The following is a 57,671-nucleotide window of genomic DNA, read 5'->3' as shown; positions in this document are numbered from 1 at the left end:
TCCCGACGAGAGCCGTTTTGTCGATAAAGCGGCCGAATGGGTGGAAAGGGCGGAGCAGCATACGGTAAAGCTCACGGACTTCCTCGACCCGCGGCAAGTGCATATTCTCACGACGATCGTAAACCGGAGTACGGATGTGCACGTTCGCCTGGAGGGCGGCCATCCGGGAGCGGAGCGCAGGAGAGCTTTCATTGCGCCGGACTACCGTGTGCTGGATGGCGAAGACATGGGCATCTCCCTGATCAACGTAACTTCGCTGGATGATAAGCTGAAAGATCTGGATCACGGCGATTATATGGGAGCGATTCTTGCGCTCGGCATTAAGAGGGACAAGATCGGTGACATTTATCCGCGCGATAACGGCTGCCACTTTCTCGTCGCGAGCGAGGTTGCGGATTATATGCGGCTCCAACTGAATCAGGTGCATCGGGTGCATGTACAGACAGAGCAATTGCCGCTGAGCCTCCTGCAGGCGACGGAGACGAAGCTGGAGGAGATGCATTTGACGGTGGCTTCGCTTCGGCTGGACGGAATCGTCAGCGATGTATACCGTTTGAGCCGGGCCAAAGTGCTAATCCCGATCAAGGCCGGACGCTGCAAGGTCAACTGGAAGCAGGAAGAAGACCCCAGCAAGCCGCTGAAGCAAGGGGACGTCGTTTCGCTGCAAGGCTTTGGCCGGTTCAAAGTGCTGGAGATCGAAGGCTTGACAAAAAAAGGGAGATATCGACTGGAAATCGGCAAATATGCGTAATTGCCGATTTTTTTGTTCTTCATTGCAGGAATATAAGCGGCATTGTCGAATATAGCAATTACATATCTTGGAGAAAAAAACGCCAGCTTGTTTGTCAAATTTGCAGGAGGTGCAGCAATGGCATTAACACCGCTCGATATACATAACAAAGAATTCAGCAGATCGTTTCGGGGATACGACGAAGATGACGTGAACGAATTTCTGGATCAGGTCATCAAAGATTACGAATCGCTGATCCGTGAGAATAAAGAGCTGCAAAACCAGCTTGCTGCAATCCAGGAGCGATTGGATCATTTTTCCAACATCGAAGAGACGCTGAGCAAGACGATCATCGTCGCCCAGGAAGCGGCCGATGAAGTGAAGACGAACGCGAAGAAGGAAGCGCAACTGATATTGAAGGAAGCGGAGAAGAACGCCGACCGCATTATCAATGAATCGCTGTCCAAATCTCGCAAAATCGCGCTTGAGATCGAAGAGCTCAAGAAGCAGGCATCGATATACCGCACCCGTTTCCGCACCCTGATTGAAGCTCAGCTTGAGCTGCTCGGTACGGAAGACTGGAGCTCCTTAGAACGTATGGAAGTGGAGCAGCCTTAATCATACTTTGGCATCCACAGCCGCGTGCAGAGTTGACGCAAGCCCTAATTTTCGCTATACTCCTGTATAAGTTCACATGACGAAAACGATGATTGGGAAGAGTACTTCGCAGAAGCTATTGTCAGCGAACCGGGGATTTGGTGCGAGCCCGGACTTTGGCGGCGGAGGAAAATCACCCGGGAGCATCGCTTGAACCTAGTCGCAACTGTTACAGAGGTATTGACGCTGTCAGTTGTCGACCTTAAGGCAGTAAAGCAGATCGGTTGATCCCGTTATCGATCGCCAGAGTGAAGACATTAATGGAGAGGCGTGTGAAAGCGCCGCATACCTTTGTCTTAATCAGGGTGGTACCGCGAGACTTCTCGTCCCTATATTTAGGGATAAGAGGTCTTTTTTGATGTTTGAAATCAATAAGGATGAAGAAACAGGGAGTGCGATGAACATGGATTATGGCAAAACGTTGAACCTGCTGCAGACGGATTTTCCGATGCGCGGAAATTTGCCTCAGGCAGAACCGAAAATGCAGCAGCAATGGGAAGAACAGGACAATTACAAGCTTGTACAAGAGAGCCGCAAAGGAAAGCCGAAATTTATTTTGCATGACGGCCCTCCATACGCCAACGGTGATATTCATATCGGTCACGCGCTGAATAAAATATTGAAAGACATCATCGTTCGCCATAAAACGATGCAAGGCTATGATGCGCCTTACGTTCCGGGCTGGGACACGCACGGGCTGCCGATAGAGCAGGCGATCGCCAACAGCGGCAAAGTCGACCGCAAAAAAATGAGCGTTACCGAGTTCCGCGATTACTGCAAGGAGTACGCATTGCAATGGGTAGAGAAGCAGAAAAAGCAGTTCAAGCGTCTGGGCATTCGCGGCGATTGGAACAACCCGTATATTACGCTGCTGCCGAAGTACGAAGCGCAGCAAATCCGCGTATTTGGCGGCATGGTGAACAAAGGCTATATTTATAAAGGACTAAAGCCGGTATACTGGTCTCCTTCCTCGGAGAGTGCTTTGGCGGAAGCGGAGATCGAGTATAAGGACAAGACGTCCGCTTCGATCTATGTCGCTTTTCAGGTACAGGACGGCAAAGGCAAACTGCCTGAGGATGCATCGATCGTCATTTGGACGACGACGCCGTGGACACTTCCGGCGAACCTCGGGATCAGCGTACACCCGGACTTTGACTATGCGCTCGTAGAGGCAGCAGGGAAGAAGTACGTGCTGGCGCAAGGGCTGCTCGAAGCCGCCTCGAAGGAAATCGGCTGGACGGACGCGAAGGTGCTTTCTACGCTCAAGGGTAGCGAAATGGAGCATATTTTATGCCGCCATCCGTTCTACGACCGTACGTCGCTGGTCATGGTCGGCGAGCACGTTACGCTGGAAGCCGGTACAGGCTGCGTTCATACCGCTCCGGGACACGGCGAAGACGACTTTGTCGTCGGACAAAAGTACAATCTCGGCGTGCTTTGCCCGGTGGACAACCAGGGCCATTTTACGGCGGAAGCGCCGGGCTTTGAGGGCATGTTCTATGATAAAGCGAACAAAGTCATTACGGAAAAGCTGACGGAATCCGGCCACCTGCTGCATATGAGCTTCATTCAGCACCAATACCCGCATGACTGGCGGACGAAGAAGCCGGTTATTTTCCGGGCGACGGAGCAATGGTTCGCCTCGGTCGATAAATTCAGACAAGAGATGCTGGATGAAATCAAGCGCATCAACTGGACGCCGGAGTGGGGCGAGATTCGTCTGCACAATATGATCGCGGACCGCGGGGACTGGTGTATTTCGCGTCAACGGGCATGGGGCGTGCCGATTCCGATTTTTTACTGCCGCAGCTGCAACGAGCCGATTGCAACGCAGGAAACGATCGAGCATGTGGCCAAGATTTTTGAGCAGGAAGGGTCCAACGCCTGGTTTGAAAAAGAAGCGAAAGAGCTGCTGCCGGCGAACATGGTTTGTCCGAAATGCGGGCATGATCATTTCCGCAAAGAAACGGACATCATGGACGTTTGGTTCGATTCCGGTTCGAGTCACGTGGCCGTATTGGAAACGCGCGAAGAGCTGCAGTGGCCTGCCGACCTGTATCTGGAAGGCTCCGACCAATACCGCGGCTGGTATAACTCATCGCTGATTACAGGGGTAGCGGTGAAAGGAACCGCACCGTATAAAGGCATTTTAAGCCACGGCTTCACTTTGGACGGCGAAGGCCGCAAAATGTCCAAATCGCTTGGCAATACGGTCGATCCGAATCAGGTATGCGACAAGCTGGGCGCCGATATTCTTCGTTTGTGGGTTTCATCGGTGGATTATCAATCCGACGTGCGGATTTCCGATAACATTTTGACCCAGATCACGGAAGTATATCGCAAGATCCGCAACACCCTGCGGTTTTTGCTCGGCAACTTGTCCGATTTCGATCCGGCCAAAGATCGCGTAGCTGCCGCTCAAATGAGCGAGCTCGACCGATTTGCGCTTTTGCGATTGCACCGGATGATCGATCGGGTCGCGAAAGCTTACGACAGCTACGAGTTTCACGTCGTTTACCAAGCGGTTCACCATTTCTGCGCGGTAGAGATGAGCGCATTTTATTTGGATATTTTGAAAGACCGTCTGTACGCGAGTGAGCCGAACGATCCGGCCCGCCGCGCGGCGCAAACGGTACTGTACGATGCTCTCACAGCCATCACCAAACTGATAGCTCCGATTTTGCCGCATACGGCCGACGAGGTGTGGAAATATATTCCGGGTGTGCAGCTGCCGACCGTGCAAGTGGCGGAACTGCCTGCGGTAGATACTACGCTGTTCGACGAGAAGCTTGAAACGAAGTGGGAGCAATTTATCGAGCTTCGCGACGATGTGCTGAAGGCCCTCGAGGAAGCGCGCAAAGAGAAGCTGATCGGCAACTCGCTCAGCGCAGCGGTTCATCTGTATCCAAGTGCGGAAACGGCGGAGCTGCTGAAAGGCTTCGAGCAATTGGATCAATTGTTTATCGTCTCGGCTGTAGAAGTGCATGAAGCCGGCGCTGCGGAACCCGAAGGCGCGCACAAGTTCAAAGGCGCTTCCGTGAATGTAACGGTTGCTGAGGGCGAGAAGTGTGAACGCTGCTGGATCGTAACGCCGGAAGTAGGGCATGATGAAACGCACCCCACCTTGTGCAAGCGCTGTGCGGGTGTAATGAAGTCAGGAGCCGTTACGGGGGCATAATGTCAAAGAAACAACGAGCCGTTCCATCCGGATGCCGTCTGGGATTGCTCGTTGTTCCTGCTTTAGTCGTAGCTGTCTTCAGATAGCGTGTCGGGCTCTAGCAGCCCGTCGCCTTCGCCGTTTTGCATGTAATGTTTGTATGCTTGATTGCGTACGACGGTCACTTGCTGACCGTAAATGTCTGTGGCCAGAAAGCTTTCATAAGCTTCCACGTAGCCTTCGTTCTCATCCGGCTCTACTTCCATTTCGTTGTAGCTGTCGGATTTGTTCGGATTTTCGGCCATTGCCGGCGAGTTGGACGAGCCCCAGCTCTCGACGATTTGCCAGGCGTCCTCGCCGTCAAACTGATTTTGCTCCGGCAGCTCGTCCAGACTCGTTCGGCCGAATGGCGGCGCCATGATTTTTTCTTCGACCGGTCGTCGTTCCGACACGTGCGGATCAGGCACATGGTCGACGCAATAAGCGGTCGTCGGCATCGCTTCAAGCCGTTCGAACGAAATCGCCTTGCCGCAAGTACGGCAAACGCCGTAGTCGCCGGACTCGATGCGCTGAAGCGCTTCGTTGATGTCGGTGAGATGACGTTCCGCATTCTCGTTCAAAGCGATATCTTTTTCCCGTTCAAACATCTCTGAACCGAGATCGGCCGGGTGATTATCATAAGCGGACAGCTCGCCTGTGTTGTCGCGCATCGATTGTTCCAGTCCGTAATTGTTTCCGGATTCGAAATGGGCATCGAGCCATTGCTTCTCTTCTCGAAGCTTCTTTGCAAGCAACTGAAGCTGTTCGGGCGTAAGACTGTTAGGGTTAACCGGACGGTTCGTCAAAAAGAGACGCCTCCTTTAATAAATCGTATGTGCTTGTATTTTTAACGGATCCGGCTGTTTTTAGCGGAGGAAAATCCTTGAATCGTAGAAACGCTTAAGGAGTTGTTAGCTTGAGATACTACATTTATGCTGTAATCGTTCTGCTGCTGGATCAGGTTACGAAGTGGATGATTGTGAACCGGCTGATGATCGGCGAGTCGCGATCGGTGATCGGCGAGTTTTTTCAGATTACGTCTCACCGGAACCGCGGCGCCGCTTTCGGCATATTGCAAAATCAGCGCTGGTTTTTCATTGTCGTTACGATTGCCGTAGCTGTCGGTATTGTCTGGTATTTGCAAAAGACGACAAAAGAGGGTAAAAAGCTGCTACCTTTCGCTTTGAGCTTGCTGCTCGGCGGAGCGCTCGGCAATTTTATCGACCGGGCTTTGTTCGGCGAAGTCGTTGACTTTTTGCAATTCCGATTTCAATTCAATTGGTTCGGTACGCCGGTCGACTATACATTTGCCATCTTCAACTTGGCCGATGCATCGATTTGTATCGGGGTTGCGCTTATATTCATCGACTCGTTTATTAGCTGGCGCCGCGAATCAAGACAAAATAAACAGACGACGCTGGAAAGCGGGGACGCACAATCATGAGATTGACGGATCGGGACATGGAAATGCAGGAAGAGCAAGAGATGCAAGAGCAGCGTTACGAGTGGATGATTGCGGCGGAGGAAGCGGGGGAGCGGATCGATAAATTTTTGGCCGAATCGCTCGACGATAGTATCTCCCGGACGCAAATTCAGCAGTGGATTAAAGACGGCTGTGTCACGGTGGGCGACCGGACGGTAAAGCCGAACTACAAGCTGCCCGAAGGAGAGCGGCTTATCCTCGTCATGCCGGAGCCCGAAATGCTTGAGCTGACGCCGGAGCCGATATCGATTGACGTCGTGTACGAGGATGCGGACGTCATTGTGGTCAATAAACCGCGCGGTCTGGTCGTTCATCCGGCGCCTGGGCATTACAGCGGTACGCTTGTTAATGCACTACTGTATCACTGCAAAGATTTATCCGGCATTAACGGCATCGTTCGACCGGGAATCGTACATCGGATCGATAAGGACACGTCGGGGCTCCTGATGGCGGCCAAAAACGATCTGGCGCATAATGCGCTGAGCGAGCAGCTCAAAGCGCATACCGTCAACCGAAAATATATTGCGCTTGTGCATGGGAATGTGCCGCATGACAACGGAACGGTCGATGCGCCGATCGGTCGCGACCCGAAAGACCGGAAGCTGTTTACGGTGACGGATAAGAACAGCAAGCATGCGGTTACGCATTTCGTCGTAATGGAACGGTTCGGCGATTATACGTTGGTTGAGCTGAAGCTGGAGACGGGCAGAACGCATCAGATTCGGGTGCATATGAAGTTTATCGGCCATCCGTTAGTCGGCGACCCGCAGTACGGACCGGCCAAGAACAAAGGGATAGCAATGGAGGGTCAGGCGCTGCACGCGGCCGTACTCGGCTTCGAGCATCCCCGAACCGGTGAGCACCTTAGTTTCGAGGCGCCGCTGCCGGATGATATGGTGCGACTGCTTGAAGTTCTAAAAACAAGGTAAGGGACGATGAAGCGATGGGGAACGAGCCGCTTACGCATTTGATTAACCCGCAGGTAAAAGAAATTCAAATTTCGGGTATCCGCAAAATTTCGAATTTGGTCAGTACGTACAAAGATGCCATCACGCTAACGATCGGCCAACCGGATTTTCCGACGCCGGATCATATATTGCGCGCCGCGGAGCAAGCCGTTGCCGATCATCGGACGACATACACGCCGAATCCAGGATTGCCGGAGCTGAGGCAGGCGGTATCCGAATTCGTGCAGCGCAAATATGGGCTGAACTACAACGCGGCAAGCGAGATTATCGTAACGACCGGAGCGAGTCAGGCGCTTGATATTACGCTTCGGACGATTTTAACCGCAGGGGCGGAGGTTATCCTTCCCGGTCCGATTTATCCGGGCTATGAACCGCTTGTTCGGCTTTGCGGCGGCGTTCCCGTATATGTCGATACGCGGGATAACGGCTTCAAGCTGACGGCGAAGCTGCTGGAGCCTTACTTGACGGACAAAACGCGCTGCGTTATTTTGTGCTATCCGTCCAACCCGACCGGCAGAGTCATGTCGGAAACGGAGCTTGCAGATATGGCGCGGCTGCTGGAAAACCGCAATGTGTTCGTCATTTCCGACGAAATCTACAGCGAGCTGATCTATGACGCACCGCATCGCTCGATCGCTTTGCTGCCCGGAATGCGGGAGAAGACGATCGTGATCAACGGGTTGTCCAAATCCCACTCCATGACAGGGTGGCGTATCGGATTTACGCTTGCGCCGGCTTATTTATCCGAGCATATGGTCAAAGTGCATCAATATAATGTGACCTGCGCCAGTTCCATTAGCCAGTATGCGGCGATCGAAGCGCTGACGAACGGGATCGACGACGCGCTTCCGATGAAAGCGGAATATGTGAAGCGAAGAGATTTCGTTTATGATCGGCTGGTCGGCATGGGACTGGAGCTAGTCAAACCGGAGGGCGCTTTTTATTTATTCCCGTCGATTCGCCGCTTCGGACTGTCTTCCATGGAATTTACGATGAAACTGCTGGAAGAACAACGGGTGGCGGTCGTGCCTGGAGATGCTTTTTCCACTTATGGCGAGGGCTATATCCGTATATCATATGCGTACGGTATGGATGTATTGGAGCGGGCGATGGATAAGATGGAAGCGTTCGTGAAAGCATTGTAGCATAAACCTGGATTGCCGCTAGACATAATGAATAAAAAGAAAGCTCGCTGCTTCGAACTGCATAATCAGTGCAAGTTCTGAAGCAGCGGGCTTTTTATGTTCGCGAATGCTGAGGCCATGTGAAATCACGGTATCACGGCGCCGCTCTCAATTAAAAGCAAAAATTTTTACTTTATTGATGCGCTAAAGCGTTTAGTAAACTTTCTGCTCGCAAGAAAAGCTTACGCTAAAACACGAATGTATCTTCATCGTAAGGCTTCGATCGGAAGATTTTTTATTGCGATGCCTTAAAACTGATATACTGCGTCATTAACGAAATCGCGACTTCTATTGCCTGTTCATCCGGTTCAATCTTGGAATGATGGAGCCCATAGGGCGTATTGACGCCAAGCCAGAACATAAACCCGGGCACTCTCTCAAGAAAATAGCCGAAGTCTTCGCCGGTCATCGCTTCGGTACATTCGACCAGCGTTACGGTATCCGCTTGTGTTGAACGGACCCAATCCATAAACTGGGCGGTCACTTCATGGGCGTTGTACACTTGGCGATAATTCGCCCCGTAGTCGATCTCGGCTTTGCACTGAAACCCCGCTTCGATGCCTTGAACGATCGCTTCGATTCGCGATTTAACCAGCGTCATCGTCTCAGCCGAGAACGTTCGGATCGTCCCTTCCAGCCGCGCTTTTTCCGCGATAATGTTCTGTTTTGTGCCGCCTGTAATTTTACCGACCGTAATGACTGCGGAATCCAACGGATTGACATTCCGGGAGATAACCGTTTGCAGCTGCCCGACGAGCTGGCAGGCAGCAATAACCATATCGTTCGCATTATGCGGAAAAGCGGCATGTCCGCCTTTGCCGGTCAAATCGATAAACAGCTCGGACGTATTGGCGAACAAAATGCCCGGCTTGGTGGCAATCGTACCGACCGGATATTCCGGGGCAATGTGAAGACCGAATATTTCATCGGGCATCCAGTCCCGCAGTTCTTCACTTTGAAGCATCGGTTCGGCCCCGCCCGGTCCTTCTTCCGCCGGCTGGAAGATGAAAGTCAGGTCGTCACGGATCGGATGATGGGCAAAGTGCGTCAAAATACCAAGGCCGATCGTCATGTGAAGGTCATGGCCGCAAGCATGCATGAAGCCGGGGTGGGACGATTGAAAAGAATAGCCGGTTTCCTCCGTAATCGGAAGGCCGTCCATATCCGCGCGGTAGCCGTACCGGCGCTGCGGAGCAGTTCCTTTCACATTTACGAGAACGCCTGTTTGCCAGGTGCGAACCTCCAGACGCGCTTGAGGCAACGTTGCAATATAATCAAGCAAATAACGCTGCGTTTTGAACTCCTGAAAGCCGGGTTCCGGGATTTGATGAAGATCACGGCGTATTTGCACAAAACGGTCGAAAGAGACGGCGGACATAAGTTTTACAAGCCTCCTTGATGGCGCTGAGCTAATAGAAAGGCCCGGCGTCTGATCGCCGAGCCCGTCCCTTTGAAATTACAGTGTGCGAAGGTCTTTCAAAATTTCGGTCTTGGACTTCGTTTTGTCATCGACCTTCTTGATGATACGAGCAGGCGTACCGGCAACAACCGTATATTCCGGCACGTCTTCAACAACGACGGCTCCCGCCGCAACGACGGAGCCTTTGCCTACACGCACGCCTTCGAGAATAACCGCATTCGCGCCGACGAGCACGTCGTCCTCGATCACCACCGGCTGAGCCGAAGGCGGTTCGATCACGCCTGCGAGCACCGAACCTGCGCCGATGTGGCACATGTTACCGACTTTTACGCGGCCGCCGATGACAACGCCCATATCGATCATCGTGCCTGCGCCGATCGAAGCGCCGATATTGATGACTGCGCCCATCATGATAATCGCGTTGTCACCAATGCCGACCATTTCGCGGATCACTGCGCCCGGCTCGATGCGAGCGTTAATGCCCTTCAGGTCGAGAAGCGGGATCGCCGAGTTGCGGCGGTCGTTCTCTACAACATAATCTTCGATTTTGGCGGAGTTTGCGTCCAGTACCGCTTTCACGTCAGTCCATTCGCCAAACAGGACGCCGCTTTTGCCGGAAACGAACGATTGAATCGCATCGCCGAAAGTGATCGATTCCAGATCGCCCTTTACGTATACTTTGACCGGTGTTTTTTTCTTGCTTGTTTTGATCAGGTTAATAACTTCTTCCGTATTCATTTCGATAGACATAAAAGAAATTCCAGCTCCTTATGTATATTGCAACTGCTACAACGCGAAGCCAAGTTGTCAGTTGTCAATGAGATTGCAACTGCTACAACGCGAAGCCAAGTTGTCAGTTGTCAATGAGATTGCAACTGCTACAACGCGAAGCCAAGTTGTCAGTTGTCAACGAGATTGCAACTGGTGCAACGTGATGCACGGTAGGCAGTTGTAATCAATGATACCTCTTTTATAGCATAAAACGACTGCCTCTAGCAATCCTCGACCGACACAGCAGGCTCGCCTATTGACAGACTATGTCGAAAGTGGGATAATATTTTCAATTGCATAGCACCTTTAAATGACAGTCCCGTGAGGCTGGCAAGGTGAACGTTGAGAAGGAAGGTCTACCTCAAGCTGATGGCAGGATAAGCCATCAGCTGACCGCAAGGTAAGGGGACCTTCTGCTCGGATGTACGCAAACCTTGCCTCTACAGGCAAGGTTTTTTTATGCCTCACGACGAACGAAGGCAACACAAGCAACCCCAAAGCATAGGAGGCTGCGCCTAAATGCAAACCGAGCATGTATTAATGGATGAAACCGCCATACGGCGGGCGCTGACCCGGATTGCTCATGAAATTTTGGAGCGCAACAAGGGTTTCGAGAACTGTATGTTGATCGGAATTCGGACGCGGGGCATTTACTTGGCGAAACGGGTGGCCGAGCGTATACAGGACATCGAAGGCGTGCCTGCGACGGTGGGCGAGATCGACATTACGCGGTACCGTGACGACCGCAGCGTGAGCGCGGAAGCGGCCCTTGCGGGAAGCGGAGAAGAAGCCGCCGGCATCGAAGGCAAGCTGGAGGTGCAAAACAAAAAGCTAATTCTGTTCGACGATGTGCTGTATACCGGAAGAACGGTTAGGGCGGCGATGGATGCGCTGATGGATTTCGGACGTCCGCAAATGATTCAGCTTGCGGTGCTGATCGACCGGGGACACCGGGAACTTCCGATTCGGCCCGATTATGTAGGCAAAAACATCCCGACCTCGCGGCTCGAAAGTATTGAGGTCAAACTGGATGAAGTGGACGGAACCGACCAGGTGATCATTAAAGGACAGAGGAGGCCAAACGAATGAGCGGACTTCAGGTTCAAACGGAGAAACACTTGCTTGGCACCAAGGATTTAAGCGAGCAAGAGATAACGTCGATTCTGGATCGGGCAGCCTATTGGGAGCAATATCCGGTAAAAGTATCGAACCATCTGCAGGGGCGCTTTGTAGCGAACATGTTTTTTGAAAATAGTACAAGAACGCGGTTTTCCTTCGAAGTCGCGGAAAAGCGGCTTGGAGCGGAAGTGCTGAACTTCTCCGCCGCCGTATCCAGCGTGCAAAAAGGGGAATCGATTTACGATACGGTACGGACGCTCGAGTCGATGGGGATTGACGCCGGGGTCATTCGTATGAAACCGAACGGCCTGCTGGCCGAACTGGCGCAAAAAATTAAAGTGCCGCTCATCAACGCGGGCGACGGCAATAACGAGCATCCGACGCAGGCACTGCTCGACTTGTATACGATGCGCAAGCATTTCGGGCATATTCGCGGCCTCCACGTGGCGATTATCGGCGATGTGCAGCACAGCCGGGTGGCGCGCTCGAATCTGTGGGCGCTGCGGACTCTCGGAGCGAAAGTAAGCTTTTGCTCGCCGCCAGGCATGCAAGCTCCGGAGCTTGGAGAGTACGCTTCCTACATTTCTATGGAAGAAGCGCTGAGAGCTGATGTCGTCATGATGCTGCGAGTGCAGCTCGAACGTCACGAGGGAACGTTGTTCGGGTCGGCGGAGGAATACCGCGCGGCTTACGGCCTTACGGTGGAACGAGCGGAACGGATGGCGCCGCACGCCATCATCATGCACCCGGCGCCGGTGAACCGGGATGTGGAGATTGACGACGAATTGGTGGAATGCCCCAAATCGAAAATCTTCCCGCAAATGGGGCACGGCGTGCCGATTCGGATGGCGGTCATTGAGAGGGCGCTTGGCTGAGACGTGCAGCGAACTCGGTTAGAAACGATAAAACGGCACAAATATATAGAATGAAACGAAGAAGCGGAGGGCCTCATGGGAATTTGGATACTGAATGCAGCAGTAGTAACCGCAAATAACGAACTAAAGACAAAGCATGTATTGGTGGAAGGCGGCATCATCGAAAAAGTCGCGGAGGGAGCTGCTCCTGAAACGACGGGCCATACGGTGATCGATGCACAAGGAAAGCTTCTGACCCCGGGGCTGATCGACATGCATGTGCATTTGCGCGAGCCCGGCTTCGAGCATAAAGAAACGATTGCGACAGGAACGCGCTCCGCGGCGCGCGGCGGTTTTACAACGATCGCTTGCATGCCGAACACAAGGCCTGTCATCGATACGGTAGAAACGGTGAAGTACGTACTGGACAAAGCCGAGACCGAAGGCATCGTTCGCGTACTGCCATACGGCTGCATTACGAAAAACGAGCTTGGTCGCGAACTTACCGATTTTGACGCGTTGAAGGCGGCGGGCGTTATCGGATATACCGATGACGGCGTAGGCGTACAAAGCGCGCAAATGATGAAGGATGCGATGGCCAAAGCCGCTTCGATCGGCATGCCGATCATCGCTCACTGCGAAGACAATACGCTGGTGGAAGGCGCTGCGGTGTCCGAAGGGGAATTCGCCCGCAGGAACGGGCTCAAAGGAATTCCGAACGAATCCGAAGCGATCCATGTGGGCCGCGACATTTTGCTCGCGGAGGCAACCGGCGTGCATTATCATGTATGCCACGTTAGCACCGAGCAGTCGGTACGGCTTATCCGCCACGCGAAACAGTTCGGCATTAAGGTGACGGCGGAAGTTTGCCCGCATCATCTGCTGCTGTCCGACGAGGACATTCCCGGAATGGACGCCAACTGGAAGATGAACCCGCCGCTTCGTACGCCGCGCGACGTGCAAGCTTGCATCGAAGGATTGCTTGACGGAACGATCGACATCGTCGTCACCGACCATGCGCCGCACAGCGAGGAAGAGAAAGCGCGCGGCATGGCGCTTGCGCCCTTCGGCATCGTCGGCTTCGAAACGGCCTTCCCGCTCCTGTATACAAAGTTCGTAGCGACAGGACAATGGACGCTGCAGTTCCTCGTCGACAAAATGACCAAGCTTCCTGCGGAAGTGTTCGGATTGCCTTGGGGCAAGCTGGAGGTCGGAGCGGCAGCGGACCTGACATTGATCGATCTGGAAACGGAAAAAGCGGTCGATCCGGCGGAGTTCGCATCCAAAGGGCGAAATACGCCGTTCACCGGATGGAAGCTGAAGGGCTGGCCGGCACTTACCATGGTCGAAGGTAACGTCGTGTGGTCGGAATAATATGGTAATCGTTCATCATCGAGCATCAAGCAGGCCGGACTGGGGAATCGCCACGCGAGACCTCATTCGGCAGACGCGTTCGTATAACAGCTAAGGGAGTTGAAATCGATGCAGGCAAGATTGTTGTTGGAAGACGGTACATTGTTTACCGGAAAAGCATTCGGGAGCGAAGGTAGCTCGGTAGGCGAAGTCGTTTTTAATACAGGGATTACAGGTTATCAAGAGGTGTTGTCCGATCCGTCTTATTGCGGACAAATCGTGACCATGACATACCCGCTTATCGGGAATTACGGTATTGCCCGCGACGATTTCGAATCGATTCGCCCATACATTCACGGCTTCGTCGTTCGGGAGCATGAAGTCGTGCCAAGCAACTGGAGAGCGGAATATTCACTCGACAGCTTGCTGAAAGAGTACGGCATCATCGGCATTAGCGGGATCGATACCCGGATGTTGACGCGCCGCATTCGTCACCACGGGGTCATGAAAGGCATTTTGACGACGTCCGGCGTACGCTTGGAAGAGCTGATGGAACAGCTGAAAGCGACGCCGCTGATGACCGATCAAGTGTCCCGCGTCTCCACCAAGAGCGTATTTGCCAGCCCTGGCAGCAAAGAGCGCGTCGTACTGGTCGATTTCGGTTCCAAGAGCGGCATTCTCCGCGATTTGACCAAACGAGGCTGCGATGTCGTTGTCGTGCCGCAAGATACGACAGCCGAACAAATTCGCCGGCTGGCGCCGGACGGCATTCTGCTGTCCAACGGCCCTGGGGACCCTAAAGACGTACCGCATGCGGCGAAAATGATCGCCGAGCTGCTCGGCGAGTTCCCGATCTTCGGCATTTGCCTGGGACATCAGCTGTTCGCACTGGCGAGCGGCGCCGATACGGAGAAGCTCAAATTCGGTCACCGCGGCGGCAACCATCCGGTGAAAGATTTGCAAACCGGACGCTGCTACATCACTTCCCAAAACCATGGCTACACGGTCAAGGAAGAGTCCATTGCCGGCACCGAACTGGAAGTAACGCATATCAACAATAACGACCGCACCATTGAAGGCTTGAAACATAAACAACATCCGGCGTTCTCGGTACAGTACCATCCGGAAGCCGCACCTGGACCGTTTGATTCAAGCTACTTGTTTGACGATTTCCTGAGCATGATCCGCGAACATAAGATAAGCCGTCCGCAGCAGCCGCGTCAGGCGCAAATCGCCGCAGCTTACAAAGCGGGCAGCGGGGCGCCGGCATTCGCATCGAAAGGGGAACTGCACTATGCCGAAAAATAATACACTCAAAAAGATTCTCGTCATCGGCTCCGGTCCGATCGTGATCGGACAAGCGGCCGAGTTCGATTATGCCGGAACGCAAGCTTGCCAGGCGTTGAAAGAAGAAGGATTCGAAGTCGTACTGATTAACAGCAATCCTGCCACGATCATGACCGATACGAACATGGCGGACAAAGTATACATCGAGCCGATTACGCTCGATTTCGTAACGCAAATCATTCGTCAGGAGCGCCCTGACGGCCTGCTGCCGACGCTTGGAGGCCAAACCGGTCTGAACATGGCGGTCGAGCTTGCCCGCGCAGGCGTGCTGGAGCGCGAGAACGTAAAGCTGCTCGGAACGCAGCTGACGGCGATCGAGAAAGCGGAAGACCGCGACCTGTTCCGCGATTTGATGCGCGAGCTGGAGCAACCGGTGCCGGATAGCACGATTGTAACGACCGTGCAAGAGGCGGTTGATTTTGCAAATGAAATCGGCTACCCGATCATCGTTCGTCCCGCTTACACGCTCGGCGGTACCGGGGGCGGCATTTGCGCGAATGAAGAAGAGCTTCTGGAAACCGTTTCTTCCGGTATTCGCTACAGCCCGATCGGCCAATGTCTAATTGAGAAAAGCATCGCTGGCATGAAAGAAGTTGAATACGAAGTCATGCGTGACGCGAACGACAACTGTATCGTCGTATGTAATATGGAAAACTTCGATCCGGTCGGCGTACATACGGGGGATAGCATCGTCGTGGCACCGAGCCAGACGCTGTCCGATCGTGAATACCAAATGCTGCGGTCGGCTTCGCTTAAAATCATCCGTGCGCTGAGTATCGAAGGCGGCTGTAACGTTCAGTTCGCGCTCGACCCGCACAGCTACCAATACTATGTGATCGAAGTAAACCCGCGGGTAAGCCGTTCGTCAGCGCTCGCATCCAAAGCAACGGGCTATCCGATCGCCAAGATGGCAGCCAAAATCGCTATCGGCTACACGCTGGACGAAATCGTCAACCCGGTTACGGGTCAAACCTACGCTTGCTTCGAGCCTACGCTCGATTACATCGTATCCAAAATCCCGCGTTGGCCGTTCGATAAATTTACGGCGGCAAACCGCAAGCTCGGAACGCAAATGAAAGCGACCGGGGAAGTAATGGCGATCGGCCGCACGTTCGAGGAATCGATCCATAAAGCGATTCGTTCCCTCGAAATCGGCGTTCACCGTCTGTACCTGAAAGAAGCCGAGACGCTCGATCAGGCTACGTTGGAACAACGTTTGATCAAACCGGACGACGAACGGATTTTCCTGATCGCCGAAGCGCTCCGCCGCGGCTACACGGTGCAGCAGCTTCAAGATTTGACGAAAGTCGACTGGTGGTTCCTGCACAAGCTGGAAGGTCTCGTTAAGTTCGAAGCCGAGCTTCAGCAGCCGGAACTGACGGAAGAACTGCTGTATCAAGCGAAGCGCAAAGGCTTTACGGATCGTTCGATCGCCGAGCTGCGCCGCCAGGCCGATAAAGGCCTGAACTTCTCGCAGGAAGCCGATGTGCGATCCTATCGACTCAGCATCGGCCTCAAGCCGGTGTACAAAATGGTAGATACGTGCGCGGCTGAATTTGAAGCGACGACGCCTTACTACTACTCGACTTACGAAACGGAAGACGAAGTTAAAGAAACGACGAAACAAAAAGTCGTCGTTCTCGGCTCCGGTCCGATCCGGATCGGTCAAGGGATCGAGTTCGATTACTCAACCGTTCATGCAGTATGGGCGATCCAAGCGGCCGGATACGAAGCGGTCATTATCAACAATAACCCGGAGACGGTTTCGACGGACTTCAACACATCGGATCGCTTGTACTTCGAACCTTTGTTCTTCGAAGACGTGATGAACGTGATCGAACGCGAGCAGCCGATCGGCGTTATCGTGCAGTTTGGCGGCCAAACGGCGATCAACCTTGCGGCTCCGCTATCCAAAGCGGGTGTGCGCATACTCGGAACGGATCTGGAGAACATCGACGCGGCGGAAGACCGCAAAAAGTTCGAAGCGCTGCTTCGCACGTTGGAAATCGCGCAGCCGCCGGGCGGCACCGTCACTTCCGTCGACCAAGCGGTCGGCATGGCAGCGAACTTCGGTTATCCGGTGCTGGTGCGTCCTTCTTACGTACTTGGCGGGCGTGCGATGGAAATCGTCTACTCCGATGAAGAACTGCTGAGCTACATGGAATACGCGGTGAAAATCAATCCGGAGCATCCGGTATTGATCGACCGTTACATGCTTGGTAAAGAAGTGGAAGTCGACGCGATTTGCGACAAAGATACGGTGCTCATTCCAGGGATCATGGAGCATATCGAAAGAGCCGGCGTTCACTCCGGTGACTCGATTGCCGTATATCCGCCACAAACCGTATCCGAGGCGATTAAGCAAAAAATTATCGACATCACGGTCAAAATCGCTAGAGGATTGCAAGTTGTCGGTCTGGTCAATATCCAGTTCGTTATTTATAAAGACGAAGTGTACGTCATCGAAGTGAATCCGCGCTCCTCGCGTACGGTTCCTTTCTTGAGCAAAGTGACCAAAATTCCGATGGCTAACGTGGCGACTCGCGTCATCATGGGCGAGAAGCTGTCCGATATGGGCTATGAAACCGGACTGTGGCCGGAAGATGACTACGTGTCCGTGAAAGTACCGGTATTTTCCTTCGCCAAACTGCGCCGCGTAGATACGACGCTCGGGCCGGAAATGAAATCGACGGGTGAAGTCATGGGCCGCGACAAAACGTTCGCGAAGGCACTTTACAAAGGTTTGATCGGTTCCGGCATGAAAGTGCCGCCGACCGGAGCGATTATTGCAACAGTCGCGGACAAGGACAAGGCGGAGGCTACGGAAATACTGCGCAGCTTCGACCGTCTGGGCTATCGCATCGTCGCTACGGGCGGAACGGCGCAAGCGCTGGAAGAAGCCGGGCTGCGCGTAACCCGCGTCAATAAGCTGAGCGAAGGCTCGCCGAACATCCTGGATCTCATTCGCAACGGCGAAGCGCACTTTGTTGTCAATACGCTCACCAAAGGCAAAAAGCCGGAGCGGGACGGTTTCCGCATCCGCCGCGAAGCGGTGGAGAACGGCGTCGTTTGCTTGACGTCGCTGGATACGGTCAATGCGCTGCTCCACGTGCTCGAAGCGATTTACTTCCAGTCCACGCCGATGCCTGCGCATCAAGCATAACAACATCCGAATTAGCACAGTGTCTCGCGCAATATAGGCGTGATGCTGTGCTAATCCCTTGATTGGGCTTGTAAGTATTGGATCTGACCGTTGAAGGAGGCGCACGAAACAAATGACGACGACAAACAATCAAGTAGCAGAGCGCATTATGGTCGCGCTCGATTACGCATACGCCGAGCAGGCGGAGGCGCTCATCCGGTCGCTTCAGGGTATCCCGTGCTACGTCAAAGTGGGCATGCAGCTTTTTTACAGCGCGGGTCCCCAATTTATCAGCAAACTAAAAGACATGGGATACAACATTTTTCTGGATTTGAAAATGCATGATATTCCGAATACGGTCAAAGGCGGCGCGGAAAGCGTAACGAGACTGGGGGTCGATATGTTCAACGTACATGCGGCCGGCGGCAAACTGATGATGGAGGCGGCGATGGAAGGCGTTGACAAAGGGCTGGCCTCCGCGTCGCAAGGAAAGCGGCCGATCGTGATCGGGGTGACGCAGCTCACGAGCACAAGCCAAAAGGTGATGAACGATGAAATCGGCATTACCGGTACGGTGGAAAATACGGTGCTCCGCTATGCGCAATTGACGAAAGCGGCCGGTTTGGACGGGGTCGTCGCTTCGCCTCTGGAAGTGGTAAGCATTAAGCAAAGCTGCGGCACGTCGTTTGTCACCGTTACGCCCGGCATCCGCCCGGCCGGATCCGATATCGGAGATCAGTCACGGGTCATGACGCCTGCCGAAGCGTTCACCCAGGGAACGGATTATATCGTTATTGGCCGTCCGATTACGGCGGCTCCCGATCCCCGGGAAGTGCTCGAGTCGATCATCGCGTCGATCATGGCTTCGAACTAATACAGGAACGAAAAGGAGTTGCTTTATCGATGAGCACGATTGCTATACCTACCCGTCCGCAGCTAGCGGTACAAATCGCTTCCGACTTGCTGCGCATTCATGCCGTGGCGCTTCGCCCGGACCAGCCGTTTACTTGGACGTCCGGTCTGAAATCGCCGATTTACTGCGATAACCGTCTGACTATTTCTTATCCTGACGTGCGCGACCGGATCGCAGAGGGCTTCGTTTCATTGATTCGTGAGCTTCATCCCGATGCCGAAGTCATCGCCGGGGCGGCTACCGGCGGAATCCCGCATGCCGCTTTCGTGGCGCAGAAGCTGGGCTTGCCGATGATTTATGTGCGTGACAAAGCAAAGGGGCACGGCAAAGAAAATTTGATCGAAGGCGTGCTGCTGAAAGGCCAAAAGACGGTAGTGATCGAAGATCTGATCTCTACAGGCGGAAGCTCCCTCAAAGTGGCTCAAGCTGTCAACGAGGCGGGCGGACAGGCGCTCAGCGTCTTGGCGATCTTTTCCTACCAGTTCCAAAAGGCGAAGGACGCTTTCGAAGGCGCCGGTATCCCTTATGGAACATTAACCAATTACAGCTCGTTGTTGGATGTGGCGCTGCAGCAAGGCAGCATTCAGGAGAAAGATTTGAAGGCGCTCAAAGCGTGGAGCGAAAATCCGAGCGAGTACGGGAAATAAGCGGATTTTACGAGAAGGCGGCTTGATCAAGCAGATCGGGTCGCTTTTTCTTTTTCGTTATAACCGATTTTTTGCGCGAGTGAAAAAAACCTTGGCAGCCAATTGAACGACTCCTTTGTCGGACAAAAATCAAACCACGAAGGACCGTTCAGTTGATACGCCAAGGTTATTTATTTGCAAGCATACGATTCCAGATCAACGATCCGGAGCCGTTCGGAAGCTATATCCACATATTAAAGCATTACTTCTTCAGTAGAGCCCAGCGGTATACGTACTCGAACAAAAATTCAAAAGCCTCGAGATGTCGTTTGGCTTCGAATGCATTGGCGCCCCAGGCGTATATACCGTGCTTACGCAGCATGATACCGGGGATCCGAGGCTTAATTGCGCCTTCGACGAGCTCGGCGATCCGCGGAATATCCGCGTAGTTGGGCAGGATCGGGATTTCGATCTGCGCCTCTTCGTCCCAGATGTTGAACGCTTTAATCAGCTCGACGCCGTCGACCGGAATGGAGCCGCGCTCCCAGAACAGCTCGGACGCCAAATTGTTGAATACCGTATGTACGTGAAAAATCGCGCCGCACCCGGTATGCTTGTAAATCTCGCAATGAATGAGCGTTTCCGCCGACGGTTTCAGGCCGGTCGCCTCGATCGGCTTGCCGTCCTGATCGACGAGCAGGTAGTCCGATGGCGTATTGACGGATTTGTCTTTACCGCTGGCCGTAATGGCAAAAGCGAACTGCTCCTTCAAAAAAGCACCCGTACGGATCGACAGATTGCCGCTCGTGCCCGGAAACAAGCCGCGAGAGGCAAGCAGCGTTTTAATCTCGCGCAGCTCTGCAAACGCCTGCTGCTTCTCCTCCAATCGAATATCGCTGAAACTCACCGTTATTTCATCTCCTCTAACTGCTTGACGACATCGAAGAAATCGTCAAAGGTGTAATAATTCAGCTTCAAATCTTCGCATAGCTGCACAAGATGGGATCGGGCGAATACGACGTCCGCCAGCTTTGCGCCTTCAAAGTCGGTAACGCTGTCGCCGATCAGAATGCGTTCGTAAGTCTCTACAGGGAACGCTCGGATAATCGCCGTCTTGCACATCCCGCAGTCGTTATGGCACTGCTCGTCGCATGAATGCGGCCATAAAATTCGGATATGGCTGCCGCTAAAATCGCTCCCGTTGCAATAAATGTGTTCCTTCGGGATTGGAAACGCCGACAGGACCGGGTACACGAAAAAGTCGATCCCGCCGCTTGTCACGTAGAATAGGACGTTTTCGTTGCGGCAGTAATCGAGCAGCTTCTGAAATCCGGCGCGAATCGTTACGTTACCGATGGCGTAATCGATAATTTCCTGCTTGCGGGAAGTCGGCAGCAGGGCGAACATGCGCCCTACGCCTTCACGAACCGATATTTGCTTCGATATGACCTGATTGACCAGCTCGTCCCATCCTGGGGGCTGAAAATGCTTCATAATCGCTACGATGTTATCGTTGACGGTAATCGTCCCGTCAAAGTCGCAAAAGATGACCCGCCGCTTGCTCATTCTTTTAGCCCCCATGCGTCGATTGCCGCTTGCAGCTCGGGGTGTCTGTCCGCGGCGTACTGCCGGAGCGATGTGCCGGACAAGCACCCGTCAATCGCCTGGCGGAACGCGCGTCCGCCGGCGGCTGCGCCCATCGGATGGCCGTGTACGCCACCTCCGGCGTTCACGACGACTTCGCTGCCGAAGTCTTTCAGAATCAGCGGGACGAGGCCAGGATGAATACCGGCCGACGGAACGGGGAAGCTGCGCTTCAGCGGCGCGGCGGCATCGGTCAACAGCGCTTCCTTGATCGCCATGTTCTCTTCGCGCGGCATGACGACCGATCCGTACGGCGAAGGGAACAGCACGAGATCGGCGCCAGCAAGCCGCATCAGCTTGCCGAGCAGCACGTTCGCCGCGATCCCGTGATAAGGAGACGGATAATAGGCGCCGGCCAGCGCAGGGTGCGCCATAATCGGCACGCTTATGTCCGGGTGACGGCTTAGCTCGCTTAACGCGTCAAAGCCATACGCGAGCACATTGAACAGCAGCGCGTTCGCGCCGGCGTTGATCGCTTTTTTGGCCTGCTCGATCAGACCGAACGTCGGGCCTGTCAGGTTCGCCGCATACAGCAGCTTTTGCCCGGTTTCCTTCGAGGCTTGAGCAGCAGCTTCCATACATACTTCGACGCGGCGCTCAATCGGCGTTTGCGGATTCTCGAACAAAATCTCGTCGTCCTTGATCAGATCGACGCCGCCGGCGGCCTGCTGGTAAAATTGCTCGCGCAGTGCGGTCAGATCGTGGCCGATAACGGACTTGAAAATGCTCATGAGCAGCGGACGGTCGTGTACGCCAAGCAGGTCGCGAACGCCCTGAATGCCGAAGCGCGGGCCTGCGAAGGCGGAGCGAAAACCATCCGAGAAGTCGAGATCGATCAGCTTGATGCGTCCGTCCATCGACAGCTTCCCGAATATGGTAACGAGCAGGGCGGGAATGTCGCGGCTGAAATTGACGTCGGGATAGGCGATCTGGATATCCGCATATCGACCGGATGCCGGTTCATCCGCCACAGGCTCGTGAACATTCACTTGGACGACGCGTCCGAGATGCTTCTCCATTTCGGCTTTGCGCGCATCGGGAAGATCCGTCCAACTGCCGACGGTCAGCCCGACGGCAATGCCGAGCGCTTTTTTATGAAAATCAGCTTTTTCGTCGTAACAACGGTATGTGGCCAAGCAGTAGGCCGCATGGGTATTAGCGGATTGCAACGGAATACACCTACTTTATTTGGTTTGGGAAGTGACGGATGCACTGATGGCCGCGCCCATTTCACCGGCGCGTTCCGCACAGCGGACCATCGCTTTCGCGACCCCTTCGGCGAAGCCGTGACGGTCGAGCGTTTCGATCGCCGCCTGCGTCGTGCCGCCCGGGGAGGTCACTTTGCGGCGAAGTTCCGCCGGGTCTTCACCGGTCGATTGCACCATATGGGCGGCGCCCAGAACGGTTTGCACCGTGAGGCGGCGAGCTTCTTCAGGCTCAAGGCCGAGTTCGACACCGCCGGCAATCATCGCTTCCATCATGTAGTAAATATAAGCGGGACCGCTGCCGGAAACGCCGTTTACGGCATTGAGCAGCGGCTCGTCGACAACGGAAACGATGCCGGTGGAAGCGAACATCGCCAGCGCAAGCTCATGCTGTTCCGCGCTGACGCCGGAAGAGAAGCTTATGCCGGTGGCGCCAAGGCCGATCGTGCTGGAAGTATTCGGCATCGTGCGAACGACCGGCTGGCTGCTGCTGCCGAGAAGCCCTTTGATCGTGTCGATCGACATGCCGGCGATCACGGAAACGATCAGCTGTTCCGGGCGTACGAGGGACCGAATGCCGAGCAATCCTTCCACCGCGTCTTTCGGCTTGAACGCCAACACGATAATATCCCCGTGGGCGATCGCTTCGTCCTTTTGTCCTTGAGACGCCGCATAGCTAACGCCGTAACGCTCATGAAGCGACTCCAGCTTGGCCGTGTCCGAACGATTGATGACGAAGAGACGGCTGGCCGAGCCTTCTCCCTTCGAGGTTAAGCCGCGGATGATCGCTTCTGCCATCGAGCCGGCGCCGATAAAGGTGATTTTCGCCTGAGATAAAGAGGATGTCATCGAGTATAGCCCCTTTCTTCGTATATGCGGATTAATCGCGGATTTGGCCGCTGCCTTTGATGCAGTATTTGATGGATGTCAGTTCGGGCAGCCCCATCGGGCCGCGTGCGTGCAGTTTCTGCGTGCTGATGCCGATCTCCGCGCCGAACCCGAATTCAAACCCGTCGGTAAAGCGGGTGGAGGCGTTATGGTAGACGGCAGCCGCGTCGACTTCCTGCAGAAAGCGGGCGGCGTTTGCCGCATCTTCCGTTACGATGCATTCCGAATGCATTGTGCTGTGAAGGCGAATATGCTCCAGCGCTTCATTCAAGCCGTCAACGACACGGACGTTCAATATATAATCGTTGTATTCGGTGTCCCAATCTTGTGCGGATGCTTCATGTATGGCCGGCACGAGCTTTCGGGTATTCGCATCTCCGCGAAGCTCGACGCGCTGCTGCACGAACTGGTCCGCAATCATGGCCAGATGGCGTTCGGCGAAAGCGCGGTGTATGAGCAGTGTCTCCATCGAATTGCAGACCGAGGGCCGCTGCACTTTGGCGTTGATGGCGATTTGCAGTGCCATATCGAGCTGCGCGCTCTCATCGATGTACGTATGGCAAATGCCGGCACCCGTTTCAATGACAGGCACGGAAGCGTTTTTCACGACGTTATTGATAAGCGCGGCGCCGCCGCGCGGAATGATGACATCGATCAGGCCGTTCAGCTTCATCATTTCGTCCACGGATGAACGGCTCGGGTCGACGATAAGCTGCAGCGCATCGACCGGTACATCAGTCTTGGCCAGCGCGCCATGCAGTACCTCCACGATTCGCTTATTCGAGGAAAGGGCGGAGGAGCTGCCGCGCAGTACGACTGCATTGCCCGTCTTGAGGCACAATCCCGCCGCGTCAACTGTCACGTTCGGGCGCGCTTCGTAGATCATGCCGACGACGCCGAGTGGTACGCGGATTTTGCGGATTTGCAGACCGTTCGGCCGTTCAAACGATTCAAGCGTCTCGCCGATCGGATCGGTTAAGAAGGTCACTTGTCGAAGGCCGTCCGCCATCTCTTCGATCCGCTGCCGGTTCAACGCCAAACGATCGAGAAGGGCGTCCGAAGTGCCGTTCTCCCGGCCCCGCTGCAAATCTTCGCCGTTCGCGGCGATAATGGATTGGGCCTCGGCTGTGAGCGCATCCGCCATCTGCAGCAGCGCTTTATTTTTTTGTTCCGTCGTCAGCAGGCCCAGCTTGGGGGCCGCTTTTTTGGCGAGGGTCGCTTTTTGTACGGTCTCGCTAACCGTATGGGCTTGGCTCGTACTGGTCATCCTGTTTTCCCCCTATACGTTAGATTAAACAATCATCATTCGCTTATGGAGCAATATCTTGAACCTTATGTTTTTCGGCAAGCGTAATCCATTCGTCGCGGTGAATCACTTCGATACGGATCACCTCGATCCGTTTTTGCACTTCCTCGGTGCTCATGCCGGCTACCGCCTGCAGCTGCCACGAAGCATAATTGACGACGCCGCGGCCGATCGTCTGGCCGTTCAAATTCGCTACCTCGATCACATCACCGGGGTGGAATTCGCCGTAAACTTCCTTGACGCCGGCCGGAAGCAAGCTTTTGCCGCCGGTTACAAGCGCGAGCTCGGCGCCATGGTCCACGGTAACGCAGCCTTGGGGCTCGGAATGAAAGCCGAGCCATTGTTTCTTCATCGGCAGGTTATGGGCGTCCGTATCGAAATACGTGCCTTTTCCGTTGCCGCCGACGGCGTCGGACAAATCGCCCGGCTCCGTCACTTGGCCGATGAATACCGGTACGCCGCCTCGCATCGCGATACGGGCTGCCTCAATCTTCGAACGCATGCCGCCGGTGCCGACCATGGAGCCGGAGCCGCCGGCGATCCGGAATATGTCCTCGCTCAGTTCCATTACGCGATCGATCCGCGTGGCATCGGCATGCTTGCGCGGATCGGCCGTGTACAATCCGTCCGTATCGGTCAATATGAGCAATCGACGCGCCCGGACGAGATTGGCGACGAGGGCGGACAACGTATCGTTTTCGCTGAATTTGAGTTCGTCGACCGAGACGGTATCATTCTCGTTAATGATCGGGATAATGCGCCGGCGCAGCAGCTCGTCGATCGTCATCTGTGCGTTATGGATTCGCTTGCGATTGGAAAAGTCCGGTCGCGTTAGCAAAATTTGTCCGACGCGGACGTCGTGCCGGGCGAAAGCTTCGTGATAAGCCTGCATCAGCAGCGCCTGCCCGACCGAAGCGGAGGCTTGCTTTTCGTGCAGAAGCTTCGGCCTTGACGCATAGCCCAATTGGCGAAAGCCTGCGGCGACGGCGCCGGACGTGACGAGCAGCACGGAGTAGCCTTGACGATGCAGCGCCGCAAGCTCCCCTGCAAAAAACAAGATTTTGTCGCGGTTCAGTCCCCCTTCATCGGACGTCAGCGAGCTGCTGCCGATTTTGACAACGATCGTCTGCTGCATGGTAAGCAACCTTCTTTCTTTCTGAACTAAAAATGTACGGTGCAACGCTTCCCGGAGAAACATATCCATCACGTGCGTCCGAGACTCGCGCGGGTTGAAACATGGGCCGGGAAAAACGAAAAAGGCCCCGTCCTCTAAGGACGAAAGCCTTCTAACTTCCGCGGTACCACCTTAATTGATGAGCAGCGCCCATCCGTCTTCCGTCCCTTGTAACGGCAGGGTGCCGTCCAACTCTTCGTTGACCGTTCAGGGGCGGGTTCGGAAAGGCATCGCGGTAAATTCTCTCAGCCGGTGGAATTTACTCTCTGGCACGCGTGGACGCTTCCTACTATTCCCATCAATACGTTTAACTTTCCTATTAGGATAGCACGCCGGATGCGGTTTGTAAAGGCGTCAACCGAACAGGTGCAGCTTCTCGATCCGCTCCACCGCTTCCTGCAATCTTGACTCCGTGCTAAGCAGCCCCAGCCGCACGTACCCTTCGCCGCTGTCTCCGAAGCCGATGCCCGGCGCGACGACGATTTTCGCCTCCGTGAGCAGTCGGTCCGCCAGCGATGCGGACGTATAACCTTTCGGAACGGGCAGCCAGGTGAAAAAAGAGCCTTGCGAACGAGTCGCTTGCCAGCCGATGCGGTCCAGGGAAGCGAAGAGCGCGTCGCGCCGGCTTTGGTAGACGGATACGAGTTCGCTCACGCAATCCTGCGGGCCGGTCAGTGCCGCCGCCGCCGCGACTTGAATGCCGCCGAACAAGCTGCAGTAATAATGATCCTGAATGAGGTTGATCATCCGGACAACCTCCCGATTGCCGAGTGCAAAGCCGACGCGCCAGCCCGCCATGTTGTACGTTTTGGACAGCGTATAAAATTCCACACCGACTTCCTTGGCTCCCGGCTGCTGCAAAAAGCTGACCGGCTTCTGTCCGTCGAAACCGATCGCCCCGTATGCAAAGTCGCTCGCGACAACGATGTTGTGCTTGGCGGCGAAGCGGATCGTTTCATCATAGAAGGAAGCGGGAGCGGACACCGCCGTCGGATTGTTCGGGTAATTGATGAACATGAGCTTCGCCTTGTTGAGATCGTCCGCCGACAGCTCGCTGTAATCGGGCAAAAAGCGGTTCGACTCGCGGAGCGGCATGAACGCCATTCGCGCGCCGGACAGCGCGACGCCGGACCAGTAATCGGGGTATCCCGGATCGGGAACGAGGCAGACGTCGCCGGGATTCAGCAGGCACTGGGCGATTTCGACGAGACCGGTTTTGCCGCCGAACAAAATCGCGACCTCCGTTTCCGGGTCGAGCTCCACGCCATAATCTTCCTTATATCGACGCGCGACCGCTTCTTTTAAAAACAAAAATCCGTTAAAAGGCGGGTACCGGTGATACAGCGGATTTTCCGCCGCTTCCTGCAGGGAGCGCACGATATGCGGCGGCGTAGGGCGGTCGGGATTGCCCTGCCCCAGATTAATCACGTCGTGACCGGCGGCAATTTGCTCGTTCGCTCTGCTCACCAGCTTGGCGAAAAATTGGGTCGGAAGCTCTTGGATGCGTTCGGCCGGCCGGATTGGAAACGCGCTGACCGAGGATGGACTTGTCGGGTTCATCTATGGTTCACTCCATTTGTGTATAGTCGCTTGAAGCAATAAAAAAATACCGTTTATACGGATATGATTAATGTAACATGAAAAACGAACAGTGTATACTGGGCGGCACCGCTCGATTGACGGCAGGAGGCGCGCCGGATATAGGAGAGCCTGTGCGATAATCATCGTATCGTGTCATTGAAGTTGCTGCGCGCTTGCTCTATCATTAAGAAGAAATAATGCGATCAAGCAAGGAGAAGGGTGAAGAATACAGATGTCTCATAAAATATGGAATTTGGCGCTGCTGCAGATGGATATCGCGATCGGCGAGCCGGAGCGCAATTTTGCCAAGCTGGAACAAATGTTGGAGCAGGCGGTGGCGCACGAAACGAAACCGGACGTGATCCTGTTTCCGGAGATGTGGAACACCGGTTATGCACTGGAGCAAATTCACGAGCTGTCCGATGTGGATGGAGAGCGTACGCAAGCTGTGCTGTCGGCCTTTAGCCGAAAGCACGGCGTCATGATCATCGGCGGCTCGATCGCGGAGAAAAAAGCCGGCGGCGTCTACAATACAATGTACGCTTACGATAGGGAAGGCCGGCGGGTTGCGGATTATTCAAAAATCCATTTGTTCCGCCTGATGGAAGAAGAAAAGTTTTTGCAAAGCGGCGACCGGGCCGGGCAGCTGGAACTGGACGGCGTACCGGCCGGCATGATGATCTGCTACGACATCCGCTTCCCGGAACTGACGAGGAAGCTGGCGCTCGGCGGCGCGCAAATCTTGTTTGTTCCGGCCGAATGGCCGAATCCGCGGCTGCATCATTGGCGTACGCTGCTGATGGCGCGCGCGATTGAAAACCAAATGTTCGTCGTCTCCTGCAACCGGGTCGGCATCATCGGAACGACGGAGTTTTTCGGTCATTCCATGGTCGTCGATCCGTGGGGCGAGGTGCTGGCGGAAGGCGATGAAACGGAACAAATTATTCGCGCCAAAGTCGATTTGGGGACCGTTCCGGAAGTGCGCAGCCGCATCCCGATCTTCGAGGACCGCAGACCTCATTTGTATGAGTGAAGCTGCCAACGGCTGGCTTCGCGGCTTCTTGTGGAATGCGCGTTACGCCTGGATCAGCGCGGAATGAGCATACCTAACGTCATCCCAGGCCGATCACATCTGCGGCTTCATCACTTCACGGAACGTATCCATGAAGGCGGCGACCGCCTTCGACAAGTAACGTCCTTTGCGGTATGCCACGACCAGCGTCCGCGTCGGACGATTTGAGAGCGGCAAGTAGGCGGGAGCGATCTCGCTCCATCGCCCTCTCGACACCATATGGGGCACGAAAGCGATGCCCATGCCGGCCGCTACGAGCGACTGAACGGTCTCGATGTTGCTGCTCTCGAACACGATTCTCGGCGTAAATCCGGCCTTGCTGCACAATTGCAGCGTAATTTGCCGGAAACCTTGCCCTTTTTTGAGCGCGATAAACGGCTCGTCCTTCAGCAGTTCGAGATCGGCAGGAATGGAAGAATGCGCAAGCGAGTGATTCGGCGGGACGGCAAGGACGATCTCCTCTTCGATGACGGCTTCAAAGTCTAGCGCTTCATCGGAAAGCGGCAGCGATAGCAGGCTGATGTCGGCCCCGCCGCTCGCCGTCAAGTTTTCAAGGTTCGCCGACGTGTCCTCGACAAGCACAATCTCGATTTCCGGGTAACGCTCTTGAAACACCGGGAGTACTAGCGGCAGCACATGCGCTCCGGTAATCGGCAAGCTGCCGACGACAAGCTTGCCTTTGCGCATTTGCGAGATATCGTCCATCTCGATTTTGAGCTGCTCGACCATGTCGAGAATGTTTTGCGCTTTTTCCACGAACAGCGCTCCGGCATGGGTGACTTCCACCGAGTTCGTCGTTCTTTGGAACAACAGAACGCCGATCTCTTTCTCCAGCTTCGACAGCTGCTGGCTTAAGGATGGCTGGGCGATGTGCAGTTTCTCAGCGGCGCGAGAAAAATTTTTTTCAATGGCGATTTGCAAGGCGTACTGGAGTTGACGCAATTCCATCGGGGAACTCTCCTTTTATTGTAATCGAGCGAGAATGTGACTGTAGGATGTTATAGCAAAAACCTATCAATGCTATAGATATTATATCTTGGATCAATGAAGATGGAAATGGTACGATAGGTACTATCCAATATGCAATCATTTTTGGCATACCTAATTAATTGAGGTGGAAACGATGGCAAAAACAATGTTCGAGAAAATCTGGGACAATCATGTCATTCATTCGGAGCAAGGCAAGCCGAGCATCATTTATATCGACCTGCAGCTTGTTCATGAAGTGACATCCCCGCAAGCATTCGAAGGACTCAGACTGAGCGGCCGCAAAGTGCGCCGTCCGGACCTGACGTTTGCAACGATGGATCACAACGTACCGACGAAGGACCGTTTTAACATTACGGACCCAATTTCCAAGCAGCAAATCGACACGCTTTCGAAAAACTGTGCCGATTTCGGCGTAACACTGTTTGACCTGGACAGCATCGACCAAGGCGTCGTGCACGTTATGGGACCGGAGCTCGGCCTGACTCATCCGGGCAAAACGATCGTCTGCGGCGACAGCCATACTTCGACGCACGGCGCATTCGGCGCTCTTGCGTTCGGTATCGGAACAAGCGAAGTGGAGCACGTGCTCGCGACGCAATGTTTGCAGCAATCGAAGGCGAAGACGCTGGAAGTGCGCATTAACGGCAAGCTGAAGCCGGGCGTAACGGCGAAGGACTTGATCCTCGGCGTCATCGCGAAGTACGGTACGGATTTCGCTACCGGCTATGTTATCGAGTATACGGGCGAATCGATCCGCGGCCTGTCGATGGAAGAGCGGATGACGGTCTGCAACATGTCGATCGAAGCGGGCGCAAGAGCGGGCCTGATCGCTCCGGACGAAACGACTTTCGAATATTTGCGCGGACGCGAGTATGTGCCGCAAGGCGCAGCATTTGACGCTGCCGTAGCCGAGTGGAAGAAGCTCACAACCGACGAAGGCGCCGTGTACGACCGCGTAGTTGACTTTGACGCAGACAGCCTGATCCCGCAAGTTACCTGGGGTACAAGCCCGGGCATGGGTACAAACGTTACTTCTACCGTACCGAATCCGGCGGACTTCACGACGGAAAACGAACGCAAAGCGGCGGAAAAAGCGATCGAGTACATGGGGTTGAAACCGGGTACGCCGATGACGGAAATTCCGGTCGACTATGTGTTCATCGGTTCCTGTACGAATGGCCGGATCGAGGATCTGCGCGCGGCGGCGGCCGTAGCTCAAGGTTACAAAGTATCGTCCAATGTAACGGCGATCGTCGTTCCCGGTTCGGGCCGCGTGAAAATTCAAGCGGAAAAAGAAGGACTCGATAAAATCTTCACCGAAGCCGGTTTCGAATGGCGCGACGCGGGCTGCAGCATGTGTCTGGCGATGAATCCGGACGTACTGAAGCCGGGACAGCGCTGCGCGTCGACATCGAACCGTAACTTCGAAGGCCGTCAAGGCCGCGACGGACGGACGCATCTCGTATCCCCGGCTATGGCCGCTGCGGCTGCCATCGAAGGACGTTTCACCGATGTGCGCGACTGGAATTTCAAAGTGAAGCAGGAAGCTTAATATAAATTTTATCGATGTGAGGAGTAAACGGACATGGAAGCTTTTAAACAGCATACCGGTATTGTGGGCCCGGTGGACCGCGTCAATGTAGACACGGACGCCATTATCCCCAAGCAATTTTTGAAGCGGATCGAGCGCTCCGGCTTCGGCCAGTTTTTGTTCTTTGAATGGCGCTTTGACCAAAGCGGCAAGGAAATTTCGAGCTTCAGCCTGAACCAGCCCCGTTATCAAGGCGCTTCGGTGCTGATCTCCCGCGCCAACTTCGGCTGCGGTTCCTCCCGCGAGCATGCGCCTTGGGCGATTCAGGACTACGGATTCCGGGTGATCATCGCGCCGTCCTATGCCGACATTTTTTACAACAACTGCTTCAAAAACGGCATTTTGCCGATCAAGCTGAGCGAGGAGCAAGTGGAAGACCTGTTCCAACGCACGGCGGCAACAGAAGGTTACAAGTTGAACGTGGATCTTGAGAACAAGACGATTACGGACGACCAAGGCCTCTCCATCAACTTCGAACTGGATGAGCACCGCCGCCAGTTCCTGCTGCAAGGGCTTGACGATATCGGCCTGACACTGCAGCACGAAGATAAAATCTCGCAATACGAAGCGGCGCACGGCGCGCGTCTTGCGTACAAATAATTGCAATACGATCAGCCTGTCAGGTCCGTAAGGACCAGGCAGGCTTTTCTTTTTCGAGCGAAAGAAACGCCGCTTTTAAAGACAAGAGCTCTCCCGCTATAATGGGAGGAGCGGGGGTGGGTCATTATGATCAAACGTACATTAGCGGAAATCGAACGAATGGCGCAAGGCGAAGGGCTGAACCTTGATTACGGCAGTATATTGGCGCAAGGCGTTTCCATTGACTCCAGAACGATCATCCCGGGACAGCTTTTCGTCCCGATCGTTCGCATCGATGACGGGCACCGATATGTAGAGGAAGCGTTAAGGAAGGGAGCTGCCGCATCCCTCTGGCAGAAAGATCACCCGAATCCTCCAGAAGGCTTCCCGGTCATTATGGTCGAAGATATGCTGACCGCGCTTCAACAGTTGGCGGCCGCATATCGCCGTCAGCTCCCTGTCAAGGTGATTGCAGTCACCGGCAGCAACGGAAAGACGTCCACGAAAGATATGCTGGATGCCATATTTCGCAGGGCTTACCGGGTTTATAAAACACAGGGCAATTTGAACAGTCAAGTCGGCGTCCCGTTGACGCTGCTGGATATAAATGAAACGGACGACTTCGCGATTGTCGAGATGGGCATGAGCGAGCGGGGGCAGATCCAACGTTTGTCGCTGCTTGCTCGTCCGGATGCGGCGATCATTACGATGATCGGTTTGTCGCATTTGACGCAGCTCGGTTCAAGGGAAGAAATTGCGGCTGCAAAGCTCGAAATCGTGGCAGGGCTGAAACCGGACGGGGCGCTGATCATCAACGGGGATGAGCCGTTATTGACCGGTTGCGATACGATACGGCAGCAGAAGGGTGGGGCGAACGTAATCCGTTTCGGTCTGCAAGCCGGGAATACATACGCCGCTGCGAATGAGAAACAGTCGGATCACGGCATTTCGTTCCAAATCAACGGCCATCCGGAGGAATTGGAGCTCCCCTTGCTCGGCTTGCATCATATCGGCAATGCGCTTGCCGCGTATGCGGCAGCCGACTTTTTCGGATTATCCCACGAACAAATCGCCGAGGGATTGCGGCAAGTGACCTTGACGCCCATGCGCATGGAGCGTGTCCGCACCAGAACAGGCTATCATGTCATTAACGATGCATGGAACGCTTCGCCCGCTTCGATGGAAGCGGCGATCCGCAGCTTGGCCGGGTTGTCCGGTTACCGCCAAAAGTTTCTTGTGCTCGGCGATATGCTGGAGCTGGGGGACCGCGAGAAGGAGTATCACTTGGAAATAGGCCGAGGCATTCCAAGGGGCGGAGTCGATTACGTGTACACGCTTGGGAAGCTTGGAAAGGCGATCGCCGAAGGGGCTGTCGCCGCTTCTTTTCCTGCCGAACGAGTACGTTCATTCGACAGAATGGAATCGCTGGCTGAACACTTAATGAATACGGCGCATGCAGCGAGTGACGTCATTTTGATCAAAGGCTCGAGAGGGATGCAAATGGAAACGTTGATCGGGCTACTGGATAAATACGAACCGTAACGGGCTGAGGAGCTGGAGCATAAACCCGGCAGCCATCGTTTTTCCCCCTGGGCGTGGATGGTTGCTCTCCTCTCTTTGCTACGGGAGGAAGAAGGCCGGGTTATCCGCTTCTTGTGATCTTTCTATCAGCATGCGTTCGAACATACGTATATAATAGAATAGGGAGAGTAGCGAAGGGGGGCAGCACGAATGACAGTAGGCAAAATCGGCGTCGTGGGCGCCGGCACAATGGGACAAGGGATTGCCGAGATGATTGCGGCTCGCGGACTCGAGGTCGTTTTGATCGACAAAAATGCGGAGAAGCTGGAACGGGCACGGCAAAGCATCGAGATGAGCCTGGACAAGCAATTGGAGAAATGGGCGATTACGGCGGCGGAGAAAAAAATCATTTCGAGCAAAATTCATTTGGAAACGGATTGGCCATTGCTGTCGGGTTGCGATATGGTCATTGAATCCGTGAACGAGGAGCTTGAGCTCAAGAAAGAAGTGTTTCGGCAGCTGGATGCCTTGTGCCCCGAACCGGTTATTTTGGCGAGCAACACGTCGACGCTCAGCTTGACCGAAATGGCGGCGACCACGGCCCGGCCGGAACGCGTGATTGGACTTCATTTTGTTTATCCCGTTTCAAAAATACATTTGGTGGAAATTATAAGAGGGCTTAAAACAAGCGATGACACGTTCGCGCGAACGAAGCGCTTTGTCGAGGAAACGATTCAGACCCGCGGCATCCAGGTATACGAATCGCCCGGTTTCGTGACGACGCGGCTCATATGCGTGTTGATTAACGAAGCGATGCACGTATTGTCGGAGCGGGTTGCGAGCGCAGAGGATATCGACAGCGCAATGCGCCTCGGCTATGATTTCCGATACGGGCCGCTCGAGATGGCCGACCGGTTCGGACTCGATTCCATCCTCGATGCGATGGAACGGATGTTCCGCGAATTCGGCGATGTGAAATACCGGCCGGCCGTGCTGCTCAAGCAAATGGTGCGCGCAGGGCAGCTCGGGACCAAGACGGGTCACGGTTTTTTCAGCTACGACAGGGACGGTGACCGGATATGAACATTCTTGTCATCAATGCAGGCAGTTCTTCGGTGAAATTCCAATTGTACGACATGCGGGACGAAACGGTTATCGCCGCAGGCAAAGTCGAGCGAATTGGAATGGATTCGGCGATTGTGACGTACGAACCGGCAGGCAAGCCGGAGGTTCATGAAGTACAGGAAATATTGGAGCATACGACGGCCATCCGCAAAGTGCTTGACTTGATCGTTCATCCGGAGCACGGCGTGTTGCAATCGGCAAGCGAGATTCAGGCCGTAGGGCACCGGGTCGTTCACGGCGGCGAATCGTTCGCCAGCTCCGTTCTGGTCGATGAAGAGGTAAAGCGGGAAATTAAGCGGCTGTTCGAGCTTGCGCCGCTGCATAATCCTGCGCATATGCAAGGCATTTTGGCGGTGGAAGCCAACATGCCGGATGTGCCGCAGGCGGTCGTGTTCGATACGGCATTCCACCAGACGATGCCGCCGGTCGCATACTTGTATCCGATTCCCTCCGTTCTGTACAAGCGGCATAAGATTCGCCGATACGGTTTTCACGGCACGTCCCACGCTTACGTCAGCGAACGGACGGCGGCGGTACTCGGCCGGCCGCTCGAAGAGTTGAAGCTGATCACATGTCATATCGGCAACGGCGCTAGCTGCACGGCGATCATGAACGGTCGCTCCATCGACACGAGCATGGGCATGACGCCGCTGGAAGGACTCATGATGGGGACGCGCAGCGGGGATATCGATCCGGCGATCGTGCCGTTCGCGATGGGGAAAGAAGACCTGACCTTGAGCGAGGTCAATTCCATGCTCAATAAGCATAGCGGACTGATGGCGGTTTCGCGACTCGGCAGCGATATGCGCGAAATCCAGCAGGCGATGGCGGACGGAGACCCGAACGCGAAGCTGGCTTTTGACATGTACGAATACCGGCTGCGCAAATACATCGGCTCTTATGCGGCGGCGATGAACGGGCTGGACGCAATCGTGTTTACGGCGGGAGTGGGTGAAAACTCTGCGCCGCTGCGTGCGGCGGTCTGCCGCAATTTGAGCTTTCTCGGGGTCGAGCTGGACGAAGCGGCGAATGCGCGGCGATCGTCGGCGGAACGGGCGATTACAACGGAAACTTCGCGCGTACAAGCGTTTGTCATACCGACCAATGAGGAACTCGTTATTGCCAGGGATACGTACCAGTTGATTTTAAACCGTCGTTGTGTAGTATAATGAGAGTGGGAATTGCCCCGAACATTTGTTCAGTTCGGCAAATGACGGGGTGCGACTCCCGCAGCTATTTTTCTATCCGGGAGGAAGGCCAATGAACCGTAATTTGTCCATGATCCGCGAGGCGGGTCAGCATATAAACGAGACCGTAACGATCGGCTGCTGGCTGCATAATAGTCGCTCCAGCGGGAAAATTCGCTTTTTGCAGCTTCGCGACGGATCGGGCTTCATACAGGGCGTCGTCGTCAAGAGCGAAGTCAGCGAGCAAGTATGGGAGGATGCCGGCAAGCTGACGCAGGAAAGCTCCCTGTATGTGACCGGTACGGTTCGCGAGGATACGCGAAGCAAAGGCGGGTTTGAGCTGAATGTAACGGGGATCGAGATTATACAATTGACGAGCGAATATCCGATTACGCCGAAGGAACATGGCGTCGATTTCCTGATGGATCATCGTCACCTGTGGATTCGTTCGCCGCGGCAGCGGGCGATTCTCGTCATTCGCGCCCAAATTATTCGGGCGATCCAGCAATTTTTCGATGAGCGCGGCTTTCAACTGGTCGATCCGCCGATCTTGACCCCTTCTTCATGCGAAGGGACGACGAACCTGTTTCATACGAAATATTTTGACGAGGACGCTTTTCTGACGCAGAGCGGCCAGCTTTACATGGAAGCGGCGGCAATGGCACTTGGACGGGTGTATTCGTTCGGCCCGACGTTTCGCGCGGAGAAATCGAAGACGCGCCGGCATTTGATCGAATTCTGGATGATCGAGCCCGAGATGGCCTTCGTCGATCACGAGCAAAATCTTGAAGTGCAAGAGCAGTTCATATCGCATATCGTTGCTTCCGTGCTGCAGCATTGCCGCAAGGAGCTTGAAGTGTTGGAGCGCGATGTGACGAACCTGGAAAAAATCCAGGCGCCGTTCCCGCGCATTACATACGACGAAGCGGTGAAGTTTCTGAAGGCGGAAGGGCATGAATTCGACTGGGGTGAAGACTTCGGTGCGCCGCATGAGACCGCGATCGCCGAAAAATACGAGACGCCGGTGTTTATTACCCATTACCCGACCGGGATCAAAGCGTTTTACATGAAGCCGGACCCGAACCGTCCTGAAGTGGTGCTATGCGCCGACATGATTGCACCGGAAGGATATGGCGAAATTATCGGAGGCAGCCAGCGGATCGACGATCCGGAACTGATGGAGGAGCGTTTCCAGGAGCACGAGCTGTCCAAGGAAGCGTACCAATGGTACCTTGACCTGCGCAAATACGGCTCCGTGCCGCATTCCGGATTCGGACTCGGACTGGAACGTACAGTGGCGTGGATTTGCGGGCTGGATCATGTGCGTGAGACGATTCCGTTTCCGCGTCTGCTGTACCGTTTGTATCCATAGAACTTCGATTTTTGCACGATGCCGCTAAACTGGCGGAAGTTCCGTCGCGAGCTTCCGCTTTCACTTGTATTTTGCTTTTCGATAGGACAAGTTCGTTGTAAAGGATGAAAGGGGCAATTTGCATGAGACGTAGCGAGCAACAGGCAAGAGAGCTGCCGTCCGTGCTACTCGCGGGATGGCAGGATGGCCATGTGGATGTGCCATACTGGCTGTTCCAGTACTACACGCTGCTAAAGCTGCATGAGCTTGATGTTATGCTGATATTGCATGTTATGGCTTTCAAGCAAAAGGAAGGCAAAGACTTCCCGACGCTCGAGGAACTCAAATCTCGTATGTCCGTATCGCAGGAAAAAGTGATCGCTTCGCTGCAGAAGCTGCTGAAGGAAGGGCTGCTCCTCATCGATGAGGTGCTGGATCCGGCAACGGGCGTTCATTCGGAAAAATATAACTGGAAACCGCTAATGGAGCGGCTCGCCGAATTCCGTTACGAGGAGCTGGAGCGTGAGCGACTGGCGCAGCAGCGCTCGACGGGCGGCGGTCGGTCGGAGCGGAAAGATGTTTTTTCTATATTTGAGAAAGAATTCGGCCGGCCGCTGACGCCGATGGAGCTGGAATCGATCGCCGGCTGGATTGACAAGGACGGCTATCCGGAAGAGCTTATTTTGGCGGGGTTGAAGGAAGCGGTATTTGCCGGAAAAGTGCATTTCCGCTATATCGACCGCATCCTGCTTGAATGGCAGCGTAACCGGATCACCACCGTCGAGCAGGCAAAAGAGCATTCGCAAAAATTCCGCTCGCGTTAACGGGCGGAACGTTGTAACATCTTCATGAACTGAAGCGCTTCATACCACTTACCGAACATAAGTGGCGTGAAACGCTTTTTATTTTATCGACGGAACAATTCGAGAATGGATATTTTAACGAGCGATTTAGGCAAGGGTCGACGAAAACTTGCGCATTTAGTATAATTTTCCATACCGATCGAGACCAGCTTCATAATTCGATGGTTTTTCCCCGATTTGGAAATATTTTTTATAATTTCATTGTTTTTTTGTAACCTTTCTTTGACCGGGAGCGTCTATAGATATGGTTGCAATGTTGTATATAGATTACTAGAAACGCCGCAGCAGGAAAGAGGAGGAACGTTATGAAATTATGGCTGCGCAGAAAAAAAGAGCAAACGCAGCAACCTGCCGCAGCCGAATCGACGGCGGAAATCGCAGCCGGGCAAGCCGCGGCGGTTGAGGCAGCACCGGATGAAAGGGTCCTCCTGGAACCAGCGATGGGCCGGGAAATCGATACGAGCAAGCCGATGCTTACCGTAAGCGGCGTGGAGCGGTCCTTTCCGGTCGGAGGTCAGCAGCTTCACGTGCTGAAGGGAATTAATATGGCCTTGTACCCGACACAGCTGGCGATGCTGAAGGGGCGATCCGGTTCCGGAAAGACGACGCTGCTGAACATGATCGGCGGGCTGGATCAACCGAACAAAGGGGAAATTTATTTCCAGACGCATGCGTTCCACCGATGCAGCGACGACGAACGGACATACATAAGAAGAAAAGAAATCGGATTTATATTTCAATCGTTTGCTTTGATGCCTCTTTTGTCCGCTTGGGAAAATGTGGAATTATCGCTGCGGATGGCGGGAGTTCCCAGGTCGCAGTGGAAAGCGCGCGTAACGCACTGCCTGGAACTCGTCGGACTCGGGCGGCGGATGCACCACCGTCCGTTCGAGCTTTCCGGCGGCGAACAGCAGCGCGTGGCGATTGCCAAAGCGATTGCGCATCGGCCCAGCCTGCTCTTAGCCGACGAACCGACGGCCGAACTCGATTCGCAGATGGGCGCGCAGGTGATGGCGGTGTTCCGCGATATCATCCGAACCGAACGGATGACGATCTGCATGACGACACATGATCCGACAATAATGGAGGTTGCCGACCGTGTATTCGAAATGGTGGATGGAAAATTTATTAATTCTTAAAAGAAAGGCGAAGCCGCTGCTTCTTCTTGGCACGGCGTCGGCCATGATTGTGTCCTCCGGTTGCTCACTGCTGCCGAAGGAAGACGAAGAAGAGACCGTTCCGGTCATTACGGCGCCGAAGCTGTCCAAAAAACCGGAATACGTCGTAAAGACTGACACCCTTGAGACGAAAGTGCGGGGAGCCGGCAGACTGATGGCGACGGTCGAAGAAGACTTGTATTTTACGGACGAAACGAGCCGGCGACTCAAGAATGTAGCGGTGAAAGTTGGCGACAAGGTGGAGCAAGGCCAAGTGATCGCCGAACTGGACGTGACAGAGCTGGAGAGCCAATTGAAGCAAAAGCAGCTGCAAACCCGCAAAGACGAGCTGCAAATGATCGAGACGCTGCGTAAAGCCGACGAGATGGGGGCGGAGCAGGTTGAACTGGCAAAGATCGACTTCGAGCTGAAACGCGAGGAATTGAACAAGCTGCTGAAGACGGTTTCCGACGCAAAGTTGAAGGCGCCGTTCTCGGGAACGATCGTGTCGGTCTATTTGCAGAAAGGCGATACCGTCAAAGCGTACGATGCGATCGTAACGATTGCCGACTTGTCCAAGTTGACCGTAGCGGCGACGCTAAGCCAGGACGATCTCAAACGCGTAGCGATAGGGATGGAGGCTGTCGTCGACATTAATGCGGCAGGGCAGCATAAAGGCAAAGTGCTGCAGCTGCCGAACCCGAAGACGGATGGCAGTTCGGGCGGCGGCGGAGGAACTTTCCCCGGGGGCAGCGGACAGAAACCGCCGGATAGCATCGACAATTACTTGCTCGTGGAGCTGGATTCGTTTCCGCAAAATGTAAACCGGGGCACTCCGCTTAGCGTATCCGTCATTACCCAGCGCAAGGAGAAAGCGGTCGTCATTCCGCTCGCTGCACTTCGTTCCTATGCGGGAAGAAACTATGTGCAGGTGGTCGACGAGCAGGGCAATAAGCGAGAAGTGGACGTTGAGGTCGGACAGCAAACATCCACGGATGTGGAAATTGTCAAAGGACTGACGCCGGGACAGAAAGTAGTTGGTCGCTAATGCCGATGCTCCGATTTTTGACCCGCAAAATGTGGAACACCCGCTGGCTGACGCTCAGTACATTGGCCGGATTGATTATGGCCGTAGCGTTTACGACGAGCATCCCGATGTACTCGGACGGTTCGCTCAAGCGCGTTGTTTCCAAATCGCTCGAGGAGAAGAGCAGCGGTCTTCCCGCGGGTTCGGTGCTGATCCGCTATCAAGCAGCCGGAAGCGACCGCGCCGAGCTCGAAGCGTTGAATGAAGTCGATCAATACATACGGGAGGATATGCCGAAGGATATCTCGTTTCCGACGCAAACCTATGTCCGCAGCTTGTCGATCCGAGGTTCGCAGCTTTCGCCGGAAGATCCTTCCAAGGTCGACCCGAGCAAACGCCGGCAGATGACGCTATTCGCGCAAAGCGGATTGAAGGACGAAGTCGAGCTTACGCAAGGGTCGTGGTACAAGGATCAGCCGCAAGGCGGCGTGATCGAAGCCATGATCCATGAGGAGGCGATGTACCGCAACGATATTCATGTCGGTGACGTGTTCAATTATCCGATTTCGGGCGGTCTAGGCATTCCTCCGTTGAAAATCAAGGTGACCGGTACGTTCAAACCGAAAAATGACGCAAGCCCCTACTGGTTTCAAGGATTGGAAGGGTTAACGGGATCATTCTTCATGAGCGAGACCGGGTTTCATGACGAGCTGCTCAAAAACAAAAAAATTCCGCTGAATCTCGGCAACTGGTATTATGCTTTCGATTTGAAGGATATTCAGACAAGCCAGTTGTCTCCGCTCGAGCGGAAGCTGGAACGGCTCGATATTACGCTGTATCAAAAGCTTAAAAATACGAGAGTCGATATCTCGTTTGTTCCGATCTTACAGGAATTCAAGGTGCAGAGCTTACAGCTCCAAATTATGCTGTTTACGCTTGCGGCGCCGATGATTGCGATGGTGTTCTATTACATCGTAATGAACGCGCAGCAGTCGCTTGACCGTCAGCGCACCGTCATCGCGGTCATGCGAAGCAGAGGTGGCAGTACGAAGCAAATTATATGGGTGTATTTGCTGGAAGGGCTTATTCTGGGGGCAACTGCCATGGTGATCGGCCCGCTGCTCGGATGGTTCATGGCGAAGAGCATCGGCTCCTCGAGCGGGTTTCTGACGTTTGTGGACCGCAAAGCAGTGCCGGTCGGCGTATCTACGGAAGCGTTGTTGTATGGGACGGCAGCCGTGGTCATTGCGATCATGGCGAGTGTTATTCCGGCGATTGTGTATGCAAGATCGTCGATCGTAAGTCATAAGCAAAAGCTGGCCCGCGGGGATAAAAAACCGTTTTGGCAAAAATGGTATTTGGACGTTGTGCTGATCGCAATTGCCGGGTACGGCTATTACTTGTTTGGCGAACGGCAAGATTTATTCGGCAAAACCGGGCTGACCACCGATCAATTGCAGGTGCATCCGCTGCTGTTTTTTATACCGGCCTTATCGATTATTGCGCTTGGATTGTTTTTCTTGCGTATTTTCCCATGGCTGCTCAAACTCGGCAATTGGCTTGGCAAAAGGCTTTTGCCCGTTCCGGTATATTTGACGCTGACGCAGTTGTCGCGCTCCGCGTCGTCGTATTATCCGCTGATGCTGCTCCTCATCTTGACGCTTGGTTTAGGGGTGTACAACGCTTCGGCAGCAAGAACGATCGATTTGAATTCAACCGACCGCATTTTGTACTCCTACGGAACCGACGTGATCATGAAAGCGGATTGGGAGGCGGTGTCCGACGAGCTGCCGCAGGAGCAGGATCAGGGCCAAGGCCAGGGCCAGGGAGGCTCCGGTCAAGGGAGCGGCCAAGGTCAGGGTCAAGGTCAAGGTCAAGGCCAGGGGAATGGCGGAGGAAACCCCGGTCAGCCGGGAGGCGGAGGTCCCGGAGGCGGACAGGAAGTTCCGCCGAAGATGCGCTATATCGAGCCGCCTTTCGCGATATTCCGCGAACTGGAAGGCGTTGAAGGTGCCGCCAGGGTGCTGCTGTCGAAAAGCAATATCGTCGTTTCCGGCAAGTCGCTGGGGCAAGGAATGCTGATGGGGATCGATAATGTCGATTTTGCCAAAGTGGCCTGGTTCCGCAAAGACTTGTTCAAAGTGCATCCGAATACGTATCTCAACTTGCTCGGTCAATATGAGCAGGCCGTCATTGTACCGACTTCCTTCGCCGAGAAAAACCATATCAAGATCGGCGATTTGATGAATATAACGATCGCCCAGCAGTCGGTGGAATTTATCGTCGTAGCAACCGTGCCGTATTGGCCGAGCCAATACCCGGAACAGACGCCGTTTTTCATTGCGAACCTGGAGTATATTTACGACCAGGCGCCGATGACGCCGTACGAGGTGTGGCTCAAGATGAAAGACGGGGCGAAAGTGGCTCCGATGATCGAGGCGCTTCAAGCGAAAAAAATCGACATCGCTACGGTGAAAGATGTTCGCAACGAACTGATTTCGCAGAAGAAGCATCCGGCCCGCGGAGGTGTGTTCGGGATTCTCAGTCTAGGCTTCTTGGTGTCGGTGCTGATCTCGTTGATCGGCTACATTCTTTACTGGTTTTTCAACTTGTCGAGCCGGGTTGTGCAATTCGGCGTTTTGCGGGCCATGGGGCTCTCTAGGAAACAATTGACCGGCATGCTGCTGCTGGAACAGGCGTTTACGGCAGGACTCGCGATCGCGCTCGGACTCGGCATAGGCAAACTGACGAGCTACTTGTTCCTGCCATTTCTGCAAACGGCCGAGAATGTGAAAACGCAGGTACCTCCGTTTCGCGTTGTATTCGACTCCAGGGACACCGACCAGCTCTATGTGGTCGTTGCGGTCATGATGATTACCGGCGCAGCCCTATTGTTCCTGCATATCAGGCGATTGCGCGTTCATCAAGCCGTGAAGCTGGGAGAGGAGAAATGATGCAGTGATTCTTTGCGAAGGACTCGTCAAAATATATAAAACCGACGATATCGAGGTCGTTGCGCTGCAAGGGCTGAACATTTCGGTTACCAAGGGCGAGATGATGGCGATTATCGGCAATAGCGGAAGCGGCAAATCGACGCTGCTGAACATCTTAGGCGGGCTTGATCGGCCGTCGGCCGGCCAGGTGCAGGTCGGCGAGTGGAATTTGCTTAAGATTACCGATGAGGAACTGGTTCGCTACAAACGTGAAACGGTCGGCTTTATCTGGCAAAACAACGCGCGAAATCTTGTTCCTTACCTGACCGCTTTGGAAAATGTGGAGATGCCCATGATGCTGAGCGGCAAGTATGACCGTCCCTATGCGAAGCAGCTGCTGGAATGGGTCGGCCTGAAAGAGCGTGTGAACAACAAGCTCCAACAGCTGTCCGGCGGGGAGCAGCAGCGTGTCGCCATTGCGATTGCGCTCGCTAACCGTCCCTCAATGCTGCTTGCCGACGAGCCGACAGGCTCGGTCGATACGCGTACTTCCGATATGATCATGGACATATTCCGTCGTTTCAATAAGGAGCTTGGCGTAACCATCGTGATCGTAACGCACGATATGACGCTTGCGAGCAAGGTGGACCGGGTCGTGGCGATTCGGGACGGAATGACGAGCACCGAATTCATTAAGCGCAATCCGAACCTGGATCAAGCTGCAGAGGAGACTCCGGCCGGAAAAGGCACGATTCATGACGTTCATGAGGAATATGTGGTGCTGGACCGGGCCGGCCGGCTTCAAATTCCGAGAGCCTACTTGCAGACGCTCGGGATCGACGGCAAGGCGTCCATGGAATTCGACGGCGAGAAGATTATTATTCGTCCGCCCAAAGCATTACGGTAGGCGCAGGTTATTTTTTTCAAACCCAAGGGGGAAATCCAAGTGAACAAACCGTTAAAAAATGCCGTTTTATTATCCGCATGCGTCGGGTTGATGGTGCCTACGCTCGCAGCCTGCAGCAAGACGAATAATGCGAACGACAAGAAAGAGCAAGTTCTGCGCATCGCTACAAGCATGGGCTATAGTTCGGAAGATGAATGGTTCCGTCAGCGCTTCACGGATTTGTTCGAGTTTGCCAATCCGAATATTAAAATCGAGATGGTGGCTACGAACGATGATCGTTACATGTACGCTCCGCCGAAACCGGGTGAGCGCCCGAAAGACCCGATGGATAAGCTGAAAGAAGTGATGCAAGGCGACAATCCGCCGGATGTCGTCATGGTCCAGTACGAGCAGTTGACCGACCTGATCTCGAACAATATGCTCACGCAGCTCGACCCGATGATCACGAAAGATAAATTCGATACGTCGGATTTTGTGCCTGCCGTCATCGACGGTCTTAAGAAAGTGGGCGAGGGTAAATTGTACGCCTTGGCGCCGACTTTCAGTTCCTCCGCCCTCATTTATAACAAAAGAATGTTCGACGAAGCCGGCGTTACTTACCCAAAAGACAAGATGACATGGGAAGAGACGTTCGAGCTGGCCCGCCGCTTGGCCAAAGGAGAGGGGGAAAATCGCAAATACGGATTCTCCTTCTCCACGCAAAGCATGGGCGGGGATATGTACTATGCGAGCCAAATGTATATAACGCCTCTGCAGCTTCGAATGTTCGATGAGAAAGCGGAAAAGATGACCGTCGACTCCGATCAGTGGGAGAAAGTATGGAAATCGCTGCTGCAGCTCAAGACGGAGAAGCTGATTCCGGAGCAGCAGGACCCTTCCTCCATGAAGGCCAGAATGATGCCCGGGTCGGCTGAGGACTATAATCCGTTCCAGTATGACGATTTCTTGTCGGGACGCGTAGCGATGGCGATTATTAATTACGGCCAAATCAATCAAGTAACGAATGCCATGAAGAACGCGCAAAACGTCAAAGGCTTCTCGCCTTTCGAATGGGACGTCGTCACGCTGCCGGTTCATCAGGAAGCGCCGGATCTGGGCGGGTATATCAGCATGGACGGCATCATGGGGATAAACGCCAAATCGCAAAACGCGGATGCCGCATGGAAGTTCATCAAATTTATTAACAGCGAGGATTGGGCACGCCTTAAGGCCAGCAGTTCGTACCAGATCGTCTCCAGACAAAAATATATTAAGCAGAAGGATGGCGTGTCCATGAACATCAAGGCGTTCACGACATTGCTGCCCGTACCGCAAATGGATTACAAGCTGTATCGCGATATGCCGGGTCTTCGCCAAGTGAACAGCATCGGTCAGCGTATGCTTCAAGAAGTCGTTCAGGGCAAAATGCCGGTTCGCGACGGGTTGAAGCAATGGCAGACCGAAGGAAATACGATGCTGCAGCAGCTTAAGGAGAACCCGAACGGGCCGGTCGGCGGTCCGAAAGGAATGATGATGTACTAGACTTGGCATTTTTTCAATTATGCAGGGAGGTAACAGCCAGATGAACAGAACAAAACGCAACCGATCCAAAGCATACGTCCTGCTGCTCGCAGCACTACTTACGCTCAGTTCCGCCGTTCCCGCTTTCGCAGCGGACGGCGGCGGGACGACGACTCCCGAGACTGGTGCCGTTTTCTCCACAGGTACTGCACCGACCATCGGCACGATTAAGCTGAACGACTCGAGTTACTTCGAGCTCAAAAATGTTTCGTTGCTTCCGGCGCAAGGAAACAAAACAGTCACGTTTACGGTCACCGTAAATAACGGAAGCAGCAGCGACCTGCTCTTTATTGACTACTGGGTCCGATTAAAGACAACGACCGGCAATCAAATTTCGGTACATGTGCTGCCGCAGGATAAGGACAAGAACCGGATTACCCCGAAGTCGAACCAGGATATCTCCTTCTACGCAACGGTTAACGCGGAAACGGAGCTAAAGGATTTGATCTTCGAATTCATCAAATGGGATTTCAGCCAGTCGAGCTTTGAACGCTCCATCGGGGAAGTGAAAGTTCCGGACGATTACAATATCGTTACGGCCCCCGGCGAGGCGAATACGATCCAAATCGCATCCAATCCGATCCAAACGACGATTAAAAAAGTGTACATGAGCCGCAACGAGAAAAACTATACGCCTACCGTCGTCCTTACACTCGAGAACGTAGGAAGTCGCAGCGTGGCGATTCCCGGCTATCAATACATGCTCAGAACGGCCGAGGGTTACATGTATCCTCTTGATGCCAAAGGGATCAAAGACCTCAGCATCAACCCGAAGGTGAAAAAAGATATCGATCTGACGGGCTCCGTGCCCGTGACGGTTTCCACGGAAGGTTGGCAGCTTGTCATCGTACAAAATGCCGCCGATCTCAAGATGAATCTCCCGATCGCGTTCTATGCGCTGCCGCAAATATCCGAACCGGACGCCGTCGATCTGGGCAAAGAATTCAGCTTTACCGTCGAGGACGGCTCTTATACGGCCATGCTGAACAGCGTTCAGCGGCTGCCGTGGGAGGATCAGGATATATTGGCGGCAGGCTTGACGCTTTCGAACCGAGGGCCTGAAGCGTTGCCGATTCCGAATTTGACAGGTTATTTTGAGCTGGACGATGCGGTGAAAGTGGAAGCAAAGCTGGTGCGGACGGACAAAGTGATCGGCTTGTCGCCGAATGCATCCGCGCAGTTTCAATTCGTCGGCAAAATACCTTACACTTACGAATTTGCCAAAGTGAAGCTCATACTTCAAGAGAAGCCGGAGTCCACCGGCAGTTCGGGATCGACCGGAAGCACATCTGAGGCGAGCGATTTGCTTGAATTTGTTCATCGCTCCGAGCTGATGCAGGTGCCTCATATGAATGTCGGCGAAACGCACAAATCGACCAATATTGGCCGGAAAACCGACTATAAAATTCATCGCGTCGTGACCTATACGGGCAATGCGAACGATACGTTTGCCGTTGAGCTTGAAACGGTCAATCAGGAGAAAAGGTCTGCCGATGTGACCAAGTTGGTTGCTCATTTCAAAACACTGGACGGCAATGTGTACCCGGCAACCGTTTCGGAAATTAAGAACAAGATTAACCCTGGGAACTCAGCGCTTTTGTTCTTATCAAGCAATATACCCAAAGACTTGGATACATCCGGGATGAGCATTACGATCGGCGAGGCGGTTACAGAGGATAAGCTGTCGGAGAAGGACAAAACACCGGATGCCTATGTGAACGCGGCCGCATTCTGGCTGCCTGAGGGATCGGGTGAAGTGAAGCCGACTTTGAAGGATTTGGAGCTGGATCCGTACAAGCTGACGATCAACCGGATTTATACCCAACTTGACAGCCAAGGTGTACATCTAACGTTTGATTATAACCTTATCAAAAATATGATGGCAGAGACGAACACGGAAGGTCGCAAGCTAATTATTGCGCTTGAAGACGAGGCGGAGAAAATCGACATTACGAAAGAGTTCGATTTCAAAGATTTTGAAGGAACCGGAACGCAGGGGGGAACTACAAATGTCGGTTCCGTTAGCGACGGCAGATTCAAGCTCGGAAGCTACAAAGACTTTAAAATTGACGTCAATGACAGCGACCTGATTTTTGATCTGCGTTTCCTCAAAACATACAAACTCAATGTTTACGATTCGTTCCAAGGTCAAAAAAGACTGCTCGCTTCTCAGAAGGTCGACTGGTTCGAAAGAACGGAATAATATTTCATATCTTTTCATAAGAAACCGCTTCTGCGCTGCATACGTGAGGAATGTGTGCGCTGAAGCGGTTTTTGTCGTCTGCCAGCATATTTGAACAATTGGTTAAATTTGCAATGGCACTATTGACACTTTTTTACATAACCATTATGTTCATATCGTTAACAATATTGTTAACAGACGATACGAATATGACTCTTTTCATACGTACATATTACTTTTTTCACCTTACAGAAGCGGGCAGCCACAATTATACTGAACAAAGATTTTATGGAAAATGAAGGGATGCAGGGAAATGCTTCGTCTAAGTAGTCAGCAATTCGTAATGGAGGAGTTAGAGAGATGAATAAATTAACCGATTTTTCCATGAAGAACATCACAGCGGTGATCATCATCGTCATGCTGTTGTTCGCCGGGGGAGCCTATGCTTCAACAACGCTTAAAGTAGAGAACATGCCGGACATTTCGTTCCCGGTCGTTGTGATCAGCACGCAGTATATGGCACCGCCCAAAGATGTACTCGAAGACGTGACCAAGCCGCTGGAGAAAGCGGTGGCCGGTCTGGAAGGCATCAAAAATTTGACTTCCACTTCAAGCGATAATTATTCCTCCATCGTCATTGAGCTGGAGCAGGATAAAAAGCCGGACGACGTCAAAAAAGACGTGGAAAGCCTCATAGCGAACGTCAAGCTGCCGCAGAGCGCGGAAAAGCCGAAAGCATCGACATTCGGCTTTGCGTCGGAGCCGGTGTATTACTTGTCCGCCTATGCGAATAACGGCATGACGCAGCAAGATCTGGACAAAATCTACAAGGACGTTATTTTGCCGGGCTTTAACGGAATGAAAGGCATCGATCACATCGATTCGATCGGCAATCAGGAAGCAGTGCTGAAGATGAAGATGGATGTGAGTGCGATCAACAATTACAATATGACGCCGGCGCAAGTATCGCAAAGCATCAAGTCGGCGCTGACGACGAGCCCGGCCGGATCGGTCGATTTTAACGGAAATAGCCAGATGGTTCGTGTCAAGAGCGATCTAAATACGATTTACAATTTGGAAAACATGAAAATAATGACGCCGAACGGTGATACTTTGCTTCTGAAACAAATCGCCAAAGTCGAGGCCATTATGGAATCGGAATTTATGTCCAGGCTCAATGGACAGCCGGCGATCGGAATTCATTTGTACAAAACGAAAAACGCCAACACCGTCGAATTTGCCGCCGAAGCCGACAGACTGATGGACGGCTGGAAAAAGGAATTCCCGAACATTACATTCCATGCGGTGTACAACCAGGCGACCGACATTAAATCCTCGATTAGCGGCATGGTAAAAGAGGGCGGACTTGGGGCTATATTGGCATCGATCATGATTCTGCTCTTCTTAAGAAACGTTCGCATGACGTTTATCGTACTGGTCTCCATTCCGTTATCCATTATGATCACGCTGCTCGTCATGGCACCGCTGGGAATTTCGCTTAACATTATGACGCTCGGCGGGATGGCGATCGCCGTCGGGCGGGTCGTCGACGATAGTATCGTCGTTATCGAGAATATTTACAGTCAGCTCGTGAGAGCGCAGGAGCGCAATGAATCGGTCATTAAGCTGGCTACGGCGCAAGTGGCTTCGGCCATTACCTCATCTACGATTACGACCGTGGGCGTGTTCGGCCCGATCGCATTCGTCAGCGGCGTGCTTGGCGAAGTATTCCGCCCGTTTGCCATTACGCTGTCCGTCGCGCTGCTATCGTCGCTTTTCGTTGCGGTAACGGTCATTCCGCTACTTGCCAAGCTGCTCGTGCTCCGCAGCAAAAATATTAAGACGCACGACGAGGCCGCTGTAGGCAAACTGTCGATGACGTATAAGAAAACGCTGCTCTGGTCGCTTAACAACCGGAAAAAAACGGCACTCATCGCTTTTCTGTTATTTGTCGTTACGGTTGCAGGTACGGTTCCTTTTTTGGCTACGTCTTTTATGCCGGAGAGCGAGTCCGATAAAATGATGCAGTTCAGTGTTAAAATGCCGCGTGAAACGACGATTGAAACGATGAACGAGAAAATAAAAGAGATTGAAGCGATGATGCGGGAATCGAAGGATCCGGCTGGCGAGCCGACCTTCGATTATGTGGAATCATTGGTCGGTTATAACGGAGGGACGGACCGGGTTGCGTACCGGACGATGTTTTTCGCTGCCGCTTCCGCTCATTCCGACGCCAAAAAAGTAGTAAAAGATTTTAAGGAGAAAATCTTATATTTGCTGCCGAAAGGCTCCGAGTCCGAAGGCACGTTGATTTCCGCCGGGGGCCCTCCTTCCGGGGGAGCGGATTTCTCCTACATGTTGAAGGGGGACGATCTGGATCATTTGAAGCAGGGAGCAGAGATGGTCCGGAACAAATTGAAGGAATTCCCCGAGCTTTCCGACATTAAAGACAGCTTGAGCGAATCCAAGACGGAAGTTGAAATCGCAGTCGATCAAAATAAAGCGCGCTTGTTTGGTTTATCCTCCGCGCAAATTATGGATACCGTTCGCAGCTGGCTTGCGGAAGAGAAGCTGGGCGACTTGAAATTCGATAACACTACATTCGAAACGAAAGTGATGATCGATCCGAACTTTAAAAATTCAGTCGACAAAATCGGCAGATTCACGATCAAGACGCCGACTGGTGCGACCGTGAGCTTGAATGAAATTGCCAAAGTGCGCCAGATCGACTCGCCGGTTGCCATTTCTCGTGAGAAACAGGAACAGTACGTAAGGGTTACGGCGAAGATCGACTCCGTCGATAAAGGCGGAGTCAGTAAAACAATCTCCGAAGCACTGAAGACGGTCCAATTTCCTTCCGGCGTCCGTACGGAAGTCAAAGGGGTTAGCGACGATATGCAGGAGAGCTTTAACCAAATGTTCGTGGCGATGGGCGCATCCATCTTCATCGTCTACCTGGTGATGGTGCTCGCATTCGGCAATGCAAGCGCGCCGTTTGCCATCTTGTTCTCGCTGCCGCTTGCGGCGATCGGCGGCTTGCTCGGATTGCTCCTGACGAAGGAATCGGTTAATATTACTTCCTTGATTGGCTTCCTGATGCTGATCGGCGTCGTCGTTACGAATGCGATCGTATTGGTTGACCGCGTCCAGCAGCTACGCGAGTCCGGTCATAGCGTCCGTGAAGCGCTCATCGAAGCGGGGATGACCCGGATGCGCCCGATCATTATGACCGCCGGTGCAACGATCATCGCGCTGATGCCGCTTGCAATGGGTCTGTCCAAAGGGACGTTAATCTCCAAAGGCCTCGCGGTCGTCGTGATCGGCGGGTTAACGACATCGACCTTGTTGACGTTGATCATCGTGCCGATCGTATATGAAATGATCGAGAACATGAAAAATAGCGTGAGCCGCTTGATCCGCAAGAAAGAAAAGCCGGCCGCAGATCATCCGGTTGCACCCATTGCGCCGTAAGATCCGAAACGGACACGGACAAGAAACGTGAAAAACATTGAATTCAACAGGGAAGAGGAGAATTTTCAATGAACCATACATTCGCACAAACATTAAAGCATGGCACGAAAGTCATCGGAGCGGTTATGATCAGCACCGCGCTTATGACGGGCTGCACGGGCAGCCCGGCCGCCCAGCCCGCGGCCAATGCGGCGGAACCGCAGCTGAAGACGGTGAAAGTCAGCAAGATCGAGAAGAAAAAGATCGGCGACCCGATCGAGCAGGTGGCAGACGTCATCTCCTCCATACAGATTGATATTGTGAACAAGGTCGGGGGCGACGTGCAGGAGATTATGAAGAAGCGCGGAGACATGGTGGAGAAAGGGGAAGTAATCTTCCGCCTGGATCCGACCGATGTGCGGATTGAAAAAGAAAAGGCGCAAATCAACTTAAACAGCACGCAGCAGCAGATGGTCAAAGCGCGCGAAGATTTGACTAACAGCAAGCAGGAACTGAGAAACGGAATCACAAAGCTGGAGCAATCGATAAAAGATACCGAAAAAAACTACGCCAAAATGCGCAATGATTACGACTTGGGCCTTGTCACCAAATTCCAATTGGAGCAAATGGAAACGACGTTGAACAACTTGAAGCTCGACCTGGAAAGCTCGCGCAGCAAGCTGAAGACGTTGGAAAGCACCAACTCGCTTGCCCAGATGGAGCAGACACTGCAAACGTCGAACGTTACAATTCGCGAAAGCGACCGCACCTTGAACAATATGGAAGTCAAGGCTGCGGTTAGCGGCGTATTGACGGAGCTGCCGATCGAAGTCGGGATGACGCTTCCGGCCGGCTTCAAAGCGGCGATGGTCCAACAGCTCGACCCGATCAAAATCAAAGCAGAGCTGACCGAGGAGTCGGCAAAGCTGGTTCGCGGAAAACAAGAACTGACGTTCTACATTCCAGGTACGACGGATAAAGTGAAAGGGAATGTGAGCTATTTGGCCGACGTCATGAGCTCTCAGTCGAAATCTTATGTGCTGGAGCTCGAAGTGCCGAATGCCGACCGCAAGTTGAAACCAGGAATGAAAGCGCAAATTTTGCTGACGGAAGAAAATGATCAGCAGGTCGTAACCGTACCGACGCTAAGCGTCGTGCGCGAAGGCGGAGATACGTTCGTATTCGTACTTGCGGGCGATCAGGCCGAGAAGCGTAAGGTGGAATTGGGCCGCCTGAACGAGACGAACCAGGAGGTCATCTCCGGTATCAAAGAAGGCGAGCAGCTTATCGTGTACGGGCAAAACCAATTGAAGGACAAAGAAAAAGTGCAGCTTGCGAAGTAAAATCGCGGCTGCGGCGATTGATAGGAGGAGAACCCATTTGAACCATTCATGGAAGAAAGCGGCGGCTGCGCTAGTCATTACCGCCTCACTCGTAAGTACAGGTACTGGATATACGGTGCTGGCCGCTGACGAGAGCGTTTCGGAAGTTAGCGTCCTGGCGAATGCGACATATCAGCTGACAGATCAGCTCGATTTCGAGGTAAAAGGCGTGCTGAATGAACGTATAGCGGACGGAACGCGACTAGGCGTCGTTGTGCGGATGAAGAACAACGGCAGCTCGATTGTCCGGGTGCCCGAATACGAACTGAGAGTCAGAACGAATATAGGCATCGAGTATACGCTGCAGCCCAGCGCATTGAACGTTAAATCGATTCAGCCGAAAGCAAATTCGGAGTTAAGTTATATGGCCGTCATCGACCGGACGGATGAGATTTCGTTGACGGAGCTGAATTGGACCGATGTCGACTTTTACGTGTACCCGAAAAAAGAAACGCTGATCGTATCGGCGCCCATCTCCGGAGAGGCGTGGAAAGGCAGCGATACCGCGATCACCGATCCGGAAGCGGTCAAGAAATGGCCGGACCCGTTCCAAATTCCGTCGCTCCTTTCACCGATCCGGTATACGCCGGCCGTCGTGAATAGAGAATCTACCGCACAAGGAACCGTCTACGTTGTACAACTGCTTGCCCATAATCCGGCGGGACAGCGCGAAACCGTTCCGGATTTCATTGTTGAAGGCATAGGCGACGGAAAAGTATACTCGGGAAAAAGGGTCGAGCAGGAAGCGGTAACGCTCGAGGCGAATGAGGAGAAATATATTCACTTTGCCATCGCGACCGATCAGGATACGGTGCTGAAGAGCCTCAACGTGCTGACGCCGGAAGTGTTCGCGCAAGCGGGAGTACAGCAAGCGGTGAAATACACTGTGGGCCGGTTGAATTTGCTGCTGCCGTCGGGAGCGGCGAACAGTGCTTATGAGGCTTACAAGTTGGGAACGCCGATGAAGTTCGATGAGCGCAGCGAGCTGATTCATCCGAATTTGGAAGTATCCGTCGTGGAAATCCATATGAACGAGAATAAGGATGCGGGTTCGCAAACCGTCACTGCCAAGTTCAAGCTGTTCAACAAGACGGATCGGCCGATGGCCGTCCCTGTATTTCAGGCAGATCTCGTCAGCTCTGATGGCAACGAGTACAGCGGCAGCCGCCAAAGCGCAAGCGCCGCGACCGTGCTTCCGAATGCGGCGGTGACCATTAGTTACGCATTCGCGGTTCCATCGTCGGAGACTGGTACAGGGCTTGCCCTGAAAATTCAGGATACGAAAACGGCTGCGCCGTTCAAATCGACCATGGCTGCGTACAGTATAGAACTGCAGCAGCCTGGAAGCAGCAAAGACGAATTCAGCGTGTATCCGTTTCGCGTAAAAATAAACAGCTGGACCGTCGGCGTCATGTTCAACCAAAACGCAAAGCTGGCTTATTCTTACAAAGGAAAATTCCATCTCGATATTCAGCGGGAAGATCAAGTGCAAGCGGATCAAAACTTCTCCCATTTGCTGTTTGAGTTGTACGATTCTTCCGACCGTCTCATCGGCACAGCGAAAGGGTCGTTCCTCGGTACGAACCGCCTTGTAACCGGCGAGAACAATATTACATTCGACGCGACAACCGAGCAGTTCGAACACACGCTTACGGTTCGGCTATACGAAGTATTTACAACGGCAAACGGCGAATCCAAACGTTTGCTTGGAGCTTACAAGCAATAATCATCCCTCATAAGTATAACAAAGCCGGCCTCGGAACAAGCGAGGCCGGCTTTTTTCATGTTGAACGGCTATGGCTTACAGCGTAAATTCACGATACCGGCTCCAATTGCCGTCATCCTCTTGTTTCAATAACACGAAACGATCGATCGTACACTTATAGGACAGCGGCTTGTTCTTCAAGCTGGCGAGCACATCGTGGAGCTCGTCGTCATTCATCGATTGCGCGATCGTCAAATGCGGCGTGTATGCATAAAGTTTGTTCGATTCCGCCAACGCCCCGGTGCACAGCTTCTCGTGTAAACGTACGAGCGGAGCGGGATCGGATAGTGCCATATAGATGACGTTGTTCACAGGATAAAAGGTAGAGAAGCGATTGAATTGCAGCTCGAACGGGTCGAGTGCGTCCGCGGCGCGTTCCAACTCCCGGATGGCGGTCTGTACCTGTTGATCGTTCCAATCTTCCTTCTCCCGTACGGTCAAATGAGGTTCGATCAAAGCAAAATGCGGATCATATCTGCGACGGTAATGGTTCGCAAATTCCTGAATCTCCACAGACGGGAAAACAGCGATACCGTAGTTCATATCCATCTCCTCCTTTCTATATATTATACCGTCCTTTGATCACGGATTCCAACTGGAAAAAGGGCTTGAGCAAATCATACCAATACAAGGACATCCAGGAAAGAACATGCATAGGATAAGTTACCAGGTCACTTCTCAGCATAGGGGCGATACATGATGAAACGACAAGTGCACAGCAACGAGCTAAAAGCAGCCGTATACCGCAAACTAAAGGAACGCGGTGTAGAGATTGAGGAGATTGCCCTGATTGTAAAAGAAATGCAGCAGCCTTATCATCAGGATCTTACGCTTGAAAAATGCATCGAATCGGTTCATGCCGTTCTGAAAAAGCGAGAGCTGCAGCATGCGATTCTCGTCGGCATTGAACTCGATGTGCTTGCCGAAAAAGGCTTGCTGTCGGAACCGATCCAATCGATTATCGAATCGGATGAAGGCTTGTTCGGCTGCGACGAGACATTGGCGCTTGGCTCGGTGTTCGGCTACGGCAGTATCGGCGTAACGACATTCGGACATTTGGATAAACATAAGATTGGCATAATTAAGCGTTTGGATACCAAATCGGGTAAAGGAATTCATACGTTTCTCGACGATTTGGTCGCAAGTATCGCTGCTTCCGCTTCCAGCAGAATCGCGCATCATGAAAGAGATCATCAAGAAGCTCTCGGCCTAGCGTCATTGCCTGTACGAAACAACATCCAATCGAACCATCCGCAGCCATAAGCGGCAGCCGCTTTGTTAGATTATGGAGAGCTTCCTTACACAAATAAGGAGGCTTCTTTTTGGTTATGCTACATTCAGCATAAACTTCCTTTTCATTATTAAAGCGGAGTGAGGATTATGAGATGGATTTACTGGGTTAAATTATATGACAGCAAATTTCAGGCCGGCTGCTTGGCAAAGCGGATGGAAGAAGACTGGTGGATCTACGGGTACGAGTGTCCGTCAGAGGTCGAAGTGTTTCGCTCCAGAAAGGGCCGCTTTGGCGTACGGTACATTGTGTAAAATTACATCTTGACTGGACGGTTTCATTTGGTGTATATTTATTTTTGTCGCTGTAAATGATGTCGCGGGGTGGAGCAGCCCGGTAGCTCGTCGGGCTCATAACCCGAAGGCCGCAGGTTCAAATCCTGCCCCCGCAACCAAAATTTTTACAGGGGCCCTTAGCTCAGTTGGTTAGAGCGGTCGGCTCATAACCGATTGGTCGGGGGTTCGAGTCCCTCAGGGCCCACCACAGCGATCATGCCGGAGTGGCGGAATTGGCAGACGCACAGGACTTAAAATCCTGCGATAGGTGACTATCGTACCGGTTCGAGTCCGGTCTTCGGCACTTCCTATGGTACATAAGAGATTTGCAAATAAAAATCCCCATTGGGGATTTTTTTTAGTTTTAACACCAAATATCGCGATGACCGCAAACATACCGGCAGCAAGCTCCTGCATAGTTTGCAACGCGGCACTGTTTTTCATGTGACTTGCGCTGCAAATTAGTTCGCGTTCGCATGGAAAGTTTTACAGGATTGGGATTATTATTCCCTCGGCTTCATATATTAGGTTACTACCATTGAAGGAGGAGGGGAATGTATGCCTTCCATCATATTAGCTCCGATCAAAATACTCGAAGTCAGCGGCGAAGTCACGTTCGGTGACGTCCTTCAAATTACGCCGAAAAGCACAAGTAAATCAAATTCGGGCGCCAGCGGGGGGAGCACAGGCGATTTTTGCGCCAACTTTTCGTTAATCAGCTTGACGAATACGCTTGATCCGGATCTGAACGACTCCAGCAATCAGGCTAATAACTAGCAAGGCCTACGCTATAGATCGGCATGAAAATATAAAACGCACCTTCCTCTCTCCTATCGAGAACCGGACGGTGCGTTTTATTGCGTTTTACATATACCGGACATCGATTTCATAATATGTCTCATCGGCGGATTGTTTCCGCATATGAAACTGCATGATCCCGTTCTTATAGACGGCCTTACAACTGTCAGGAGCGACGGGACTGGCCAGACGGATCGTCTGGGCGCTTTTCTCCGGAAGACCTTCCAATCGGATCTGGTTGGCGCTGATCAACGCTCTTATTTTGCGTGCCTGCGCCCGGTCGGGAATATGCACTTTCACGATGACATTATTATGCGTCTCGAATAGTTCGGTTTGAAAATGATGTTTCAGCATCGTCGGGTTAAAATTCGGTATCGCCTGCTTAAGGACGTCTCTCACGTACCCTTCCACCCAAGCCATTTGATCGTCTCCGCTCGTGCCGCTGCCGTTCAACATACCAGGGAAAGGCAGCTTGCCACCGAAAAATTGTTCGAAGTTTTTCCAGTTCATATCAAAAAACGAATTGTTGTTGTTTTTCGAATCGGCCATCGTCATTCCCCCTTACGATAGTACGATTATATGAGCCTGATGGCAAAAGCATGATTGCTTCAAAACATACTTTGTACCTTGCCGTCATATAATGAAGCAAATCTATCGATGAATAGGGTGCTTCCGATGCCAGCGGTTGTAGGTGCGATCAAGATTCTCAGTGTCGGCCCCAGCTCGATTGTGCACATCGGCGATTCGATTCAGCTCGCGCCCACCAGTACGACGAAGACGTTTGCGGGGGCCGGGTCGTTCAATACGGGAGATTATGTGCGGACTTACAGCGTCGTTAGCAATACCAACACGTATGATAACGACGTCAACGATGCGAACAATGTATCCGCGGATAAGGTAGGTGTGCTATAGAATCGCTATGATGCAGTGGGTGATCCATCAAAATATCGTCATTCACCAACTCAAAGTTGGGGCTGTGACCAACTCATCAGTGTTGCAGATCGGAACGGCGGGAACGGTCCGATCGTTAACCAATCTGTATAATACCGGCGGCTTTACCGGACCTGCACCGTCGCTTGCGGGGGCGGAAGCGGTGGCAGAAGC

Annotated in this window: 49 protein-coding genes, 3 tRNA genes and 1 other annotated feature (2 of these 53 cut by a window edge); of the genes, 38 read left to right on the top strand and 14 right to left on the bottom strand. The window is 53.4% G+C overall.

The features are described 5' to 3' along the window. The 3 genes from ACFQI7_RS05595 to ileS form a co-directional block, all read left to right on the top strand. Positions 1-751 carry the 3' portion of a YlmH family RNA-binding protein gene (locus tag ACFQI7_RS05595; protein WP_218097086.1) on the top strand. Its footprint begins 32 nt before the window's first position, so the window shows 751 of its 783 coding nt (coding positions 33-783); its start codon lies off the left edge, out of view; its stop codon occupies positions 749-751. A 117-nt stretch (positions 752-868) separates the two neighbouring features. Continuing rightward, a complete protein-coding gene (locus tag ACFQI7_RS05590; RefSeq protein WP_218097087.1) occupies positions 869-1,348 on the top strand; it encodes a DivIVA domain-containing protein in 480 nt (159 codons plus the stop codon). A 79-nt stretch (positions 1,349-1,427) separates the two neighbouring features. Beyond that, positions 1,428-1,721: a binding site (T-box leader), on the top strand. A 69-nt stretch (positions 1,722-1,790) separates the two neighbouring features. After that, the gene (gene ileS, locus ACFQI7_RS05585) at positions 1,791-4,565 is read left to right on the top strand and encodes an isoleucine--tRNA ligase (protein ID WP_218097502.1); all 2,775 of its coding nucleotides are present in this window, start codon (positions 1,791-1,793) and stop codon (positions 4,563-4,565) included. A gap of 62 nt (positions 4,566-4,627) precedes the next feature. On the opposite strand, the gene ACFQI7_RS05580 is transcribed toward ileS, so the two are convergent. Further along, the gene (locus ACFQI7_RS05580; RefSeq protein ID WP_218097088.1) at positions 4,628-5,389 is read right to left on the bottom strand and encodes a TraR/DksA C4-type zinc finger protein; all 762 of its coding nucleotides are present in this window, start codon (positions 5,387-5,389) and stop codon (positions 4,628-4,630) included. A gap of 110 nt (positions 5,390-5,499) precedes the next feature. Here ACFQI7_RS05580 and lspA point away from each other — a divergent pair, with 110 nt between their 5' ends. The 3 genes from lspA to ACFQI7_RS05565 are packed head-to-tail and all read left to right on the top strand — an operon-like array spanning position 5,500 to position 8,179. Beyond that, positions 5,500-6,027 carry a signal peptidase II gene (lspA, locus tag ACFQI7_RS05575; protein ID WP_218097089.1) on the top strand — a complete coding sequence of 176 codons (528 nt, stop codon included), beginning with the start codon at positions 5,500-5,502 and terminating at the stop codon, positions 6,025-6,027. A gap of 17 nt (positions 6,028-6,044) precedes the next feature. After that, entirely contained in the window at positions 6,045-6,995 is a 951-nt protein-coding gene (locus ACFQI7_RS05570; protein WP_230414652.1) for an RluA family pseudouridine synthase, read from the top strand. 14 nt (positions 6,996-7,009) lie between these two features. Continuing rightward, the gene (locus tag ACFQI7_RS05565; protein WP_218097091.1) at positions 7,010-8,179 is read left to right on the top strand and encodes an aminotransferase A; all 1,170 of its coding nucleotides are present in this window, start codon (positions 7,010-7,012) and stop codon (positions 8,177-8,179) included. Between the two features lie 274 nt (positions 8,180-8,453). On the opposite strand, the gene ACFQI7_RS05560 is transcribed toward ACFQI7_RS05565, so the two are convergent. From ACFQI7_RS05560 to ACFQI7_RS05550, 3 genes are all read right to left on the bottom strand, one after another. After that, positions 8,454-9,596: an N-acetyldiaminopimelate deacetylase gene (locus ACFQI7_RS05560; RefSeq protein WP_218097092.1), complete on the bottom strand. Its 1,143-nt coding sequence runs from the start codon at positions 9,594-9,596 to the stop codon at positions 8,454-8,456. A gap of 78 nt (positions 9,597-9,674) precedes the next feature. Next, entirely contained in the window at positions 9,675-10,388 is a 714-nt protein-coding gene (dapD, locus tag ACFQI7_RS05555; protein WP_218097093.1) for a 2,3,4,5-tetrahydropyridine-2,6-dicarboxylate N-acetyltransferase, read from the bottom strand. Positions 10,389-10,491: 103 nt separating this feature from the next. Beyond that, entirely contained in the window at positions 10,492-10,578 is an 87-nt protein-coding gene (locus tag ACFQI7_RS05550; RefSeq protein WP_377516749.1) for a hypothetical protein, read from the bottom strand. A 350-nt stretch (positions 10,579-10,928) separates the two neighbouring features. On the opposite strand from ACFQI7_RS05550, the gene pyrR reads away from it, so the two are divergent. The 7 genes from pyrR (at position 10,929) to pyrE (ending at position 19,784) form a co-directional block, all read left to right on the top strand. Beyond that, on the top strand, positions 10,929-11,498 hold the full coding sequence (pyrR, locus tag ACFQI7_RS05545; RefSeq protein ID WP_218097094.1) for a bifunctional pyr operon transcriptional regulator/uracil phosphoribosyltransferase PyrR: 570 nt from the start codon (positions 10,929-10,931) through the stop codon (positions 11,496-11,498). Beyond that, on the top strand, positions 11,495-12,403 hold the full coding sequence (locus ACFQI7_RS05540; RefSeq protein WP_218097095.1) for an aspartate carbamoyltransferase catalytic subunit: 909 nt from the start codon (positions 11,495-11,497) through the stop codon (positions 12,401-12,403). The genes pyrR and ACFQI7_RS05540 overlap by 4 nt, the downstream gene beginning before the upstream one ends. Positions 12,404-12,478: 75 nt before the next feature. Then, positions 12,479-13,756 (top strand): dihydroorotase, encoded by a 1,278-nt coding sequence (locus ACFQI7_RS05535; protein ID WP_218097096.1) that lies wholly within the window; start codon positions 12,479-12,481, stop codon positions 13,754-13,756. Positions 13,757-13,864: 108 nt separating this feature from the next. After that, entirely contained in the window at positions 13,865-15,043 is a 1,179-nt protein-coding gene (gene carA / locus ACFQI7_RS05530) for a glutamine-hydrolyzing carbamoyl-phosphate synthase small subunit (protein WP_218097097.1), read from the top strand. Then, positions 15,030-18,245, top strand: a complete 3,216-nt coding sequence (gene carB, locus ACFQI7_RS05525) for a carbamoyl-phosphate synthase large subunit (protein ID WP_218097098.1) — start codon at positions 15,030-15,032, stop codon at positions 18,243-18,245. Before carA ends, carB begins: the two co-directional genes overlap by 14 nt. A 112-nt stretch (positions 18,246-18,357) precedes the next feature. Further along, positions 18,358-19,098, top strand: a complete 741-nt coding sequence (pyrF, locus tag ACFQI7_RS05520; protein WP_218097099.1) for an orotidine-5'-phosphate decarboxylase — start codon at positions 18,358-18,360, stop codon at positions 19,096-19,098. Between the two features lie 29 nt (positions 19,099-19,127). Beyond that, positions 19,128-19,784, top strand: coding sequence for an orotate phosphoribosyltransferase (gene pyrE / locus ACFQI7_RS05515; RefSeq protein WP_218097100.1), 657 nt, complete (start codon positions 19,128-19,130; stop codon positions 19,782-19,784). A gap of 241 nt (positions 19,785-20,025) precedes the next feature. Here the strand turns inward: pyrE and mtnB are convergent, their stop codons facing one another. The 7 genes from mtnB to ACFQI7_RS05480 all read right to left on the bottom strand — a co-directional run bounded on the left by mtnB (position 20,026) and on the right by ACFQI7_RS05480 (position 27,540). Beyond that, on the bottom strand, positions 20,026-20,670 hold the full coding sequence (mtnB, locus tag ACFQI7_RS05510) for a methylthioribulose 1-phosphate dehydratase (RefSeq protein ID WP_218097101.1): 645 nt from the start codon (positions 20,668-20,670) through the stop codon (positions 20,026-20,028). Between the two features lie 2 nt (positions 20,671-20,672). Further along, positions 20,673-21,329 (bottom strand): 2-hydroxy-3-keto-5-methylthiopentenyl-1-phosphate phosphatase, encoded by a 657-nt coding sequence (locus ACFQI7_RS05505; RefSeq protein WP_218097102.1) that lies wholly within the window; start codon positions 21,327-21,329, stop codon positions 20,673-20,675. Continuing rightward, entirely contained in the window at positions 21,326-22,576 is a 1,251-nt protein-coding gene (locus ACFQI7_RS05500; RefSeq protein ID WP_218097103.1) for a 2,3-diketo-5-methylthiopentyl-1-phosphate enolase, read from the bottom strand. The genes ACFQI7_RS05505 and ACFQI7_RS05500 overlap by 4 nt, the downstream gene beginning before the upstream one ends. A 15-nt stretch (positions 22,577-22,591) precedes the next feature. Further along, positions 22,592-23,461 carry a pyrroline-5-carboxylate reductase gene (gene proC / locus ACFQI7_RS05495; protein WP_218097104.1) on the bottom strand — a complete coding sequence of 290 codons (870 nt, stop codon included), beginning with the start codon at positions 23,459-23,461 and terminating at the stop codon, positions 22,592-22,594. A 31-nt stretch (positions 23,462-23,492) separates the two neighbouring features. Then, positions 23,493-24,767 carry a glutamate-5-semialdehyde dehydrogenase gene (locus ACFQI7_RS05490; RefSeq protein WP_218097105.1) on the bottom strand — a complete coding sequence of 425 codons (1,275 nt, stop codon included), beginning with the start codon at positions 24,765-24,767 and terminating at the stop codon, positions 23,493-23,495. 43 nt (positions 24,768-24,810) lie between these two features. Next, positions 24,811-25,941, bottom strand: a complete 1,131-nt coding sequence (proB, locus tag ACFQI7_RS05485; RefSeq protein WP_218097106.1) for a glutamate 5-kinase — start codon at positions 25,939-25,941, stop codon at positions 24,811-24,813. Between the two features lie 393 nt (positions 25,942-26,334). Next, positions 26,335-27,540 (bottom strand): pyridoxal phosphate-dependent aminotransferase, encoded by a 1,206-nt coding sequence (locus ACFQI7_RS05480; protein WP_218097107.1) that lies wholly within the window; start codon positions 27,538-27,540, stop codon positions 26,335-26,337. Between the two features lie 253 nt (positions 27,541-27,793). Between ACFQI7_RS05480 and ACFQI7_RS05475 the strand changes: the two genes are divergently transcribed. After that, a complete protein-coding gene (locus ACFQI7_RS05475) occupies positions 27,794-28,594 on the top strand; it encodes a carbon-nitrogen family hydrolase (protein WP_218097108.1) in 801 nt (266 codons plus the stop codon). Between the two features lie 93 nt (positions 28,595-28,687). Here ACFQI7_RS05475 and ACFQI7_RS05470 read toward each other — a convergent pair whose 3' ends face one another. Continuing rightward, a complete protein-coding gene (locus ACFQI7_RS05470; protein WP_218097109.1) occupies positions 28,688-29,581 on the bottom strand; it encodes a LysR family transcriptional regulator in 894 nt (297 codons plus the stop codon). Positions 29,582-29,756: 175 nt separating this feature from the next. On the opposite strand from ACFQI7_RS05470, the gene leuC reads away from it, so the two are divergent. The 16 genes from leuC to ACFQI7_RS05390 all read left to right on the top strand — a co-directional run bounded on the left by leuC (position 29,757) and on the right by ACFQI7_RS05390 (position 54,164). Further along, positions 29,757-31,175, top strand: a complete 1,419-nt coding sequence (gene leuC, locus ACFQI7_RS05465; RefSeq protein ID WP_218097110.1) for a 3-isopropylmalate dehydratase large subunit — start codon at positions 29,757-29,759, stop codon at positions 31,173-31,175. Positions 31,176-31,208: 33 nt separating this feature from the next. Beyond that, positions 31,209-31,814, top strand: coding sequence for a 3-isopropylmalate dehydratase small subunit (gene leuD, locus ACFQI7_RS05460; protein ID WP_218097111.1), 606 nt, complete (start codon positions 31,209-31,211; stop codon positions 31,812-31,814). Positions 31,815-31,940: 126 nt separating this feature from the next. Further along, entirely contained in the window at positions 31,941-33,335 is a 1,395-nt protein-coding gene (locus tag ACFQI7_RS05455) for a UDP-N-acetylmuramoyl-tripeptide--D-alanyl-D-alanine ligase (RefSeq protein WP_218097112.1), read from the top strand. 189 nt (positions 33,336-33,524) lie between these two features. Next, positions 33,525-34,397 (top strand): 3-hydroxyacyl-CoA dehydrogenase family protein, encoded by an 873-nt coding sequence (locus tag ACFQI7_RS05450; RefSeq protein WP_218097113.1) that lies wholly within the window; start codon positions 33,525-33,527, stop codon positions 34,395-34,397. Beyond that, positions 34,394-35,608, top strand: coding sequence for an acetate/propionate family kinase (locus tag ACFQI7_RS05445; RefSeq protein ID WP_218097114.1), 1,215 nt, complete (start codon positions 34,394-34,396; stop codon positions 35,606-35,608). Before ACFQI7_RS05450 ends, ACFQI7_RS05445 begins: the two co-directional genes overlap by 4 nt. A gap of 91 nt (positions 35,609-35,699) precedes the next feature. Beyond that, positions 35,700-36,998 (top strand): asparagine--tRNA ligase, encoded by a 1,299-nt coding sequence (gene asnS / locus ACFQI7_RS05440; protein WP_218097115.1) that lies wholly within the window; start codon positions 35,700-35,702, stop codon positions 36,996-36,998. A 122-nt stretch (positions 36,999-37,120) separates the two neighbouring features. Then, positions 37,121-37,801 (top strand): DnaD domain protein, encoded by a 681-nt coding sequence (locus tag ACFQI7_RS05435; RefSeq protein WP_218097116.1) that lies wholly within the window; start codon positions 37,121-37,123, stop codon positions 37,799-37,801. A gap of 344 nt (positions 37,802-38,145) precedes the next feature. Continuing rightward, positions 38,146-38,979 (top strand): ABC transporter ATP-binding protein, encoded by an 834-nt coding sequence (locus tag ACFQI7_RS05430; protein WP_218097117.1) that lies wholly within the window; start codon positions 38,146-38,148, stop codon positions 38,977-38,979. Next, positions 38,939-40,045, top strand: a complete 1,107-nt coding sequence (locus ACFQI7_RS05425; RefSeq protein WP_377516694.1) for an efflux RND transporter periplasmic adaptor subunit — start codon at positions 38,939-38,941, stop codon at positions 40,043-40,045. The genes ACFQI7_RS05430 and ACFQI7_RS05425 overlap by 41 nt, the downstream gene beginning before the upstream one ends. Beyond that, positions 40,045-42,978: an ABC transporter permease gene (locus ACFQI7_RS05420; protein WP_218097118.1), complete on the top strand. Its 2,934-nt coding sequence runs from the start codon at positions 40,045-40,047 to the stop codon at positions 42,976-42,978. Before ACFQI7_RS05425 ends, ACFQI7_RS05420 begins: the two co-directional genes overlap by 1 nt. 4 nt (positions 42,979-42,982) lie before the next feature. Next, complete coding sequence (locus ACFQI7_RS05415) at positions 42,983-43,864, top strand: ABC transporter ATP-binding protein (protein WP_218097119.1); 882 nt, start codon at positions 42,983-42,985, stop codon at positions 43,862-43,864. Positions 43,865-43,903: 39 nt separating this feature from the next. Then, the gene (locus ACFQI7_RS05410; RefSeq protein WP_230414624.1) at positions 43,904-45,385 is read left to right on the top strand and encodes an ABC transporter substrate-binding protein; all 1,482 of its coding nucleotides are present in this window, start codon (positions 43,904-43,906) and stop codon (positions 45,383-45,385) included. A 40-nt stretch (positions 45,386-45,425) separates the two neighbouring features. Next, the gene (locus ACFQI7_RS05405; RefSeq protein ID WP_218097120.1) at positions 45,426-47,627 is read left to right on the top strand and encodes a hypothetical protein; all 2,202 of its coding nucleotides are present in this window, start codon (positions 45,426-45,428) and stop codon (positions 47,625-47,627) included. Between the two features lie 339 nt (positions 47,628-47,966). After that, entirely contained in the window at positions 47,967-51,077 is a 3,111-nt protein-coding gene (locus tag ACFQI7_RS05400) for an efflux RND transporter permease subunit (protein WP_218097121.1), read from the top strand. A gap of 68 nt (positions 51,078-51,145) precedes the next feature. Beyond that, complete coding sequence (locus ACFQI7_RS05395; RefSeq protein ID WP_218097122.1) at positions 51,146-52,399, top strand: efflux RND transporter periplasmic adaptor subunit; 1,254 nt, start codon at positions 51,146-51,148, stop codon at positions 52,397-52,399. Between the two features lie 37 nt (positions 52,400-52,436). After that, positions 52,437-54,164, top strand: coding sequence for a hypothetical protein (locus ACFQI7_RS05390; protein WP_218097123.1), 1,728 nt, complete (start codon positions 52,437-52,439; stop codon positions 54,162-54,164). Positions 54,165-54,239: 75 nt separating this feature from the next. Here the strand turns inward: ACFQI7_RS05390 and ACFQI7_RS05385 are convergent, their stop codons facing one another. Further along, a complete protein-coding gene (locus ACFQI7_RS05385; RefSeq protein ID WP_218097124.1) occupies positions 54,240-54,746 on the bottom strand; it encodes a 2'-5' RNA ligase family protein in 507 nt (168 codons plus the stop codon). A gap of 156 nt (positions 54,747-54,902) precedes the next feature. Here ACFQI7_RS05385 and ACFQI7_RS05380 point away from each other — a divergent pair, with 156 nt between their 5' ends. The 6 genes from ACFQI7_RS05380 (at position 54,903) to ACFQI7_RS05355 (ending at position 56,546) form a co-directional block, all read left to right on the top strand. Beyond that, positions 54,903-55,466 (top strand): phosphatidylglycerophosphatase A family protein, encoded by a 564-nt coding sequence (locus ACFQI7_RS05380; RefSeq protein WP_218097506.1) that lies wholly within the window; start codon positions 54,903-54,905, stop codon positions 55,464-55,466. Between the two features lie 117 nt (positions 55,467-55,583). After that, positions 55,584-55,748, top strand: a complete 165-nt coding sequence (locus ACFQI7_RS05375) for a hypothetical protein (protein ID WP_218097125.1) — start codon at positions 55,584-55,586, stop codon at positions 55,746-55,748. Between the two features lie 63 nt (positions 55,749-55,811). Beyond that, positions 55,812-55,888, top strand: a tRNA-Met gene (locus ACFQI7_RS05370). Between the two features lie 12 nt (positions 55,889-55,900). Then, positions 55,901-55,977: transfer RNA gene (locus ACFQI7_RS05365), tRNA-Ile, on the top strand. 10 nt (positions 55,978-55,987) lie between these two features. Continuing rightward, positions 55,988-56,073: transfer RNA gene (locus tag ACFQI7_RS05360), tRNA-Leu, on the top strand. A gap of 254 nt (positions 56,074-56,327) precedes the next feature. Continuing rightward, positions 56,328-56,546, top strand: a complete 219-nt coding sequence (locus ACFQI7_RS05355) for a spore germination protein (protein WP_218097126.1) — start codon at positions 56,328-56,330, stop codon at positions 56,544-56,546. Between the two features lie 87 nt (positions 56,547-56,633). On the opposite strand, the gene ACFQI7_RS05350 is transcribed toward ACFQI7_RS05355, so the two are convergent. After that, a complete protein-coding gene (locus ACFQI7_RS05350) occupies positions 56,634-57,116 on the bottom strand; it encodes an Hsp20/alpha crystallin family protein (RefSeq protein WP_218097127.1) in 483 nt (160 codons plus the stop codon). Positions 57,117-57,242: 126 nt separating this feature from the next. On the opposite strand from ACFQI7_RS05350, the gene ACFQI7_RS05345 reads away from it, so the two are divergent. Together ACFQI7_RS05345 and ACFQI7_RS05340 are read left to right on the top strand one after the other, a co-directional pair. Further along, a complete protein-coding gene (locus ACFQI7_RS05345; RefSeq protein WP_218097128.1) occupies positions 57,243-57,479 on the top strand; it encodes a spore germination protein in 237 nt (78 codons plus the stop codon). A gap of 10 nt (positions 57,480-57,489) precedes the next feature. Beyond that, on the top strand, positions 57,490-57,671 hold the 5' portion of the coding sequence (locus ACFQI7_RS05340) for a spore germination protein GerPB (RefSeq protein WP_218097507.1). The gene runs 58 nt beyond the window's last position; only the first 182 of its 240 coding nucleotides appear in the window; its start codon is at positions 57,490-57,492; its stop codon lies beyond the right edge, outside the window.

Source organism: Paenibacillus allorhizosphaerae, assembly GCF_042659105.1.
In the GTDB taxonomy this organism is placed as follows: Bacteria; Bacillota; Bacilli; order Paenibacillales; family NBRC-103111; genus Paenibacillus_G; species Paenibacillus_G allorhizosphaerae.
This window is presented reverse-complemented; position numbering and strand designations above follow the sequence as displayed.

Coding starts and splice junctions, on each gene's coding strand:
- ACFQI7_RS05470 (WP_218097109.1), bottom strand. CDS start 29,581: ATGGAATTGCGTCAACTCCAGTACGCCTTGCAAATCGCCATTGAAAAA.
- carA (WP_218097097.1), top strand. CDS start 13,865: ATGCAGGCAAGATTGTTGTTGGAAGACGGTACATTGTTTACCGGAAAA.
- ACFQI7_RS05570 (WP_230414652.1), top strand. CDS start 6,045: ATGGAAATGCAGGAAGAGCAAGAGATGCAAGAGCAGCGTTACGAGTGG.
- ACFQI7_RS05350 (WP_218097127.1), bottom strand. CDS start 57,116: ATGGCCGATTCGAAAAACAACAACAATTCGTTTTTTGATATGAACTGG.
- dapD (WP_218097093.1), bottom strand. CDS start 10,388: ATGTCTATCGAAATGAATACGGAAGAAGTTATTAACCTGATCAAAACA.
- ACFQI7_RS05445 (WP_218097114.1), top strand. CDS start 34,394: ATGAACATTCTTGTCATCAATGCAGGCAGTTCTTCGGTGAAATTCCAA.
- ACFQI7_RS05590 (WP_218097087.1), top strand. CDS start 869: ATGGCATTAACACCGCTCGATATACATAACAAAGAATTCAGCAGATCG.
- ACFQI7_RS05565 (WP_218097091.1), top strand. CDS start 7,010: ATGGGGAACGAGCCGCTTACGCATTTGATTAACCCGCAGGTAAAAGAA.
- ACFQI7_RS05455 (WP_218097112.1), top strand. CDS start 31,941: ATGATCAAACGTACATTAGCGGAAATCGAACGAATGGCGCAAGGCGAA.
- ACFQI7_RS05420 (WP_218097118.1), top strand. CDS start 40,045: ATGCCGATGCTCCGATTTTTGACCCGCAAAATGTGGAACACCCGCTGG.
- proB (WP_218097106.1), bottom strand. CDS start 25,941: ATGCAGCAGACGATCGTTGTCAAAATCGGCAGCAGCTCGCTGACGTCC.
- ACFQI7_RS05540 (WP_218097095.1), top strand. CDS start 11,495: ATGAGCGGACTTCAGGTTCAAACGGAGAAACACTTGCTTGGCACCAAG.
- ACFQI7_RS05345 (WP_218097128.1), top strand. CDS start 57,243: ATGCCAGCGGTTGTAGGTGCGATCAAGATTCTCAGTGTCGGCCCCAGC.
- ACFQI7_RS05450 (WP_218097113.1), top strand. CDS start 33,525: ATGACAGTAGGCAAAATCGGCGTCGTGGGCGCCGGCACAATGGGACAA.
- ACFQI7_RS05355 (WP_218097126.1), top strand. CDS start 56,328: ATGCCTTCCATCATATTAGCTCCGATCAAAATACTCGAAGTCAGCGGC.
- ACFQI7_RS05405 (WP_218097120.1), top strand. CDS start 45,426: ATGAACAGAACAAAACGCAACCGATCCAAAGCATACGTCCTGCTGCTC.
- ACFQI7_RS05480 (WP_218097107.1), bottom strand. CDS start 27,540: ATGAACCCGACAAGTCCATCCTCGGTCAGCGCGTTTCCAATCCGGCCG.
- ACFQI7_RS05430 (WP_218097117.1), top strand. CDS start 38,146: ATGAAATTATGGCTGCGCAGAAAAAAAGAGCAAACGCAGCAACCTGCC.
- ACFQI7_RS05385 (WP_218097124.1), bottom strand. CDS start 54,746: ATGAACTACGGTATCGCTGTTTTCCCGTCTGTGGAGATTCAGGAATTT.
- ACFQI7_RS05490 (WP_218097105.1), bottom strand. CDS start 24,767: ATGACCAGTACGAGCCAAGCCCATACGGTTAGCGAGACCGTACAAAAA.
- asnS (WP_218097115.1), top strand. CDS start 35,700: ATGAACCGTAATTTGTCCATGATCCGCGAGGCGGGTCAGCATATAAAC.
- carB (WP_218097098.1), top strand. CDS start 15,030: ATGCCGAAAAATAATACACTCAAAAAGATTCTCGTCATCGGCTCCGGT.
- proC (WP_218097104.1), bottom strand. CDS start 23,461: ATGACATCCTCTTTATCTCAGGCGAAAATCACCTTTATCGGCGCCGGC.
- ACFQI7_RS05400 (WP_218097121.1), top strand. CDS start 47,967: ATGAATAAATTAACCGATTTTTCCATGAAGAACATCACAGCGGTGATC.
- ACFQI7_RS05435 (WP_218097116.1), top strand. CDS start 37,121: ATGAGACGTAGCGAGCAACAGGCAAGAGAGCTGCCGTCCGTGCTACTC.
- pyrF (WP_218097099.1), top strand. CDS start 18,358: ATGACGACGACAAACAATCAAGTAGCAGAGCGCATTATGGTCGCGCTC.
- ACFQI7_RS05380 (WP_218097506.1), top strand. CDS start 54,903: ATGAAACGACAAGTGCACAGCAACGAGCTAAAAGCAGCCGTATACCGC.
- ACFQI7_RS05475 (WP_218097108.1), top strand. CDS start 27,794: ATGTCTCATAAAATATGGAATTTGGCGCTGCTGCAGATGGATATCGCG.
- ACFQI7_RS05395 (WP_218097122.1), top strand. CDS start 51,146: ATGAACCATACATTCGCACAAACATTAAAGCATGGCACGAAAGTCATC.
- ileS (WP_218097502.1), top strand. CDS start 1,791: ATGGATTATGGCAAAACGTTGAACCTGCTGCAGACGGATTTTCCGATG.
- pyrE (WP_218097100.1), top strand. CDS start 19,128: ATGAGCACGATTGCTATACCTACCCGTCCGCAGCTAGCGGTACAAATC.
- ACFQI7_RS05560 (WP_218097092.1), bottom strand. CDS start 9,596: ATGTCCGCCGTCTCTTTCGACCGTTTTGTGCAAATACGCCGTGATCTT.
- ACFQI7_RS05535 (WP_218097096.1), top strand. CDS start 12,479: ATGGGAATTTGGATACTGAATGCAGCAGTAGTAACCGCAAATAACGAA.
- leuD (WP_218097111.1), top strand. CDS start 31,209: ATGGAAGCTTTTAAACAGCATACCGGTATTGTGGGCCCGGTGGACCGC.
- leuC (WP_218097110.1), top strand. CDS start 29,757: ATGGCAAAAACAATGTTCGAGAAAATCTGGGACAATCATGTCATTCAT.
- ACFQI7_RS05505 (WP_218097102.1), bottom strand. CDS start 21,329: ATGAGCAAGCGGCGGGTCATCTTTTGCGACTTTGACGGGACGATTACC.
- ACFQI7_RS05375 (WP_218097125.1), top strand. CDS start 55,584: ATGAGATGGATTTACTGGGTTAAATTATATGACAGCAAATTTCAGGCC.
- pyrR (WP_218097094.1), top strand. CDS start 10,929: ATGCAAACCGAGCATGTATTAATGGATGAAACCGCCATACGGCGGGCG.